Here is a 57,671-nt window from a genome sequence, read left to right as displayed (position 1 = left end):
GCAGAAGCGCTGTCTTCTCTGGCCGCTGTTGGCATGGCCTTGATTATTCTCTCCGGGGCGTTGGCCATGTTACGGCGCGCACCGGCAAAAACAGCAGCTAAAACAGCGTCGGTGTAATTTTGCATCTATATGCATGCATTAATGAATCACTGTGATGCGTTATTGGCTATTTTGACGCTGAGATCCGAACGGTATGATGAGCGCGCTTTCCCACAGGAGCAGTTGTGGCAAGCGATGTTGATTGCGGGCGAAGGCCCGATCGTTGCGGGAGAGAGTAATGTCAGAGGGTGTGGCGGTTGATGGATCAGCCAGAACGGATTCGGGGGCGTCGCGTTTTGCGATTCTGTGGTTTCTCGCGCTGGCACTGATGTCTGCGCTGCTGAACAGCAGTGCGCCGACGCCGCTTTATCCTCTTTACCAGCATGAGTTAGCGTTAACCTCGGTAAGCCTGACGGTGATTTATGGCGCTTATGCGGCAGGTGTGCTGATTTCTTTGTTCGGCGTGGGCAACCTGGCGGGTAAAGTGCGGGATCTGCGTAGCATGATTGTCCCGGCGTTGCTGGTGGTGCTGGTTGGAGCACTACTGTTTGCGCTGGCGGACTCCTTTACCCTGCTGTTTATCGCGCGTTTGCTGGCTGGGATCGGCACCGGAGCGTTGACCGGCGCGGCGAATATTGCCCTAGTGCGTTTTGGCCCCAAGGACGGGGGCAAGAATGCGGCGTTGATCGCCACGCTTTCGTTCACTACCGGGCTGGCGCTGGGGCCGATCTTCAGCGGTGTGGCATTACAGACTGGGTTCTATACCACGTCGATGCCGTTTGTCATTATTATGTTCGTTGCTGCTACCGCAGCATTGGGCGTGATGCTGAAATGGCCGCAGGATGTGGCGCTGGTGGTAAGCAGCGGGCAGGCTGTGGAAACCAGAGTGGAAAACAGCAGCCTGGCGGCAGGGTTACGCGCAACCGGCAGTCAATTTTTCCTGTGCGCTGGGGCATTATTCACCTGCTGGGCGGTAGCGGCGAGTATTCTGGCGATAGGCCCCAGCGTGGCCGAAAAGCTGCTGGGTATGCAAAGCCGCGGCGTTTATGGTTATGTGATCGCGGTGTATCTGGTCATTGCCGGTATCAGCCAGATCTTGAGCCGTCGCTTTAAGGCACGCTATTCGCTGATGTTTGGCTGCCTGGCGCAGGCGCTGTCGGTGGTGGTGTTTGCCGAGGCAATTCAGCTTTATTCGCTGGTGTTGGCCGCGGTGGGTATGGTGATTGCGGGCTATGCCTACGGGGCGATCTTTGTTGGCAGTGCCACCTTGGTGAACCTGATTTCACCGAAGGCCAGCCATGCGCGTTTGATTTCGTTATTCTATGTGATTGCCTACGTTGCCAACTGGGTACCTATTTTGTTGGGAGTGGTGATCGATCATGCCAGTCTGCATCTGGCCGTTAATCTGTTATTTCTGGTCAGCGCCGTGGTTTGCCTGGCCCTAGGTTTATTGGTAATGCGAGCCAAATTCCCACATTAAAACGGATTAAGGATAACTTGCGTTACTATCGATTTCCCTGGTGTTGTGTATCATTTTCAGCGTGCTTGCACGCTGTTTTTTTATGAAAATCCCCCGATTACCTGCAATGCTTGATGCTTTACCTTTGATTGCTCCTTGCCTGCCGTTTGAAAATCACTCATCACGGTTAATCAATAAGCAACTGACTGATATGCCAACAAGCTGAAGGTATTTTTCCGCCCGCCCGTTTTGATTTACCGTATAATTCCCCACGGTGAGTTTGGTTAATGAGGTAGCAGTGGAACAACTTTCGGGATTGTTGCGGCAGTTACGCCAGCAGCTTGAGCAGGATTTTCCCTCTGCAGCCGGAATGCGGCAGATAACATTACCGATTCCCGATCGTCTGGCCGCTATGTTGCTGGAATGGCTGGCAGCACAGACGCAGTTTCCGCAGTTTTACTGGCGCCACCGCGATACACAGCAAGAGGCTGCGGTATGCGGTGCGGTCAGGCAGTTTTCGCATCCTTTGCAGGCGCAGGCGTTTTTGCATGCCTATCCTTGTGCCCGCCTGTGGGGGCTTAACGCTTTCGATGACAGTGCATTGCTGCTGTTGCCACGTGTGGAGATCCTGAGCCGCAGCGGCAAGGGGCAGCTGACGCTGAATCTGTTCTCTGAATCTTCACTGCATGAAGATGCCGTAACCGCAGGCCGTTGGCTTGATGAACTGCGGGTAGCGAAACCGATCGCGGCGTTGCAGGTAAAAGTACAATCGGTGCTGCACCAGCCTGAGCGCCCAGCCTGGGATGCGATGTTGCATGACGCGTTGAAGGCGATCGAAAATCAACAACTGGATAAAGTGGTATTGGCGCGAAGCACGTTGCTGACGTTGGCAAACCCGCTGTTTGCGCCTGCGCTGATGGCCGCCAGCTGCAAGGTTAACCACCTCTGTTACCATTTTATGATGCGTTTTGATGCGCACTCGGCGTTTCTTGGCTCCAGCCCGGAAAGGTTATATTTGCGCGAAGGGCAGCACCTGCTGACTGAAGCATTGGCGGGTACCGTTGCCAGTCACACGGATGAGCGGCAGGCGCGCGCGTTGGCGCAATGGTTGCTGCAGGATGCCAAGAACCGGCAGGAAAACCTGCTGGTGGTTGATGATATCTGCCAGCGTCTGCAAGGTGGTGCCAGTGCGGTAGACGTTCTGCCCCCCGAAGTGGTGCGTTTGCGCAGGGTGCAACACCTGCGGCGGCAGATTGAAGGGCAACTGAACCGTGGTGACGACGCCGACTGCCTGCAAAGGCTGCAGCCGACCGCTGCGGTGGCCGGGTTGCCACGCCAGGCTGCGCGTGACTTTATCCGCCAGCATGAGCCTTTTTCTCGCCATTGGTACGCCGGATCGGCCGGTTATCTCTCTATTGCGCAATCCGAGTTTTGCGTGGCATTGCGATCTACCCAGATCGACGGGGCGCAGATGCAACTGTATGCCGGTGCCGGGATTGTCAGTGGTTCGGATCCGGCGGAGGAATGGCAGGAAATCGAAAATAAAGTGGCTGGCTTGCGGACTCTTCTGCAGCCTGAAGGCGGCTTTTGAGCTTTCCTCCATCGGAATTGATTTGTGCCAGGTAAGCCCGCCGCCGTGAATGATGGCGTTTTTGCGCCAGCGCAAAAGCCGCAAAGATGATTGCTTATATAATTCAGAGTTATGGTCCCTAGAGCGATACTTCTTATTAGTTATCCTCAGTGCATAACCTCTGTTTACTGACTCGTGAGCGAATTATGTCGACAAGTGTTTTTAATCGCCGGTGGGCGGCTTTGCTGCTGGAAGCGTTAGCCCGCCATGGGGTGCGGCATGTCTGTATCGCTCCGGGATCGCGCTCCACGCCATTAACGCTGGCCGCCGCTGCGCATCGCTCTTTTACCTGCCATACCCATTTTGATGAGCGCGGGCTGGGTCATTTGGCGCTTGGCCTGGCAAAAGCCACGCGTGAACCGGTGGCGGTGATCGTCACTTCTGGCACCGCGGCGGCCAATCTCTATCCTTCGCTGATTGAAGCTGGGCTGACCGGTGAACGGCTGGTGTTTCTCACCGCCGACCGGCCACCTGAGTTGATTGACTGTGGCGCTAATCAGGCGATTCGCCAGCAAGGCCTCTATGCCAGCCACCCAACCCTAAGTATTGATTTGCCCCGCCCCAGCCCGGATATTCCCGCCCGTTGGCTGGTTTCCACCCTCGACAGCGCCATGGCGCGTCTGCTGCATGGCGCGTTGCATATCAACTGCCCGTTTGCCGAACCGCTGTACGGTGGCGATGAACAGCAGTATGCCGCATGGTCGGCGGCGTTGGGGGATTGGTGGCAAAGCAGCCAGCCTTGGTTGCGAGAAGAAGATGCGCACCATGTGTGGCAACAGCCGGACTGGCCCTCATGGCGGCAAAAAACTGGGGTGGTGCTTGCCGGGCGAATCAGTGCTGAAGAGGGGGTTCAGTTAGCCGAATGGGCCGCCATGTTAGGGTGGCCATTGATTGGTGACGTACTTTCACAAACCGGCCAACCGCTGCCCTGTGCCGATCTGTGGCTGGCGCAGCCGCAGGCGCGTCAACTGCTGGAAAAGGCGCAACTGGTGGTGCAGTTTGGCAGCAGCCTGACCGGCAAACGTCTGTTGCAATGGCAGGAACGTTGTCAGCCGGAGGAATATTGGCTGATTGATTCCCTGCCGGGGCGGCTCGATCCGGCGCACCATCGTGGCCGTCGTATTCGCGCCAGCGTGGGCGAGTGGCTCGATCTGCACCCGGCACAAAACGTTACTCCGTGGGCCGCAGATCTGGCACTACTGGCACAAGAGGCTTTTGACAGCGCGTCTGAGTATTTGGCCGATCGTTTCGGCGAGGCGCAATTGGCTCACCGACTGCCGGAATTATTGCCGGAAAACGGCCAGCTGTTTCTTGGCAATAGCCTGATTGTGCGCTTGATCGACGCGCTGGCGCAGCTACCGGCCGGTTATCCGGTGTTCAGCAATCGCGGGGCGAGCGGTATTGATGGGTTGATTTCCACCGCCGCGGGCGTGCAGCGAGCCACTGCTAAACCGACGCTGGCGGTAGTCGGCGATCTTTCTGCCTTATATGACCTGAATGCGCTGGCGTTGCTGCGCCACTGCTCGGCACCGACGGTGCTGATCGTGGTGAATAATAACGGTGGCCAGATCTTCTCGTTGTTACCCACGCCGGAACTGGAGCGTCAGCGTTTTTACTGCATGCCGCAGAACGTGGATTTCAGCCATGCGGCGGCGATGTTCCAGCTTCATTACGCCTGCCCGGAGAATTGGGCGCAGTTGCGACAGGCGGTTGCGCAAGGCTGGCACCACAACGGGGCGACATTAATTGAACTGCAGGTGCCACCGAGCGATGGCGCAGAGACGTTACAACATCTGGTACAACACAGGGCGGTGAACTGATGCTGGCTTCACGTGTTTTACAACGGGGCGAGAGTCATCGCCCGTGGTTGGTCTGGTTGCATGGCCTGCTGGGTAACAATAATGAGTGGCGGGTTATCGCCTCACGTTTTGAGCCGTGGTCCTCGCTGGCGATCGATCTGCCCGGCCATGGTGATTCTGCTGCTCAACCCTGCAAGGATTTTGCCGATATCAGTCAGCAAATCACCGCCACGCTGCAGCAGCACCAGATTACCCGTTACTGGCTGGTGGGCTATTCGCTCGGTGGCCGGATTGCCATGTATCACGCTTGCTACGGTGAACACCAGGGGCTGCAAGGGATAGTGATCGAAGGCGGCAACCCTGGGCTGGAAAGTGAAGAGCTGCGTGCCCAGCGGCGGGCGCATGATGCCAACTGGGCCCGCCGTTTCCGCTCGGAACCGATCGCCCAGGTGCTGCTGGATTGGTATCAGCAACCGATATTTGACGATCTGAGCGCGGTACACCGTGAAGCGCTGATCGCAGCCCGTTCAGCCAATGTCGGTGCGGCAGTGGCCGACATGCTGGAGGCCACATCGCTCGGGCGGCAGCCTTGGCTGGTGCCACAATTACAACGTTTGACGTTGCCGATGCGAGTGCTATGCGGCGTTGATGATCACAAATTTCAAATGCTGGCGCGTGAGGCCGGCCTGCCGCTGCGTACCGTGCCACAGGCCGGACATAATGCACATTTAGCGAACCCGGCGGATTTCGCTGCCGCGTTACATGAATTTCTTGCCAATGAAGGAACCGAATATGCTGTATCCCAATGAAGAACAACTGTATGCCGCCATTGATTGGCAGGATTGCTCTGGCGATTTCGAGGACATCCTGTACCACAAGTCCAGTGACGGCATTGCCAAAATCACCATCAACCGCCCGCAGGTGCGTAACGCCTTCCGCCCGCATACGGTGAAAGAGATGATCGACGCGCTGGCGAACGCACGTTATGACGATGGGATTGGCACCATCATTCTTACCGGTGCCGGTGATAAAGCCTTCTGTTCCGGTGGCGATCAGAAAGTGCGCGGCGACTACGGCGGCTATCGTGACGACAGCGGCGTGCATCACCTAAACGTGCTGGACTTCCAGCGCCAGATCCGCACCTGCCCGAAGCCGGTGGTGGCGATGGTGGCTGGCTATTCCATTGGCGGCGGCCACGTGCTGCATATGATGTGCGATCTGACCATTGCCGCCGATAATGCCATCTTCGGCCAGACCGGGCCGAAGGTCGGTTCCTTTGACGGTGGCTGGGGGGCTTCTTATATGGCGCGTATCGTCGGCCAGAAAAAAGCCCGTGAGATCTGGTTCCTGTGCCGCCAGTACGACGCCGCAGCCGCCTTGGATATGGGCCTGGTCAATACCGTGGTGCCACTGGCGGATCTGGAAAAAGAAACCGTGCGCTGGTGCCGTGAGATGCTGCAAAACAGCCCGATGGCCCTGCGCTGCCTGAAGGCGGCACTGAATGCTGACTGTGACGGCCAGGCAGGGTTACAGGAACTGGCGGGTAACGCCACCATGCTGTTTTATATGACCGACGAAGGCCAGGAGGGGCGCAACGCATTTAATGAAAAACGCCAGCCAGACTTCAGCAAATTCAAGCGTAATCCGTAATGGCCGCGCTAACCCGTAACGCAACGCTTTATCGTTACTGTGTGCCGATGGAGGCGGGCGTAGTGCTGCGTCATCAGCGCTTAAAAACCCGTGATGGTTTGCTGATCCATCTGCAACAGGGGGAACAGCAGGGCTGGGGAGAGATCGCACCACTGCCAGAGTTCAGCCAGGAAACGCTTGAGCAGGCGCAGCAGGCCACCTTGGGTTGGCTGCAGGCGTGGGTTGCGGGTGAGAACAGGGCTGCTAACGAACTGCCTTCGGTAGCTTTTGGCACCAGCTGCGCATTAGCTGAATTAGCAGGGCAGTTGCCGCAGCAGGCTGACTATCGCAAGGCTCCGCTTTGTACCGGCGATCCCGACGAGCTGTTTGACGTGTTGAATGCTTTGCCGGGCGAGAAAGTGGCCAAGGTGAAAGTGGGCCTGTATGAGGCAGTGCGCGATGGCATGGTGGTCAACGTGCTGTTGGAAGCCTTGCCGGATCTCAAGCTGCGGCTGGACGCCAACCGTAGCTGGACGCGCGCCAAAGCCGACGGCTTTGCCAAGTATGTCAACCCGGCCTGGCGCGATCGCATCGCGTTTCTGGAAGAACCTTGCAAAACCCGTGAGGAGTCACGGGATTTTGCGCAGGCGACCGGCATCGCTATCGCCTGGGACGAGAGCGTACGCGAAGCGGATTTTGTGGTGCAGGCCGAGCCGGGCGTAGCCGCGATCGTGATCAAACCAACTCTTGTGGGGAGCCTGCAGCGCTGCCGTGAACTGGTCGAACAGGCGCATCAGGCCGGGCTGGTGGCAGTGATCAGTTCCAGCATTGAATCCAGCCTGGGGTTGACGCAGTTGGCGCGTATTGCCCACTGGCTGACGCCGGATACCGTGCCGGGGTTGGATACCTTGAACCTGATGCAGGCGCAATTGATGCGCGGTTGGCCGGAAAGCACGCTGCCGTTGCTGGATACAGATGCGTTGGAGAGCGTATGGCGCAGCTAAACGACTGGCCGTGGTGCCATTGGGCGGCGCAGCGCCCGCAGGCTACCGCGGTGATTGTCGAACAGCAGCCGATAAGTTGGTTGGAACTGCAACGGCAGGTTGAACAGTTGGCAGCGGATTTTCAGCACCAAGGGGTTTTGCCTAGCAGTGGCGTAGCGCTGTGCGGTAAAAACAGTTATCCGTTGCTGTTGGCTTACTTGGCGCTGCTGCAGTGCGGAGCACGTTTGCTGCCGATCAACCCGGCGTTGCCTGCTTCGATGCTGGCAGCGTTGCTGCCGGATCTGGACATCGCTTTTGCTTTCAGCCCCGATGAATTGCCTGAGTTATCTTCTGCCATTATCCGTCTATCGCCCCCGGCGGTGGCAGAATGTCAGCTGCAATGCCTGCCGTGGGATGCACAACGTCTGGCAACCTTGACGCTGACTTCCGGTTCCAGCGGCCTGCCAAAAGCGGCGGCCCACAGCTATGCCGGGCACCTTGCCAGCGCCGAAGGGGTGCTGCATCTGATGGATTTTCAGCCGCAGGATCGCTGGTTACTTTCTCTGCCGCTGTTCCATGTTTCCGGGCAAGGGATTGTCTGGCGCTGGCTGGCGGTGGGGGCGCAGTTGGTGGTGCGTGACATGCAGCCATTGGCCGACGCGCTGGCCGGGTGCACTCATGCCTCATTGGTGCCGACCCAGTTGTGGCGTTTATTGTCCGAGCCGATGACTGAACATGCGTTGAAAGAGGTGCTGCTCGGCGGGGCGATGATCCCGGTTTCGCTCACCCAGCAGGCTGAAGCGATGGGGATCCGCTGCTGGTGTGGTTACGGTTTGACCGAGTTGGCCTCCACGGTGTGCGCCAAGCGTGCCGATGAACGGCCGGGCGTGGGCCTGCCGCTGTATGGCCGTGAGATACGGCTGGTGGATCAGGAAGTATGGATCCGTTCGCCAAGCCTGGCGCTGGGGTATTGGCATCAGGGGGCGCTATTGCCGATCGCTGATGAGCAGGGCTGGTTCCACACGCGCGATCGCGGTGCGATGGAGCAGGGCGAACTGCGGATTATCGGGCGGCTGGATAATCTGTTCTTCAGCGGTGGCGAAGGGGTGCAACCCGAAGATGTCGAGCGCGTGCTGGCGGCGCATCCGCAGATCCTGCAGGTGTTTATCGTGCCGGTTGACGATCCCGAGTTCGGTCAGCGGCCAGCGGCGGTGATCGACTGCGAGGGCGCGTTGACGTTGGAGGCTTTGCTGGCATGGGCCGACGACAAGCTGGCGAATTTCCAGCGGCCTATCGCGCTATTTGCTTTGCCCGACGTGCTGAAAACCGGCGGTATCAAGATCTCACGCCGTCGCCTACGGCAGTGGGTTGCCGAGCAGTTGCAGGCGTAACGCTGAAAAAACCAAGGCCGCTGAGAGCGGCCTTGATATAACAGTCCCTCGATTATTTCAAACCCAGCGCTTTAGCGACGCCAGCACCGTAATCCGGGTGCACCTTGGCGAACAGATCAACCTGGCGGCGCTGGATCTGTTCTGGCACCTGCGACAGCTCACTGGCAATGCGAGTGAACATACGCTGATGCTCTTCAGCGCTCAGCAGGTTGAACAGCGCCCGTGGCTGGCTGTAGTAATCGTCGTCTTCGCGGTGGTTCCAGTGATCCGCCGCACCTTCGAGGCTCAATGGCGGTTCGCTGAAATCCGGTTGCTCCTGGAACATGCCAAAGCTGTTTGGCTCATAGGTGACGCCGTTGCCACTGTTACCGTCCACGCGCATTGCACCGTCACGGTGATAGTTGTGGAACGGGCATTTTGCACCGTTGACCGGGATCTGGTGATGGTTGACCCCCAGGCGGTAGCGATGCGCATCGCCATAAGAGAACAAACGCCCCTGCAGCATTCTATCCGGTGAGAAACCGATACCAGGCACCACGTTGGCCGGGTTCATCGCCACTTGCTCCACTTCAGAGAAGTAGTTGTCCGGGTTACGGTTCAGTTCAAAGAAACCGACATCGATCAGCGGGTAGTCGCCGTGTGGCCAGACTTTGGTCAGGTCAAACGGGTTATACGGGGTTTGCGCCGCTTCGTGTTCCGGCATGATCTGGACTTGCAGCTTCCAGCGCGGGAAATTGCCCTGTTTGATCGCGTCAAACAGATCGCGCTGTGAGCTTTCACGATCTTTCGCGATGATCGCTTCTGCTTCATCGTCCATCAGGTTTTCGATGCCTTGTTCGCAGCGGAAGTGGAATTTCACCCAAAAGCGCTCGTTATTGGCATTGATAAAACTGAACGTATGGCTGCCAAAGCCGTGCATATGGCGGTAGGATTTTGGCAGGCCACGATCGCTGAAATCGATGGTCAACTGGTGCAGGGCTTCCGGCAGGTGCGAGAAGAAGTCCCATTTATAGATCGGGTTGCGCAGATTGGTGTGCGGATCGCGTTTGACCACATGATTGAGATCGGGGAATTTCAGCGGATCGCGCAGATAAAAGACCGGGGTATCGTTGCCCACCAAATCCCAATTGCCTTCCTCGGTGTAAAACTTAATCGCAAAACCGCGGATATCACGCTCGGCATCGGCTGCACCGCGCTCACCAGCAACGGTGGAGAAGCGCACGAACAGATCGGTTTTTTTGCCGATGTAGGAGAAGATCTTGGCGCGGGTGTATTGGGTAATGTCGTGCGTCACCGTAAAGGTGCCGTATGCGCCAGAACCTTTGGCATGCATGCGGCGCTCTGGGATCACTTCGCGGTCAAAGTGAGCCAGTTTTTCCAGGAACCACACGTCTTGCAGCAGCATCGGGCCGCGTTTCCCGGCGGTGATAACATTATTATTATCAACAACCGGCGCGCCAGCCGCAGTGGTTAATCCTTTCTTGCTCATCAATTGCTCCTTATTGTTTCGCAGTTAATTTGATTGCCTATGCTCGGGGGGACATAACCGTAATTAATGGAAAGCCTCAGGTTGCCGGCTTATATCAATGGCACTTCTAGTTGTAGCCCTATTCTCCGGCAGGGGCAAATAGGCACCGGTTATCGTTGCGATACGGCGATGGCCGATTTTCATTTTTTTACAATTTATTGAAAAATTAGAGAATTATTGCTTTAAATTACCGCCGGTAGCGTGACGATTCGGTTACACTCATCACCGCACTATTTTCGGGGTAAGACATCATCACTTTCTGATGATGAAGCATGAAAGGAAAAGACCATGAAGAAAACGTTAGTCGCGTGTGCAGCCGGTTGGCTGTTTGTGACGGGTTCGGCTAATGCTATCAGCATGCAGGGTGAGGCAGGGCAACATTATACGAGTTTGGGCGTTGGCATGGGGACGTCAACTTCCGGTTTGGCAGTGAGCGGTAATTGGTTACGCAGCGATCATGACGGCAACGTTGGTAGCCTGGGGCTGGGGTTCAGTCTACCGGTCGGCCCGATGATGGCAACCGTGGGTGGTAAGGCGCTTTACCTCAGCCCGAATGATGGCAAGAGCGGCGCGGCGCTTGCTGTGGGCGGTGGCCTGCAGTGGCCTATCAACCGTTATTTCAGCCTGTACGGTGAGGGCTATTTTGCTCCAGAAGCGCTGACCAGCGGCGTTAAGGCGTATAGCGAAGTCAACGGTGGCCTGCGCTGGAACGTTTTCAGCCCGTTCAGCGTTAATGCGGGCTACCGCTATGTCAACATTGAAGGTAAAGAGGGGCATCGTGATAACACGGTGGCCGATGGTCTTTATATCGGTGCCGGTCTGAGCTTCTGATCCTGTCTATGATGGGGGCGTTATGCCCCCATGCCGTTATCCGACCGCCGGTAACATACCGCTGGCGATGCTAATCTGAATCACGATCACCGTGATCCCACAGGCAAACACCAGCGCCAGTGCCGGTGTACCGCCCCAGACACGATAATTGGCTTGATGCTGCTGACGTGTTCGCCACACTAATAGGGAAGGTAGTAACAGCGCCAGTATCGAAAGCGCAATGGCGGCAAACCCTAATGCCAGGACAAAACCCCGTGGATAGAACAAGGCAAATGCCAGCGGTGGCAGAAACGTAATAGCCCCGGTCTGCAAGCGGCCGCGCAGGTTGTCTTGGCGTTTGAACAGGTCGGCCAGAAAATCAAACAACCCGAGTGAAACCCCAAGGAATGAGGTTGCCAGCGCCAGATCGGCAAACAGGTGCACCGCCAGTTCGACATGAGGGGAGGCAACCACACCGCGCACCGTCTGCAATAAACCGTTCAACCCGGCCTGCTGCGCAAGAATGCCCACAAAGGTGTCGGAACTGATGCTGCCCAGCGTTGCCAACTGCCAGAAGATATAGGCAACCAGCGGAATGGCGCTGCCGATGATGAAAACCCAGCGCAGCTTACGGATGTTGCCACCCATGTAGTTGACGATGCTGGGCACGCTGCCGTGAAAACCAAACGAAGTGAAAATCACCGGAATAGCGGACAGCGCCAGCCCCTGCTGCAATGGCAACGTCATCAGGTTGGTTTGATGGATGTGCGGCATCATCAGGCCGAGCATGACGATCAGAAAAATGATTTTGGCGCTAAACAGAATGCGGTTGAACAGATCGACCGAGTGAGTGCCAATACAGACCACGCCGCCTGCGACCAGCGTGAACAGCAGTACGCCGAGCGAGGTAGGGAAATCCTGCTCGGTCCAATGTGTGATACTGACCGCCAGCAGTTCACCGGCTCCGCTGATGTAGGCCGCCGTCAGTGCGTACATCAGGAACATCATACTGAAGCTGGTCAGCCATTGGCCGCCGCCGCCCAGATAGCGCCTGGCCAGCGTGGCAAGGCCACTGTCTGCCTGTTCATGCTGATAAACCTCCACCAGCAGCAGAGCGGTATAGCACATCAGTAACCATAGCCCCACCAGCAGGGCGAGGGTGACACCAAAACCAACGCCTGCCGCCGCCAGCGGCATAGCCAGCATTCCGGCACCAATGGTGGTGCCCGCTACGATAAAAACACTGCCCAGAGTGCGATTCTTCACGTTTTTCTCTACTAACCGATGATTTGGGGAAATTATAGGTAACTTATTTTTGGTGCGGCAGAATAGTGGATTGCCCATTTCGTGTCAAACCGGCGTTACGCAATGTGTATAGATATGTTTACGATTTTGCGGCAATCAGTAAAAGTGCGTTAGATAAAGAATATCGTTTAACACAGGGTGAAAAGTTGTTTACAGGCTTCTGTATACCCTTCATCTTGCAAGCTGCAGCGCTGTTGATCGCGGCTAGAAAGCGGTTGTGAATAATGGATGGATCAAAATGCAGGAGAGACCAATGTTAAGGGTGGAGATGCTTAGCACCGGTGATGAGGTGCTGCATGGGCAAATTATCGATACCAATGCTGCCTGGCTGGCGGATTATCTGTTCCATCAGGGTTTACCGATGAGCGGGCGCGAAACGGTAGGGGATAGCCTTTCCTCGCTGGTGGAAATATTGCAGGAACGCAGCCACATTGCCGATGTGTTGATCGTTAATGGGGGCTTGGGGCCAACCAGTGACGATCTCAGCGCGTTGGCAGCGGCCAAGGCCTGTGGTGTGGGTTTGGTGGAGCATCCTGAATGGATTGCCCGCATGGAGGCTTTTTTCGCGGAACGTGGCCGCCTGATGGCGGCGTCCAACCGTAAACAGGCGCAAATCCCGGCGAATGCTGAAATGCTGGATAACCGCGTAGGCACCGCCTGTGGCTTTGCGTTAACGCTCAATAAATGCCGGATGTTTTTCACCCCTGGTGTGCCTTCTGAATTCAAAGTGATGGTCGAAGAACAGATTCTACCGCGCTTGCGCCAGCACTTGACGTTGCCGGAACCCCCGCTGTGCCTGCGTTTAACGACGTTTGGTACCTCGGAGAGCGACTTGGCCGCTGAGTTGGACGGGATGGTATTACCTCCCGGCGTGGTGTTGGGGTATCGTTCTTCCAGCCCGATTATTGAATTGAAGCTGACAGGCCCACGTGCCCAGCAGAGCGCGATGGAACAGGCGTGGGAGCGGGTACGTGAAGTGGCGGGGGACAACAAGATTTTTGAAGGCACGGCAGGGTTACCCGCATCGTTAGCAGAACGCCTGCAGCGGCAAGGGTTGAAATTAGCCCTGAGTGAACAGTTTACCGCGGGTTTAATCAATCTGCAGTTACAGAACGCCGCAGCACCGCTGGCAGGGGGGGAATTGCTGCCCGCGCACTGCTGCGAGACGCTGGAAACGGTGTTGGCGCGTGCGCAGTCTTTGGCCCAACTGACAGGTTCGCCATTGGCGTTGGCGGTCAGCGCAATGGAGGGCGATCGTGTCAGTGTGGCCCTGCATACGCCGAAGGGCGGTGTTGGCCAGACGGTGAGCTATCGTGCCACACGCCATGGTCTGCGTTTGCGGCAGGAGTCGGTAGCGATGCTGGCGTTAGATATGCTGCGCCGCTGGTTGAATGGCGAAAAAGTGTGTGGCAAAAATAGCTGGCTGGAAATTGTGGAAATCATTGAGTAACTTATGCCTTCAGCACGGTGATATATCCCTTATTAATCATAATATTATAGGGGATATTCGGCGTGGGATTATGCTGTTACACTCTTTGCGGGTGCTTGGGACTGTTCGTCTTGGGCATTGTGTGACAAGGCGGATAGATGAAAGCCCCAGACTGACTCTCAATCAGAATGGGGCTGCACATACCGCCTAGACACCGGTATGGTAGCCCCTTCACAGCAAGGAGGCAAGCCATGTATAAAAAACATGCGCTATACGCGTTAACGGTTGTATGTATAACGATTTTGGCATCTATTTGGATGATTAAAGACCGGTTTTGCGGGTTGGCAATCTACCAGAAGGATATCACTATCCTAATGTCGTTAACCTGTATGTGAAGTGGTAATCATTGGGCGGGGGAAACCCCGCCTTCTGGTATCCTGGCGTGGGTTTCAGGCACCCGACTTTATATTTCCAACTCAATATCGATCAACGGCATGCAGCAGCAGGGCAGGATCTCACCTTCGTTGATAAACGCCAGCGGCTGTTGACGATAGGCCACTTTACCTTTCAGCAACTTCATGCGGCAGGCACCGCAATAGCCTGAACGGCACTGATATTCCACGGCGACGTCGTGCAGTTCTAGCACGTCGAGCAGGCAGTTTTCGCCTTCAGGGCAGGAGAGCTGCGTACCGGTGGCACGCAGCGTAACGGTTGGCGCAGCCACTTACAGCTCGAAGTCGCTCAGGTCGTCAGCATTGACTTCCGAGTCAATCTGGCCCACCAGATAGGAGCTGACTTCCACTTCTTGCGGAGCCACTTGAACGTTATCCGAAACCAACCAGGCATTGATCCATGGAATGGGGTTAGAGCGCGTCTGGAACGGCAGGCCCAAGCCGACCGCCTGCATGCGGATATTGGTGATGTATTCCACATATTGGCACAGAATATCTTTGTTCAGACCAATCATAGAACCATCGCGGAACAGGTATTCAGCCCACTCTTTCTCCTGCTGTGCGGCCAGGACGAACAGATCATAACATTCCTGCTGGCACTCTGCGGCGATCTCGGCCATCTCGGGGTCATCCGCACCCGAGCGCATCAGGTTGATGATGTGCTGAGTACCGGTCAGGTGCAGAGCTTCATCGCGGGCGATCAGTTTGATGATTTTGGCGTTGCCTTCCATCAATTCACGTTCAGCAAACGCGAATGAACAGGCGAAGCTGACATAGAAACGGATGGCTTCCAGCGCGTTAACGCTCATTAGGCACAGATACAGCTGCTTTTTTATCGCGCGCAGATTGACGATAACGGTTTTTCCGTTGACCTGATGCGTGCCTTCACCTAACAGGTGGTAGTAGCTGGTCATTTCGATCAGATCGTCGTAATAGCCGGAAATATCTTTCGCGCGCTTTTTGATCTCTTCGTTGGTAACGATATCGTCAAACACCAGTGCCGGGTCGTTAACGATGTTGCGAATGATATGGGTGTAAGAACGGGAGTGAATGGTCTCAGAGAATGACCAGGTTTCCACCCAGGTTTCCAGTTCCGGGATTGAGATCAGCGGCAACAGTGCCACGTTCGGGCTACGGCCCTGGATGGAGTCCAGCAGCGTCTGATATTTCAGGTTGCTGATGAAGATGTGTTTTTCATGCTCCGGCAGCGCCTGATAATCGATGCGGTCACGCGAGACGTCAACTTCTTCCGGGCGCCAGAAGAAGGAGAGTTGCTTTTCAATCAACTTTTCGAAGATTTCGTGTTTCTGCTGGTCAAAGCGCGCCACGTTGACTGACTGGCCGAAGAACATCGGCTCGAGCAACTGGTTGTTTTTGTTCTGAGAAAAAGTGGTGTAAGCCATAAGCTTGAATCCATTAGTGCAGTGCTGAATTAAAGGGGCCAGAAGAACTCTGGCCCGCTGCGTTGAACGTTAGATCTTGCAGGCGCCGCTTTCACAGTCGTCATCGCCGCCTTTGGCTGGCTGCATGTCTTCCTGGATATCGTCTGCACCGTCACGGGTGTTCTGATAATACAGCGTCTTCACGCCGAACTTGTAGGTGGTGAGCAGGTCCTTCAGCAACTGCTTCATCGGAACCTTACCACCTGGGAAACGGGTCGGGTCATAGTTGGTGTTGGCAGAGATCGACTGATCGATAAACTTCTGCATCAGACCAACCAGTTGCAGGTAACCGTCGTTATTCGGCATTTCCCACAGCAGTTCGTAGTTGTCTTTCAGACGTTCATACTCAGGCACCACCTGACGCAGAATGCCGTCTTTCGAGGCTTTGATGCTGACATGGCCACGTGGTGGCTCAATGCCGTTGGTCGCGTTGGAAATCTGTGAAGAGGTTTCCGACGGCATCAGCGCAGACAGCGTTGAGTTGCGCAGGCCGGTTTCTTTAATCTCCTGACGCAGAGTTTCCCAGTCGTAATGCAACGGTTCGCTACAGATAACATCCAGGTCTTTCTTGTAAGTGTCGATCGGCAGGATGCCCTGCGAGTAGGTGGTTTCATTGAACCACGGGCAAGCCCCTTGCTCCTGAGCCAGACGGTTCGACGCTTTCAACAGGTAGTACTGAATAGCTTCAAAGGTCCGGTGGGTCAGGTTGTTGGCACTGCCATCGGAGTAACGCACGCCGTTTTTCGCCAGATAGTAAGCGTAGTTGATCACGCCAATGCCCAGGGTACGGCGGCCCATCGCGCCACGGTAAGCGGCTTTGATGGGGTAGTCCTGGTAGTCCAGCAGCGCGTCGAGCGAGCGCACGGCCAGCGTCGCCAGCTCTTCTAAATCGTCCAGGCTATCAATGGCCCCCAGGTTAAAGGCTGACAGCGTACACAGCGCGATTTCACCGTTTTCATCATTCACATCATCCAGCGGCTTGGTTGGCAGGGCGATTTCCAGGCACAGGTTGGACTGGCGTACTGGCGCAACTTGCGGATCAAACGGGCTGTGGGTGTTGCAGTGATCGACGTTCTGGATGTAGATACGGCCGGTTGAGGCGCGTTCCTGCATCATCAGCGAGAACAACTCTACCGCTTTCACCCGCTTCTGGCGAATGCTGTCATCTTGCTCATATTGGGTATACAAACGCTCAAATTCGTCCTGATCGGCGAAGAAGGCGTCGTACAGCCCAGGAACGTCAGACGGGCTGAACAGGGTAATATCTTCGTTCTTGATCAGGCGCTGATACATCAGGCGGTTGAGCTGCACGCCGTAGTCCATGTGGCGCACGCGGTTACCTTCAACGCCACGGTTGTTTTTCAGCACCAGCAGGCTTTCGACTTCCAGATGCCACATCGGGTAGAACAGCGTGGCGGCACCGCCGCGTACGCCGCCCTGAGAGCAGGATTTCACGGCAGTCTGGAAATGCTTGTAGAACGGAATACAGCCGGTATGGAAGGCTTCACCGCCGCGGATCGGGCTGCCTAGCGCACGGATGCGGCCAGCGTTGATACCGATCCCCGCACGCTGTGAAACGTATTTCACAATGGCGCTGGAGGTGGCGTTGATGGAGTCCAGGCTATCACCACATTCGATCAGCACGCAGGAGCTGAACTGACGGGTAGGGGTGCGCACGCCAGACATGATTGGCGTAGGCAAAGAAATTTTGAAGGTAGAAATCGCGTCATAGAAACGTTTGACGTAATCCAGACGCGTGGTGCGCGGGTAGCCGGAGAACAGGCAGGCGGCGACCAGGATATACAGGAACTGTGCGCTCTCGTAGATCTCGCCGCTGACGCGGTTTTGCACCAGATACTTCCCTTCCAGCTGCTTGACTGCTGCGTAGGAGAAATTCATATCGCGCCAGTGATCGATAAAGGAGTCCATCTGCTCGAACTCTTCAGCCGTGTAGTCTTCCAGCAGATGCCTATCGTACTTGCCCATCTCTACCATGCGCACCACGTGAGCGTGCAGCTTTGGCGGCTCAAACTGGCCGTAGGCTTTTTTACGCAGGTGGAAAATGGCTAAGCGAGCGGCCAGATACTGATAGTCCGGCGCATCGCGGGAGATCAGATCGGCGGCAGCTTTGATGATGGTTTCATGGATATCGGCGGTTTTAATGCCGTCGTAGAACTGAATATGTGAACGTAACTCTACTTGAGAGACCGAGACGTTATGTAAACCTTCTGCGGCCCAATCGATGACCCGGTGGATTTTGTCGAGGTTGATGCGCTCTTTACGGCCATCGCGTTTAGTTACAAGTAGACTTTGGTTCATTTTTACCTGTCCGTATGATTCCCCTTAAGCAAGAAGTGTAGTCGCTCTGCTCAGTATGTAAACACTACATATAGGGGGTGGATGTCGATGAGGTAACAAGATAGTGAGAAAGCAGGGCGTTTGCAAGTGAACAAAATCGCCCGATTTTGTGGATAACTTGGGGGTGAAATCTTGCCGCCCGTTCCAAGTGCGCACTGTGACTGGCACGACAAGCTTGTCAATAAGCGGGATAAGATTTTGCGAGAATCCAGAAAATTTGGATCGTTTGCCGCTTTATTAAACGTTAGAAAAAAACGGCATATTGATCTGATTTAATATTCTTAAAAACTGCTTACGCCGCATTTTTTGATCGAAAGCCGGTAAAATGGGTATTTTTCTTAAATTCAACGCGTTACGGAGCCAGCAAAGCCAGCTCCGAAGCAGTATGGCAGCGTTAGCCTTCGTGCTGGGTATGAACCATATAATTCACATCAACATTGCGGCCAAGCTTGAAATGATCGGTGAGCGGGTTGTAATGCAAGCCAATGATGTGCTTTTCACGCAGTGGCGTGCCGTCTACCCAGCCAATCAGTTCAGAGGGGCGAATGAACTTTTTATGGTCGTGCGTACCCTGCGGCACCATCTTGAGCACGTACTCTGCTCCGATCACTGCCATCAGCCAGGACTTGGTATTGCGGTTGATGGTGGAAAAGAATACGTGGCCACCGGGCTTCACCAAATGAGCGCAGGCGCGCACTACCGAAGCAGGGTCGGGCACGTGTTCAAGCAGTTCCATACAGGTGACGATGTCATACTGTTGAGGATGAGCCTGGGCATGATTTTCTACCGTTTCCTGAACATAGGTCACATCCATACCGCTTTCCAGCGCGTGCAGACGCGCCACCTGCAGCGGTTCGGCCCCCATATCCAACCCGGTGACCTCTGCGCCTTCTCGCGCCATGCTTTCAGCCAGAATACCGCCGCCGCAGCCGACGTCGAGCACCTTCTTGGCAAAAATGCCATCTGCATGTTGCATGATATAATTCAGGCGTAGCGGGTTGATCCGGTGCAGCGGTTTGAACTCACCCTCCAGATCCCACCAGCGTGAGGCCACGGCCTCAAACTTGGCGATCTCTTGGTGATCAACGTTCTGCACGTGGCGGGATGATTCTGCATTCATGGGCGTTATTAGCTCCTTGTTTTCCATTGAGCGGATTATACATGTTCCGGCGCAGCAGCCCCAATAACGCGAAGTCGCCGGGTATATTTTCCCGTAAAGCGCGCTTTGTGATATAGTTTTACCCCTTTGGCACTATGCCAGGGCAGATGAATCATTCAGTATGAGGGATAGCAGCTCCATGAGCGACCTTGCCAGAGAAATCACACCGGTAAATATCGAAGAAGAGCTGAAAAGCTCGTATCTGGATTATGCGATGTCCGTTATTGTCGGGCGTGCGCTGCCAGATGTTCGTGATGGACTGAAGCCGGTACACCGCCGCGTTCTGTACGCGATGAATGTATTGGGTAACGACTGGAATAAACCCTACAAGAAATCGGCCCGTGTCGTCGGGGACGTCATCGGTAAATACCACCCGCACGGTGACAGCGCGGTTTATGACACCATTGTCCGTATGGCCCAACCGTTTTCGCTGCGCTACATGTTGGTAGATGGCCAGGGTAACTTCGGTTCTGTTGATGGCGACTCCGCCGCGGCAATGCGTTACACCGAAGTGCGCATGTCGAAAATTGCTCACGAACTGCTGGCGGATCTGGAAAAAGAAACCGTCGACTTTGTGCCTAACTACGACGGTACCGAGCAGATCCCAGCGGTGATGCCAACCAAGATCCCAAATCTGCTGGTGAACGGTTCATCCGGTATTGCCGTGGGGATGGCGACCAATATTCCGCCGCATAACCTGTCTGAGGTTATCAGTGGCTGCCTGGCCTATATCGATGATGAAAACATCAGCATCGAAGGCCTGATGGAGCACATTCCTGGCCCGGATTTCCCGACGGCGGCGATCATCAATGGTCGGCGTGGTATCGAAGAGGCCTACCGTACCGGCCGTGGCAAAGTGTATATCCGCGCCCGTGCAGAAGTGGAAACCGACGCCAAAACCGGCCGTGAAACCATCATCGTGCATGAAATCCCGTATCAGGTGAACAAAGCGCGCCTGATCGAGAAGATCGCCGAGCTGGTGAAAGAGAAACGTGTTGAAGGCATCAGCGCGCTGCGTGACGAGTCTGATAAAGACGGGATGCGCATCGTGATCGAAGTCAAACGCGACGCGGTGGGTGAAGTGGTGCTCAACAACCTGTATTCGCTGACCCAGCTCCAGGTGACCTTTGGTATCAACATGGTGGCGCTGCATCAGGGCCAGCCGAAGTTGCTGAACCTGAAGGATATTCTGAAGGCGTTTGTTCGCCATCGCCGCGAAGTGGTCACCCGCCGTACCATCTTCGAACTGCGTAAAGCCCGCGATCGTGCACACATCCTGGAAGCCTTGGCGATTGCTTTAGCCAACATCGATCCGATTATCGAACTGATCCGCCGTGCGCCAACCCCGGCCGAAGCGAAAGTTGCGCTGGTTGCGCAGGCTTGGGACTTGGGTAACGTGGCAGCCATGCTGGAGCGTGCCGGTGGTGATGCCGCGCGGCCAGAATGGCTGGAGCCGGAGTTCGGTATCCGTGATGGCAAATATTACCTGACCGAGCAGCAGGCTCAGGCGATTCTGGATCTGCGCCTGCAGAAACTGACCGGCCTGGAACACGAGAAGCTGCTGGACGAATATAAAGAACTGCTGAACGTCATCGCTGAGCTGATCTTTATTCTGGAAAACCCAGATCGTCTGATGGAAGTGATCCGCGAAGAGCTGGAAGCGGTTCGCGATCAGTTCGGTGATAATCGCCGTACCGAAATCACGGCCAACACTTCTGACATCAACATCGAAGATCTGATCAATCAGGAAGATGTGGTGGTCACGCTGTCGCACCAGGGCTATGTGAAATATCAGCCGCTGAGCGACTATGAAGCACAGCGTCGTGGTGGTAAAGGCAAGTCTGCCGCCCGTATTAAAGAAGAAGACTTTATCGACCGTCTGCTGGTGGCGAACACCCACGATACGATCCTGTGCTTCTCCAGCCGTGGCCGCTTGTACTGGATGAAGGTGTATCAATTGCCGGAAGCCAGCCGCGGTGCACGTGGCCGTCCAATCGTCAACCTGCTGCCGCTGGAAGCCAACGAGCGTATCACCGCGATCCTTCCAGTGCGCGAGTATGAAGAAGGGCGCCATGTGTTTATGGCCACCGCCAGTGGCACCGTGAAGAAAACCGCTCTGGTCGAATTCAGCCGTCCGCGCAGTGCGGGCATCATTGCCGTTAACCTCAACGAGGGTGACGAACTGATCGGTGTGGATCTGACCGATGGCAGCAACGAAGTGATGCTGTTCTCCTCTAACGGTAAAGTGGTGCGTTTCCCTGAAGGGCAGGTTCGCTCGATGGGCCGTACGGCCACCGGTGTTCGTGGTATCAACCTCGGCGAAGGTAGCAGCGTGGTTTCGCTGATTATCCCTCGTGGTGAAGGTGATATCCTGACGGTGACCCAGAATGGTTACGGTAAGCGTACTGCGGTGACGGAATATCCCACTAAGTCGCGTGCGACCCAAGGGGTTATCTCAATCAAGGTGAGTGAGCGTAATGGTTCGGTTGTGGGAGCGGTACAGGTAGAAACCACCGACCAAATTATGATGATCACCGATGCCGGTACTTTAGTGCGCACCCGTGTTGCTGAAGTCAGCGTGGTTGGCCGTAATACCCAGGGCGTGACGCTGATCCGCACTGCTGAAGACGAGAACGTTGTTGGCCTGCAGCGCGTTGCCGAGCCGGTTGAGGATGAAGAACTCGACAGCCTCGAGCCGGGTGTGGCAGAAGCGGAAGAAGAGAGTACACCGCTTGATGAGGGTGATGACATTACGCCTGACGACGTCGATGACGAAAACGCGTAAAGATTACCTTGGATAACGCAGTTATCCGCGGTGAAACAAAGGGCTTGGCAGCGATGCTAGGCCCTTTTTCAGTTATATGGTTTAATTGCCGATATACTCGTTATACTTCAAATTGCCTGAGTGTTGGCGGCGTCCGGTTGCCTGGTTTATCCGCGAGCCTCGCCTCTTTGTGACCAGCACAGGTGCTGTTCAAAAACGCATCGCGTTTTTGTCGTGCAACTTGAATTATTTAAAGTATATGGTCCAGCGGTGTTTCCCCGGAATAGCCATTTTTGTGATGAACACGCGCGTTACCACTCATTTTGATATGGTATCCGATTGAAATATTTAGCCTCTTTCCGCACCACCTTAAAGATTTCCCGCTATCTGTTCCGGGTGCTGGCGCTTATGCTGTGGTCGCTGGGGGCGTTGCTGACGACGTTTTATATTCTGGATATTCTGCATGAAAAAGAATCAGATATCCGGCAGGAGTTTAATCTCAACTTCGATCAGGCGCAGGGGTATATTCGCCACTCGTCTGATATTATTCGTGACATCAAATACATGGCGGAAAACCGCCTTAACCGTTCGGTTGGCAGCCTGGATGCATTTACCGGCGTCATTAACGGCAAGAGCAATATTCCGTTATCGTTTATTCCGCTTTACCCAGAGTCCAACTGCGCTCTCAACGGTGCTTATCAAGAATCCCTCGCTTCGCTGAGCAGCCAGGTTCAATATTGGAAAGAGAACTTTGTTGCTGCCTACGATCTCAACCGGGTATTTTTTATTGGCGGCGATAGCCTGTGCATGACGGAGTTTGGCAGCAGCAGTGGCACAGCCGATCGACAAAGTGTTCTGAAATCCCTGCACGAGCAGATTCTGAAATATCGTAATGCCAACAATCTGGACAGAGGCAACAACCTCTACTGGATCAGCCCTAGCTCTCAGCGGCCAGATGTTGGTTATCTGTATGTGATGACGCCCCTCTACGTTGGCAACAAGTTGGAAGCCTTGTTGGGGATTGAACAAACCATTCGTCTGGAGGATTTTGTCAACGCGGGCAACCTGCCGGTGAGTGTGATGTTGCTGGATGAGAACGGCGAGCCCGTGTTGCGCCTGACAAACGGCGAGCGCTATGTGGCTCCATCTTATACTTATCCGCAAGAACATACGTATTTTGGCTATGTTGATAGTTATCACGATCTGATCATGAAGAAGGCGTTACCACCCTCAGGGCTCAGTATTGTGTATTCATTGCCGGTAAAAAGCGTGGCGGATCGCTTTAAGGTGTTGATCCTCAACGCGGTGCTGTTGAACTTGCTGTCGGCCTTTGTGATATTCAGCCTGGCTTGGCTGTTTGAACGCAAAATGTTCCTGCCCGCAGAAGAGAATGCTTTCCGTCTGGAAGAGCATGAGCAGTTCAACCGTAAGATTGTGGCCTCGGCTCCGGTGGGGATCTGTATTCTGCGTATCAGTGATGGTAGCAATATTCTGAGTAATGAGTTGGCGCACAACTATATCAATCTGTTGACCCACGAAGATCGTGAGCGTATTACGCGCATCATCTGTGAGCAGCAGACGAATTTTGTCGATGTGATGACCAGCAATAACAACAATCTGCAAATCAGTTTTGTCCATTCCCGCTATCGCAATGAAGATGTAGCCATTTGCGTATTAGTGGATGTGAGCGCCCGCGTGAAGATGGAGGAGTCGCTGCAGGAGATGGCGGCGGCGGCAGAGCAGGCCAGTCAATCCAAGTCGATGTTCCTAGCTACCGTCAGCCATGAACTGCGCACGCCTCTATATGGCATCATTGGTAACCTGGATCTGCTGCAGACCAAAGAACTGCCACAAGGGGTAGAGCGTTTGGTCAATGCGATGAACAACTCCTCGGGGCTGTTGCTGAAGATCATCAGTGACATTCTGGATTTCTCCAAAATCGAGTCCGAGCAGTTAAAGATTGAGCCGCGCGAGTTCTCATGCTTGGAAGTGATCGCTCATATTGCAGGCAACTATCTGCCGTTGGTGGTGAAGAAACACCTTGGGCTTTACTGCTTTATTGAGCAAAACGTGCCGGAACGAATTAATGGCGATCCGGTACGTTTGCAACAGGTTCTCTCTAATCTGCTGAGCAATGCGATCAAGTTTACCGATACCGGCTGTATTATCCTGCAGGTGCGTACTTGCAATAGCTATCTGGAGTTTACCGTACGTGATACGGGAGTGGGCATCCCCGAGAAAGAAATTCCCCGCCTATTTGATCCTTTCTTCCAGGTAGGCAGCGGTGTACAACGCCATTTTCAGGGCACCGGTTTGGGTTTGGCGATTTGTGAGAAGCTGATCAACCTGATGGATGGTGATATCGCCGTGGAGTCCGAGCCGGGGCTCGGCAGTATGTTCACCATTCGCATTCCTATGTTTGGCGCGCAGTTCTCGCCGCCGCCGGCCAGTGATACCTGGCTGGGGAAAACGCTATGGTTGCAGATTCGTAACCAACGGTTAGAAAGTTATCTGATGGCAATCTTGGGGGGATATGGGGCGATGGTCTTGCGCTATGAGGGGCAGGAGACGACAGCGGATGATATTCTGCTGAGTGACTATCCGCTGCGAGTAGCAACCCCTTTATTGGCACAGATTGAATTTTCCATTGGGCACATTGGGCCTGCATTGGAAACCCATCCGGGGTATTGGGTGCATAGCACTTCGACATCGCGGGATACCATTGTGCTGTTGAATCGCCTGTTTAGTGTTGATGCGGACGATACTAAGCCCCAGTTAACGCTGCCTGTGCCTGCGAAATCCAGCGCGGTAGATAACGGTGATATCCATTTATTGGTGGTTGACGATCATCCGATCAACCGTCGCTTGTTGTCCGACCAATTAACATCGCTGGGTTACCAAGTGATTACCGCAAATGATGGTATCGATGCGCTGGGCGTTTTGAATCACAATAAAGTGGATATTATACTGACCGACGTCAACATGCCTAATATGGATGGCTATCGCTTGACGCAGCGTTTGCGGCAGATGCATGTTGACGTGCCGGTGATTGGCGTAACGGCCAATGCTTTGGCGGAAGAGAAACAGCGTTGTATCGAAGCCGGGATGGATAACTGCCTGTCGAAACCGGTCACCTTGGAAACGCTCAATCAGACATTATCCTATTACAGCCAGCAGGTACGGCGTGGCAGGAGCGAGCAGGAAGAAGTCTAAAACGACAAAAAGGCGCATGAAGCGCCTTTTCTGTTTGCCCGTAGTGGACTTAATCTTTATCTAACTGCGTCATGCTGACGGAGGAGAGATAGTTAAGCAGAGCAATGTCGTTATCAACGCCCAGTTTCATCATGGCCGATTTCTTTTGGCTACTGATGGTTTTGATGCTGCGGTTCAGTTTCTTGGCGATTTCGGTCACCAGGAAACCTTCAGCAAACAGGCGCAATACTTCGCTTTCTTTCGGCGAAAGACGTTTGTCACCGTAACCACTGGCGTTGATTTTCTCCAACAGTTTGGACACGCTTTCCGGCGTAAACTTCTTGCCTTTCTGCAATGCGGCCAGTGCCTTAGGTAGATCGGTAGGCGCACCTTGCTTCAGTACGATGCCTTCAATATCCAGATCCAACACGGCGCTGAGAATTGCAGGGTTATTGTTCATTGTTAGAACAATGATCGACAACTGCGGATAGTGGCGCTTGATATATTTAATCAGCGTGATGCCATCGCCATATTTATCACCAGGCATCGAAAGATCGGTGATCAGGACGTTAGCATCCAGCTTGGACAGATTGTTGATCAGTGCTGTTGAGTCTTCAAACTCCCCAACGACATTCACCCATTCAATTTGCTCAAGTGACTTCCGGATGCCAAACAGTACGATAGGATGGTCATCAGCAATAATTACGTTCAGGTTATTCATGTTGTTGGCTACCTTGCTGCAGCAGTCTACTGATGAAAAAATCAATCTGACTGATGTTATTCTCGATCTTAAGCGTATCACCGTCTGCGATGTGCTGTTCTAACGATTCACACAATTGCTTACCGGGAAGCAGGTTTAACATAGCAAACACCCCTTTCAGGCGGTGTGCGGTTTGAGTCAGCGCAGCAAAATCACTGCTGCCCGCCTCAGTATACAGTTTTTTGACATCTTCGGGTACTGTATCGATAAATAAACTATAGTAATCGCTTGATTTCAATTGTTTTTCATAGTGTTGAAAATCTTTTACACTCAAGGTGCGCAGGCTTTCCTCCCGATCGAGCGCGGCCATCTGTTGTTCCATCAGCATCAGAATGGCATCGATCATCGCACCGCTCAGATTATAGTTGACCCGAATATAGCCTTTGTCGAGCTGTTGCCAGCCGGTTTCATCGCTGGCCAGCAGCAACGTATAATCATCGGCCTGCTGAGGATTATCGGTAAGCAAGACGTCATAATTGCGGTTGAGCTGGTGCTCTTCGGCGACGATACAGTCAGCGCCATAGGCATTCAACAGGTGGGTGACAATGCTGCGAACTTCCTCTGAAGTGATGTCCAGCAGTGCCGTTACCCCGTCCAGCAACTTTTCTTGCACTTCCTCTTCCTGCTGGCTCTTTTCCAGCTCCAGGCTGACACGGATGGTATAACGGGTGCCGATGTCGATTTTACTGTGGATTTCCAACTTACCGTTTAGCTTCTTACATAGTTGATTACACAGGAAAAAGGTGAGTCCGGAGCCCTGATTGAAACGATCGGCCAGTGTCTGGCTGAGGAATGGGTAGGTGAGATTGCTGATTTCCTCACTGGAAATGCCGGAACCCGTATCGTTGATATGGAACACCAGATGATTCGGGCGATTCGCTTCATGTTCTACAATCAGCGTAATCTTGCCGTAGGACGTCGTGATGGTCGCGTAATGAAGCAGCAACGCTATAACCTTTCTTAGTGCATGGGTATCGCCGATGTATTGCTGGTCCGCAGCAAGATGGAAATGGCTGAATAGCGCCAATCCTTTCTGGTTGATAGCGGGCAGGGCATCCTGCAGCAGCTCATCGATCAGCACCAATGGGCTGAACGGCTGGCGCGAAGGCTGCCATTCCTGGGTTTCCAGCCGGGTGAGCAGGGTAATGTTCTCGATCAAACCCAGTACCGATGACGAAGCCAGATTCAGTTGGCTGAGCAGCGTCTGCCGCTGTTCTTCATCCGATGGCGTGCGCAGGCGCTCAGCCAACTCATGCATCTGCTGTACCGGCTGATTGAGTTCGATCCCCAGGTTATGCAACATCAGCTTGCGTGCCTGAACGTTTTTATCGTACTCATGGCGTGCTAACTGCAAGCGCTTGTTTACCAGCACTTCTCTGTCCTGATCGCGCAGCAGGAACAGATAGGTTTCGGCGGATAATTGGCTAGGGAAAATCCGGATTTCATAAACCTCATTATTGACCGTCACCTGGATCACCCCGTGATGCTGTTCTGCCATATGGGCGATTTTTTGCAAGCTGAGATGTGGCAGCAGGTGTTCGGCGATTTTGTTGCTGGTAATCACGCTGTTGCTGGCGAAATCATACACTAATAGCCCTGAGGGCAGGCTGGCGACAATTTCCCGGCTCAGTGCGCGCTCCTTCTCCAGTTCGGCGGCCATGTTCTCGCTTGGCCGAATGTATTGCTGGCGGATAAAGTAAATTCCCATCATCGACAGCGCCATCAGCAGTAGGTTAACCACCAGCAACCAGAGATTGTTGCGCAGCAGGTCAATGACCAGATTGATGGCAGGTACGCGGTAGACCAGTTTAAGCGGCGCATTGGGCAAGGCGACGCTGAATTCAACCCAACTGCCTTTTAACACGGCACTGGTCTCGGCAACGGCTTCGCTTGGCACTGCGTTTTCATCCAGTTCGGTATCGTCGGGCAACAGTAAGAAGTTGGCACGTGCCATATTGAGCGGAATGATGTCGTTAATCGGCAGATCGAAGGCGATCACCGTGGCTAAATGCCCTGGCTGATTAAACGTAGTGCGGATCGAAAACGAATAGGCGTTCTGAAGACGTTGTTTGCGCAGGCCAGAGAAACTTTCGCGTTCGTCCAGCATATTGGCCTGTTGCAGCATTTCTGCCCGGCGTTCCGTGGCTGTGGTGGTGAGGTAGTTTTCCTTTAAACGCGAGGTCAGTTCTTTAAGCGATTGGGTTGTGACCAGGCTCAGGCTATTATCTTGCCCATTGAGGTAATACATCGCATAGCTTTCGTTTTTTGCCCCCCAACGGACATCGAGGAAGTCTGAAATATTGGCGATCATCACCAGCGTACTGCTGTCGTGGTTGCCAAAAATCACCGCATCGGTCTTCTTGCGCAGTTTTTCCACGTAATAAACGTCCGGGTGCAGGCGGGTTTCCTGCCGGTGAGGTTCGACGGGCTGCGAGGCTGCATTACCAAATTTGTCGTAGATCTGGTAGGTAAGATAGCGGTAGCTATCAATCCGTTTTTGCAGAGCATTAGCGATGGTGCTAACGGAATACTTTTTCTCCGTCAGATAGGCATTGGTGTAGTTGTAACCATACAGGCCAAGAGCTACGGCTAGCAACACGATGAACAGCCAGAAACAGCGGGTGAGGTAGCTGGAGCTGATGGTCAGTCGTTTATTTTGCATTATACCCTTCATACTTGAAGCAGCAGGAGTCGTGGTGCTTACTTATCCGGGCAGCTAGAAGTACGCACACCAAGACTTATTCGCTTGCTGCCTACTGCAACGCCAAGTGCTTTGGGTCTGTAGGCAGCCCGTTTTTGAATTAGCGAGTGATCGCCTTAGCGCTCGCGGTAACGATCAATAACAAGGTGGCAACGCAGGCCAGGGCAAACGTCAGGCTTGAAAGCTGGGCGATGAAGCCGATCAATGCCGGGCCAGCGAGAATACCGGCATAGCCGACCGTGGTCACAGAGGCGATAGCCAGGTTGGCGGGCATTGCCTGTTGATTCCCTGCTGCGGTGAATAAGATGGGGACCACGTTGGAAGCACCTATGCCAACCAGCATAAAGCCAAGCAGCGACGTCAGCACGTTGTCGATAGCGATCGCCAACGCCAGGCCGATGGCTGCACACAGGCTGCCCAATAACAGCACCCGATATCTGCCCATGGCGTTGACCACGCGATCGCCGTTCAGCCGGCCGAGCGTCATTGTGATAGAGAACAGTGCATAACCGAGCCCTGCTTGGCTATGATCCATGCCACGAGATGCGGTAAGGAACAGAGCGCTCCAATCGAGCATTGCCCCTTCTGCCAGGAACATAATAAAGCACAGCAAACCAATGAACATCACCCAGCCACGCGGCAGCACGAACATTGGGCCACCGGCATCCCCGCCACTTTCCCGCAGCAGATTTTTACTGGCGATAGCAAGCAGTACCACAATCATGACGACGGTAATCAGCGTGGCCTGAAGTGGCCCAAAGCCTAGCCACAGCAAGGCGCTGACGCCGCCTGCTCCGACGATGCCGCCCACGCTGAAAAAGCCGTGAAAACCCGACATCATGGCCCGCCCGCTGGCGCGCTCAACCACCACGGCCTGTATATTCATGGCCACATCGATCATACCGATTGCTGCACCAAAAAGCAGCAGTGCCAGTGCCATACCCGCCGTTGAGTCCATCAGGACGAGCAGCGGTAAATCGATACACAGCAGCAACCCGGCCAGCAGTATCACGCGCCTGCAGCCAAATTTGCCGGTCAACAAGCCGGTCAGTGGCATTGCCAACATTGAGCCTGCACCGATGCATAGCAACAGTAAACCTAATGAGCCATCATCGATACCAATACGCGTCTTGGCAAAAGGCACCAGCGGAGCCCAGGCGGCCATACCGAGGCCCGCAATAAAAAAGGCCAGGCGAGTGGCAATCTGCGCTGGCACACCGGGTTTGGATTGTTCACTGCACAAAGTGGCTGTCATGTGGGTATTGGGATCGATTTTATTTAAGGGATTCAAATGAACCCTGTTTTTATCACAATCTGCGATCGGGGTCGAAAAGATTCGTGTTGTTGTCAGCTACGCCTTAGGAACAGGCACAGATTGCTATTCTGCGGTTTTCTCCTCTGCCTACTCTATCAATGAGAATTTAAATCATGAGGTTAGCATGGATCTGAAGATCGAGCGGGTCATCGAAACGGTGCTGTATGTGCGTGATATTGAGCGTGCTGCCGCTTTTTATCAGCAGGTGTTAAAGCTGCCAGTGATGGTGGCGAATGAGCGTTTCCGAGCTTATAACGTGGCCGATAAAAGCGTGCTTCTGTTGTTTATTGAAGGGGATTCGATGAACGGCGCTCATTATCCGGAAGGATATATTCCGCCGCACGATGGCCGTGGGCCACTGCATCTTGGTCTGGCCGTCAGCAAAGTACAATTGCCGCTGTGGGAACAGCATCTGGCTGAACATGGTATCAGGATCGAAGGGCGCATGCGCTGGGAGCACGGGGGCGAAAGTATTTATTTTCGCGATCCCGATGAACACTTGCTGGAGTTAGTGACGCCAGGCATTTGGGCTAATTACTGAGTAGGTCAGGTTTGTGCCTATATCATGTGTCGGCTCTCGTTGCTGATGTGGTTTGCGGCAAATAGCACTGAGAGACAAAGCATTATTGGTAGGAAAGCTTTTCGCCTTCTAGACTTACGGCATGGCACATGCATTTCAACAGGATGAGCTATGACCAAGAAACGGGTATTAACCGTTAGTATTGCGGCAGCATTTTCTGTCCTTGCTGGTTGTACCGCTTACGACAGGGCCGCGAGCTATGTGAAAGAGCCTGTGGTGAGCGATGTAAAAGTTGGGATGACTAGACAGCAAGTGCGGGCTATTGCCGGGCCGCCATCAACTTCTGCAACACTGATCCACGCAAAGGGAACCTGTGACACCTATGCCGTGGCACCGCACGATGGCAAAGCACAAACTTATTTTGTCAGCTTTAACGAAATGGGCCATGTGATGAACAAGGGGTATCAGAGTTGTTCCGAGTACGATACGCAGCCTAAATAATCGTCATCTATGATTTAAAATAAGCTCATTTTCGCGAAGTTCTTTATTTTTTAACCGCTAGTGGTCTGAAATTTAAGCAAGTGAACGTTTCTCCGCATTTTTTTGCATGGGAACGGTAGACATTTCATAACGGTATCGCTAATATCTGCGCCCATTGGAAGGATGGCCGAGTGGTTTAAGGCAACGGTCTTGAAAACCGTCGACGGGCGACTGTCCCAGAGTTCGAATCTCTGTCCTTCCGCCAAATTCAGCCGGCTTAGCTCAGTAGGTAGAGCAACTGACTTGTAATCAGTAGGTCACCAGTTCGATTCCGGTAGCCGGCACCATGATTAGATGTACGTAGTCTCTTAAGCCCAGCAATCTTAATGATTGCTGGGTTTTTTTGTTATTCTGGTGCTAGAAAACCTGCTCTCGTTACGAACAAAGATAGAGTAGGGAAGACGTGGAGTACGCCGGTTGATTGAACCGGCGCGGTAGAGCGGCAAACCTAAATATCATTGGTCAGCCACTGATCGGATTCGTCGAACATTTCTTCAAGCAGACGGTTTAGCTTCTCGCGGTCACTTTTGCTGGCATCGGAATTAAGAGCGTTTGCCTGCATGGGTTTTACTTTCACTTCAGCGTCAGGGAAGAGACGGTGCACACGTTTTGTCAGTTCGGCTTTAATAATTTCATCAGCCCCTGGAATGCCAGCAACGTTGCGTTTATCAAACACCAATTCAACGAACATAGTTAAACCTTAAAATAACTGTTTATGTATACAGTTATTTTGGCCGAGAGCTAGGGCATTGTGCAAGAAAAATATGAAGAAAATCTTGCGCTGACAACGCATTGCATAAACGCCATCCACGAGAATACCAATGGTTCAGACGGGGTCTTCCGTACCGTGGAAGACGGCCTCAATGTTGTAGCCATCAGGATCGTATACAAACGCGGCATAGTAATTTTTGTGATAGTGGTGACGGAACCCTGGAGCTCCGTTATCTTTGGCTCCTGCTGCCAATGCGGCTTCATAAAAGGCCTTCACCTGCGCTTGGCTTGTGGCGCGAAAGGCAATATGGATACGTGGCGTGCAGGGGGCACCGGTAGAGATCCAAAAAGCCCCACCTGGATCGTCTCCCGGTTGTAGCACGGTTTCACCATAACCTGCTGCGGCATCACCGAGCTGCAAACGCAGTGCATATCCTAATGGTGCCAGCACCTTCGAGTAGAATTCTTTACTTCGGGCAAATTGGCTTACGTTGATACCGGTGTGATCAATCATGCTTTACCTTCAAGTCAGAACAAGTCGGTTTGCGGCGAATGCCACTGTGATTATTAACCGCAAGAGCCAGTGTGGTTCCGTTCTGTACGATAACTATCTAGGTGAGCGTACAATAACCAGACTAACATGTAGGATTCAAATCGCAGAGCAGGGGCTATTGTGCGAGAGCAACTTCATGATCGGCAAATCACGGGCATAAAAAAACCAACCGTAACAGGTTGGTTTCTCTATAAAAAGTTGGTCGGCATGAGAGGATTCGAACCTCCGACCCCCGACACCCCATGACGGTGCGCTACCAGGCTGCGCTACATGCCGACGCAGTGCGATCTATACTACCGTTTCTCGTCATGAATTCAAGATGGCTTACCGCTGATTGCTTTAGATTTAAGCAGTTAGTTGGCAATAAAGCGTTTAACGTCTGTCAGCACCTGCAATAATAGCGCTAACGGAGGTTTTTCATCTTTTATCTCTTTATCATCCTGATCGTAGGCATGATAACTGCCGTTGCTGTCCAATAGCAGCGTCTGCTTGGGGGTAGTAATCACCAGCAGGCTGCGGTTGCCGGTAGCCAGCCAGTCGTTTTTCCGCTGTGCGGCAAACAGATCTTCACCCTGCGAATAATCGTTGGCGGCAGTGCTGACGTGTAACAGGCGCTGCATCAGGGTACGCATCACATCATTGTGGCTGGTCAGTTTATTGATCGTCTGCGCCGGTGTGCCAGGCCAATGGATGATCAGAGGAACCTGAAGCTGGCTGCGGTTGAAGCGGGTGCCTGCACCCCAGTCCCCTTTGCCGCTATCGTTGAATTCGACGCCGTTCTCCGCGGTGATCACCACCACTGTGTTGTCCAGCATCTGCTTTTCTTTCAGCGTTGCCAGCACCTGTGCGATCTGAGCATCGATGTCTTTCGCCGCCATACGGTAGTGCTGGATAAAAGCATCCTGTGTCTTGTCACTGTTTTGCAGGTCAGTACCGCTGTAATTAATGTAAGAGAACCATGGCGCATTATGATTTTGATTGGCCAACCAGCGCTGCCATTGCTGCGTGGTGAGTGCATCGCTCTGCACTATGGGCGCAGGGAGCGAGAAGTCAGCCAGCAACGCCTGGCGATATAGCGCCGCATTGAAGCCATCGGAAGAGAACAGCCCGAATTGATAGCCTTGATCGCTCAGCGCATTGATCAGTGCAGAAGGTTTGCGCCCTGCCAGAATGCCATCCAGATAAGTGGGCGAAATCCCGTAGAACAGGCCAAACAGGCCGGTATCAGCATGGTTGCCGGAGCTGTAATGATTGCTGAAACGGATGTTTTCCTGAGCAAAACGGGTGAGGGCAGGCATATCTTGTTCAAGATCGGCCTTACGAATGCCATCCACCACAATCATCAGCAGATTGTAACCGCTGCCTTTATCACGGTAGTTCAGTGGGCTCAGCGGGTATTCTACCGCGGCCGCTTCAGGGCTACCCTGCTGAATCAGGCGGCGCTCGTATTCTTCTTGGTTCAACAAACCGTGTTTTTCCAAAAACTTACGCGCGGTCATCGGATAAGAGAGCGGCAGATTGGCGCGCTGCATGGTGATCGGGCGATAGAAATTGGCATCGGCCCAGATATAAATCAGATGTGAAGCGAAGAACGAGCAGATAAACAGCGCTGCCAGCGGCTTGCCAAAACTACGCCGGTTAAGGCTGCGCAGTTTCTGCCAGCTCCAGGTGGCAAACAGCATTTGAATCAGGAAGATCACCGGTACGCTGATGAACATTAGTTGCCAATCGCGTGCTAGTTCACTTTGATCTGGGTTGATCACCAGTTCCCATACCACTGGGTTAAGGTGCAGGTGGAAGTGGGAAAAGACGGCGCTGTCGACCAGCAGCAGTGTTAGCCCGGCGGTGGCCAGCGCGGCAGAAATAAATCGCAACAGGCGTTGCGACATCACCACAAAGGTGAGCGGGAAGACGATCAGCAGATAGGCAGCAAACACAATAAAGCTGAACTGCCCAATCAGGCTGACTAACGCATAAATCCGCCCCAACAGTGAGGACGGCCAGTCGGCGACAAACAGGTAGCGGCTGCCCAACCCAATACTGAGCAGAATGTTAAATAAGGCGAACCAGTGCCCCCAACTGATCATCTGGGAGACTTTTTCACGATAACGCTGACGGTTTGTCACCATAAATAATTATTAATGCGCTTTATCTTCACGGATCGAAGCCTGTAGAGCTTCAGCAAAGGATCTTGCCAGTGACTTCCGCTGCGCGGGAGCAATACTGGTATTGATCAGGTTGGTTACCATGTTGCCCAGCACCATCAAAGAGAGATCGGTGGGAGTATGGTGTTTTTCCAAAACATTGACCAGTTCAGAAAGCAATTGTTCAACGTGTTCGTCACTGTAACGAGATGATTGTGGCATAAAGATTGTGCTCAAAGCCTGACAAAGTCCAACATCTTACCGTATAGGGCCGTGTTTTTCCGCTCTTTTATAGTGCGAAGATCGTTAAGGAAGTGATTATAGCTGCTGCCTGGCAGGAGACAGGGGCGTTAGCGGCTTCATTGATGCCAGCATCTGCCCGCACTTGAAATCCATTGGGTATCTGTTGCGGTTCGCAGCCTTCAGTGCTTGAATACGCGCTCAAAGAACAGGAGGATTAATCATGAGTCTGGATATCGACCAGATTGCGCTGCACCAGTTGGTAAAACGCGACGAACAGACGTTGGACGTGGTGCTACGCGATTCCCTTCTCCCCACTAATGCGGCGGTGGAAGAGATGATGGCAGAACTGCACCGCGTTTACAGTGCCAAGAGTAAAGCTTACGGCTTGTTCAACGAGGAAAGCGAGTTGGCGGACGCGTTGCGTACCTGCCGCAAGGGCGATGAAGACTTTCTGGCATTCAGCCGTGCGGCGACTGGTCGCCTGCGTGATGAACTGGCGAAATACCCGTTTGCCGATGGTGGCGTGGTGCTGTTTGGCCAATACCGTTTCCTGGCAGTGGAGTATTTGCTGATTGCCGTGCTGAACAGTTGTAACAGCATGCGCGTCAATGAAGAGCTGGACATCAGCACAACCCACTATCTGGATATCAACCATGCGGATATCGTGGCGCGTATTGATCTGACCGAATGGGAAACCAACCCGCAATCAACGCGTTATCTGACCTTCCTGAAAGGGCGCGTGGGGCGCAAAGTTTCTGATTTCTTCATGGACTTCCTGGCAGCGGCGGAAGGTTTGGATACCAAGGCGCAGAACCGTGGCCTGCTGCAGGCGGTGGACGATTACTGTGACGATGCACAGTTGGGTAAGAACGAGCGCCAGTCGGTGCGCCAGCAGGTTTACAGCTACTGCAATGAGCAATTACAGGCGGGTGAAGAGATTGAGTTGCAGGCTCTGTCGCAAGAACTCGCGCCGGTTGGCGAAAAAGATTTCCTGCAGTTTTCCAGCGAGCAGGGCTACCAACTGGAAGAGAGTTTCCCGGCGGATCGCGGCACGCTGCGGCAACTGACCAAATTTGCCGGTAGCGGCGGCGGTATCAGCCTGAACTTTGATGCCATGCTGTTAGGGGAGCGGATTTTCTGGGATCCAGCCACGGACACGCTGACGATCCGCGGGACACCGCCGAACCTGCGCGATCAGCTGCAACGCCGCTCAAGCGGCGGCAAATAAGCCGGATCGCAGCCAATAAAAAACGCCGCAATTGCGGCGTTTTCTACTTCGGCGTCCCGAAAGATCGATAACGTGGCGATTAAACGCGAACGAAGTCGATGTGAGCCAGTTTTGGCTTGAACGGGTGACGCTGTACAGCCTGAACCTTAACTTTGGTTTCTTTACCGTCGATAACCAGAGTTACTGCTTCGCTGTAGAATTCTGGTTTAACTTCCATGTTCTTTACAGAATCATGGTCTAATTCGATGGAAACTGCAGCTTCTTTGCCACCGTAAACGATAGCTGGGAATTTATTTGCTGCACGCAGGCGGCGGCTCGCACCCTTACCCTGGTCTTTACGTACTTGTACGTTGATAGTGAACATTGTTTTTTCTCTTAAAAGAAAATTTACCCTGCTACAGGCGACCCAGTAACAGGCTCGATAACCTGCTTTCACACTGGGTAAACCCAGGCAAAGCGGGCGGCATTTTAACGGAAAGCCACTCTATGGGCAACGAAAACCTGCCGCGCGCCGCTTAATAGAGCTCATTGGCCCGGCGAAAGCGCCCCTGATAATCAAAAACCTTTTCGCGTATTTGCCAGAACTGGCCGCGTTTGCGCGCCACGACAAAGTCCGGATGGCGCAACAGCGCCTGCTGCGCCAGAATGTCGGCCGCATTCTGCCAACTGAATGGCACCCCAGGAGCGCGCTGATGCGGCCGCAGGAACAGCATTTCAAACGCTTTTCGCTGGGCCGGGGTGTGCAGGCGGAAGCGTTCACTGGCGCTGGTGCCGTCTTCGTCGTAGTACGTGGCCTTCAGCCACTCCCCTTTATCATCGCGGCCGTTTTGTAACTCCATGCCGCCGCAGCGCAGTACCAGCGCATCTTTCAGCTTCAAGGCGGCTTTCAGCATATCATCAGGGTCGACCAGCACTTCCTGGCACTGATGGCAGCGGCGGGCGGCGATATCGTTTTCCGCGCCGCAGTGCGGGCAGTTTTTGAAACGGAAGCGATAGTCACATTGTTCACGGTGGCCGTCGTCGTCCTCAAGCCAGCCTTGGCAGCGGCGGCCATAGTGCTCGATGATCGCGCCGCTCTCGGTACATTTTCCCCAGAACAGATTGGCAAAGCCGCAGGCCGGGCAAAATACCTGCACCGGTTGGCTGCCCGCGTGGGGTTTGCTGACCCCTACTTCTGGGGTGAACAGATCGTGCGGGTTGCCTGCGTAGTCGAGAATCAAACACTCTTTCTTGCCGGGAGCCAGCCGCAGCCCGCGCCCGACGATCTGCTGATACAGGCTGACGGATTCGGTTGGCCGCAAGATCGCGATCAGATCAACATGCGGGGCGTCAAAACCGGTAGTCAATACCGCCACGTTAACCAGATAGCGCAGTTGCTGCTGCTTAAAGGCTTCGATCAGCGCATCGCGTTCGGCGGCGGGCGTTTCGGCGCTCACCAGGGCGGCTTCGCCGGCGGGCAGCAGGCCGTGAATTTCGCGGGCATGTTCTACCGTTGCAGCAAAGATCATCACGCCTTTGCGGGTTTGCGCATATTCCACAATCTGGCTGATGATGTGCGGCGTGATGCGATGCTGTTTTTTCAGTTCGCGGTTGAGATCGACTTCGCTGAATAAACCATTGCTTCTGGCCTCCAGCCGGCTGAAATCGTACTGCACGATGGGCATATCCAAGCGCTCTGGCGGAACTAGGAACCCGTGCTTGATCATATAACGCAGCGGCAGTTCATAGATGCAGTCGCGGAACAGGCTGCTGCTGTCGCCGCGAATGAAGCCGTGATAATGGAACTGATAGATCCACCCTTTCCCCAGCCGATAAGGGGTGGCTGTCAAGCCAAGCAGGCGCAGTTGTGGGTTGGCTTTTTGCAGATGCTGAATAATCTGTTGATACTGGCTGTCATCGTCGTCGCTGATGCGGTGGCATTCGTCGATAATCAACAGCGAAAAGGCGCTATCAAACAGCGCAAGATTGCGCGCTACCGACTGCACACTGCCAAAGACCACTTTACCGCTGCTCTCTTTCTGTTGCAGCCCGGCGGCAAAAATGTCTGCCTCCAGCCCGTAAGCACAATATTTGGCATGGTTTTGCGCCACTAACTCTTTGACGTGCGCTAACACCAGGACTCGCCCACGGGCGCGCTTTGCCAGTTCGGCAATCACCAAGCTTTTGCCCGCACCGGTCGGCAGCACGATCAGCGCCGGTTCAGGGTGCTGACGAAAATGTTGGATGGTGGCCTCGACCGCCTCCAACTGATAGGGGCGCAGGGTAAATGCCATGAATTAACGCCGTTTGCTGGAATGGGCCGCCGAGAGCCGGCTTTGCAATAGAAAGCCTTGCTGAAATCCTGTCATGCTGCTCCCTGAAGGGCGGATAAAGTTTCCCTTATTATGCCCTTCTGGCGCCACGGGTGCGAGAAGCTTGGAAATTGCTGCTGTTATGGCACCCTTTCCGCCGCTATACTTATGTGACAGCAATCGCTGTTTCCCCACGCGATTTTACTGATTCCTCCTCTTCGAACCTGCTTTTTGCACCTGGTGTAAGGGTGGGGCGTTATATTCAGAAACCCGATCAATGCGATCATAACAACGACAGGCAAAGCAGATTCAATGCGACTGGACAAATTTTTATCTCAACAATTAGGCATCAGCCGCGCACTGGTGGCGCGTGAACTGCGTGCCAAACGCGTTACCGTGGACGGTGAAGTGGTGAAGAGCGGGGCGATCAAGCTGACTCCAGAACAGGAAGTGACGTTCGACGGCAACGTGTTGTCGCAACTGACCGGGCCGCGTTATTTCATGCTCAATAAACCGCAGGGGTACGTGTGTTCCACCGAAGATCCGGATCACCCGACGGTGCTCTATTTCCTCGATGAACCCGTGGCCTACAAGCTGCATGCGGCGGGGCGATTGGATATTGATACCACCGGCCTGGTGTTGATGACCGATGATGGCCAGTGGTCGCACCGGATCACCTCGCCAAAACATCACTGTGAGAAAACCTATCTGGTTACGCTGGAGCATCCGCTGGCTGAAGACACCGCCCAGCGCTTTGAGCAGGGGGTACAATTGCACAATGAAAAAGACCTGACCAAACCGGCGCGCCTGGAAAAGATCGAAGATAATCTGGTGCGCTTGACCATCAGCGAAGGGCGCTATCACCAGGTAAAACGTATGTTTGCCGCCGTAGGCAACCGGGTCGTTGAACTGCACCGTGAACGCATTGGGGCTATTGCGCTGGATGATGATTTGGCTCCGGGAGAATATCGTCCGTTGACCGAAGAAGAGATAGCCAGCGTGGGTGCGCCGCACCTGCAGGATTGATTTTGCTGCCGATGAAGGAGTCATTGAACGTGCAACAGAAACGGACATCTCACCTGGGCTTGATCTTTATTCTCGGCCTGCTTTCCATGCTGATGCCACTGGCGATCGACATGTATTTGCCCAGTATGCCGATTATCGCCCAGGAGTTTGGCGTGGCGTCTGGTCGGGTACAGATGACGCTCAGCGCTTACGTGCTGGGCTTTGCCTTAGGCCAACTGTTCTATGGGCCGATGTCAGACAGCGTTGGCCGCAAGCCGGTGATCCTGTGGGGCACGTTGATCTTTGCCATCGCGGGCGGGGCCTGCGCCATGGCGCAGTCGGTTGAACAGCTGATCAACCTGCGTTTCCTGCATGGCCTGTCGGCGGCCGCCGCCAGCGTGGTGATTAACGCGCTGATGCGCGATATGTTCAGCAAAGATGAGTTTTCGCGCATGATGTCGTTCGTGATCCTGGTGATGACCATTGCGCCGCTGCTGGCCCCGATGATCGGGGGCGCGTTGTTGCTGTGGTTTAGCTGGCATGCCATTTTCTGGACCATGGGAGCGGCGGCACTGTTCGGCTCGGTGCTGGTGGCGTTCTTCATCAAAGAAACCTTGCCCAAAGCGCGGCGGCAGAAATTCCATCTGCGCACCACGCTGGGGAATTTCGGCTCATTGTTCCGTCATAAGCGGGTGTTGAGCTATATGCTGGCCAGCGCTTTTTCGTTTGCCGGGATGTTTTCCTTCCTCAGCGCCGGGCCTTTTGTTTATATCGAGCTGAATAACGTTTCCCCCCAGCATTTTGGTTACTACTTTGCGCTGAATATCGTGTTCCTGTTCCTAACCACCCTCATCAACAGCCGCAATGTACGCCGTGTCGGAGCCGTTAAAATGTTCCGCTTTGGTTTATCCGTACAGTTAGTGATGGGGATATGGTTGCTGCTGGTGAGTGCCAGCGGGCTGGGGTTTTGGGCACTGGTGCTGGGCGTAGCGGTTTATCTCGGTTGTATCGCCATGATCTCCTCCAACGCGATGGCGGTGATTCTGGACGACTTTCCGCATATGGCGGGAACCGCCTCCTCGCTGGCAGGCACCTTGCGTTTCAGCATTGGTGCGCTGGTTGGCACAATACTTGCTATGGCACCGGGTAAAAGCGTATGGCCGATGGTCTCCTCTATGGCATTGTGTAGCATTATTGCTATGTTGTTTTACCGCTTTGCCAGTACACCTAAGAAATAACCGATACCCCCTGTATTTCAAAAATACAGGGGTAGTGATACCGCGAAATGATTTTTTCGGGAAAGTATTATTACCCTGTGGGTTATATATGAACCACATATTTATAGCGTGATTTTCTTCCTCTCTATTTTCATAATTAATTGTGAGTTAAATCACACTGCTTAATCAGATAATTCCCCAAGAAAAGTAAAAATCATATTTTAATTCCCTGTCAATCGGTGACTTATTAACACTTATGTTGCATTTGGTGACCGGTGAGATACATACTATGAGGTAGTGCAATCTATACGGTTTTATGTATGGAAAAATAGTGCGCACGTAGTTATGTTGAATAGACCCTGAACGATTTTTTATATACCCAATGAATTTAAAAATGCAACCAGACTAAAGTCTGGGGGCTTGGTAAGCTAGCATCTATACCCCTCATACTTCAAGTTGCTTGGGTGTTGGCTGCCTTCGTTCACCCCAGTCACTTACCTGAGTAAGCTCCTGGGGCTTCGCTCAGTTGCCGCCTACAAGCAACTCGAATTATTTTGGGTATATACATTCTGAAAGGTATCAAAGATACATGTATTAAAAAATATAATAACTGCACTAACAATAACTCTAGGAAGGAGACACCGTGAAAAAAATACGTTTCTTGCGTTCTTTATGCATTGGGATATTTGTTGCCACACTCTCTGCCTGTGATTCTGGTGGGGGAGATTCATCAAACACAGAGACGCCAACTCCCCCTGTTACTCCCCCCGTTACTCCGCCAGTAACGCCTCCTGTTGTTCCACCGGAGCCTCCTATCGTCAGCCCACAGACTGCGGCCATGGATATTATTACGCAAGGCAAGGATGGCGTTGTCTTAGCGGGCGCTGAGGTATTCTTCAATGAAGTCAAGGTTTCATCCAGCGATCAAAACGGCGTAGCGCAGCTTTCTTCTCTCCCAGCGGATGATAAGGGGTTCTGGGTAGTGAAAGTGAAAAAAGCGGGTTATGTGACGCAGGCTGTTAAAGTCGCGGTGCAAGAAAAAATGCCACCGCTGATCGTTCACCTGATGCCCGTGACAGAGACCAAATACATTGAAGATATTGAAAAAGCGCAGGGTATTTCTAGCCTGACTATGGATGCCCACGTTATTTTGCCTGAGGCCGCGCTGGTTTATGCGGACGGAACGCCGGCTACGGGCAAAGCCCGGGTGGAGCTAACTCCCTGGGATATTGACAGTGATGACCTGAAAGCCATGCCTGCCAATGGGCGTGCTATCACCGCAGATAACCAGGAAGTTGACTTGATCAGCGCTGGGCTGATGGCCGTGGCGTTTTATGATGAAGCCGGTAACGCCTTGAATCTAGCAGAAGGCAAAACGGCTACCCTGCAAATGAGCCTGCCGTTTTCCAGCATTGACGGCCATGATTTATCGGCGGGTGGGGCAATCCCAATGTGGTATTTCAACGAGAGCCTGGGACTGTGGGAAGAAACGCCTGATGTCAAAGGATCTGCCGTCGTGGTGACCCGCGATGGAGAGAAAATGTTGATGGTAGAAGCTACTGTGCCACATTTCTCATCATGGAACTGGGATTTTAAATATGAATCTGCAGGTAGCACCTTCCTGCAATGCCTGGATCCCGCATCCAAACCTATTGCCTGTAGCATAACGGCCTCCGTAGTGCTGACCGATGGGTCAAAACTGGTTAAAAACAGTAGCATTGGCGCTGAGGGGGCAACAGTCTACAATATGCCCGATCGGGTCAAAGAGATTACTTGGGAAGCTACTGGTGCCTCAGCGGAAAGCCAACGTCTAATGGGTAAAGTTAAAAATCCATTAGATATGACGGGTGCGGGTGCTGCGCTCCCTGGTTCAATCTCTATTTCTTTATCTGCCCCTTATCAATATACGGCCCAATGCCTGTTGCCTGACTCTGTAGCCGTAGCCTGTAAGGCCAAGATAGCGCTCAATGGGAGTGCTGAGATTGACGAATATAGTTTACCTGCTGAGGGCGCTGCCATTTATACGCAACAGCTACCGCAACAGGCCAATTGGAGCGCGTATCAGTATATATCCAAAGGAAACGGTGAAATATGGAAATATACCGGAGAGGGTAGCAATGTATCACTGAGTGAAAATAAATTAGTAATGACGTTTGCGACGCCACCGGAAATAAATCAGCTACAATATTCTTATGTTCGCTGTAATCCTCAGGCATATGACTATAATTCAGGTGAAAATGTTGCGATTGCCCAATGTGACGTAACATTGATGCCTCAGGGAAGAGATCAGATCGACCCAGTAGAAATTATACCTGTTACAGCGACCATTCCTACCGGAGTCATTTATCCCATAAGCCTCCGCGTTGAATGGCTTGATATGACTTATCAATATTTTAATATACAGGCAAGTAATTTGGATACTTTAAAGAATAGCGATCAATGCTATTTCCAGTCCTATGATTGGATGCCATTTGACGATCTGTTGAGTCACCAGATTCATGATCTCTCCTTGAATGGGTATTGTGGGATAGTACCGATGCGTTGATACGTGTTATCTGTTTTGTTGCTGTTAAACCTGTGAGCCCAATGGCATGGGCTCACAGTATTGCCATCTCACCCAGCCCATTCGCCCGCAACCTCGACGCCTCTGGTCTCTCCCATCAGTGGGTGAATCGACTGTGTTTTTTTTGTTAAAAATCACGCCTTCGTTTAATAAGCTGCAGAGTTGCAACCTTGCTGGCAGCATGAGGCCGTTTCTCTACCATTCCTGATTTTAATCATATCGTTATAATGAGATATGGAGGTTGTGCATTGGCCGGGTGTTTACGTAATGTAAAATTATAGCAATTGTAAAGTAACTACATTGCAATAAAAAAATGTTGAGTTCAGGGGCTGAAAGGGTTACATATAACGCAAAAAATGCGAGCTGAATCGCAAAATGCGGTGAAATAAGATTTTACGGTAGGTGATAAAACCGAGTGATATCAGCGAGTACGGTGGTTTGGTTAATTTTTTGTGAAAATTTTACGTTTAAATAACACTTGTTCGCAGCAAAGTGGGTTGATTACGGCTATAACTAAGTAGTCCTGTGATGTAAAAAAGTGTTTCACCTTTTCATACTAGGGATTTGATGTGGATACTCTCCAGCTTTCGGTAGTGCACCGCTTGCCGCAAAGTTATCGTTGGCTATCAGGTTTTACCGGCGTTAAGGTTGAGCCGACCCCGCTAAGCGGTATAGACGAAGATAACACTTTGATCGGCCTCAAGCTGCTCAGTCATGATGGAAATGATGCCTGGCTCGTGATGCAGCAACTCAACCAATCTCTGCAAGAGATTCAGGTCAATTGCGCCATTGTGGAATGGGAAGGTGAGCCTTGCCTGTTTGTTCCTCATCGCGATGAAAGTGCCGCCATGTGTCGGCTAAAAAACGTGGGCGCGGCAATTGCTGAGCAGCTTAGTGCACAATACCCTTTCTAGAACCCCCTGTTAATCGACCAACTGCAATAATTGCCGTGTATAAGCCGCCGAGGGCGCATTGAAAATCGTTTGGCAGTGCCCTTGCTCCACCACTTCTCCCTGACGCAGCACAATGACCTGATGGCAGAGCGCACGTACAACGTGCAGATCATGGCTGATAAACAGATAAGCTAATTGGTGACGCTGTTGTAACGATTTCAGCAACATCAGGATCTGTGCCTGGACCGACTTATCCAATGATGAGGTTGGCTCGTCCAGGATCAGCAACTGTGGTTGCAGGATCAGCGCACGGGCAATGGCAATCCGTTGGCGCTGCCCGCCGGAGAATTCGGTTGGATAGCGATGACGCAGCGCCGGATCCAACCCAACTTCCTGTAATGCCTCAATCACCCGCTGTTCACGTTGCTCCGCCGTCAGCTGTTGATGAACCTCCAAGCCCTCGGCGATAATCTGCTGTACGTTCAGCCGCGGGTTTAACGCAGAGTAGGGATCCTGGAAGACGATCTGCATACGGCTGCGGTAAGGCAGCATCTGCTGGTTATTGAACTGGTGCAGCGGTTGGCCATCAAACCAGATGGCACCTTGGGAGCTCAGCAACCGCAGCAGCGCCAGGCCGGTGGTGCTTTTACCTGAGCCTGATTCGCCAACCAGGCCTACGCTTTCCCCCGGCTGCAGCTCGAAGCTCAAATTCTTCAAGGCATAGTTCTGATCGACGACGCGCCGCAGCAGGCCGCGTTTGATCGGGAAGCTGACCTGCAAATTCTCTACTTTCAGCAGCGGGCTGCCTGATTGTTGGTTAAACGGAAGCGGCAAGGGTTCACCGACGTCCTCGGCGGCCAGCAACTGGCGGGTATAGGCATGCTGTGGTGCGCTGAACAGGCGTTCGCGGCTGTTGTGTTCCACGCATAACCCTTGGCGCATCACCGCCACATTGTCTGCCAGGCGGCGCACGATATTCAGGTTATGGGTGATAAACAGCAGTCCCATGCCTAACTCCTGCTTCAGCTCTTTCAGCAAGATCAGGATCTGGGCTTGGATGGTAACATCCAGTGCGGTTGTGGGTTCGTCGGCAATCAGCAGTTTTGGCTGCGTCAACACTGCCATGGCGATCATTACCCTCTGCCGCTCCCCGCCGGAAAGCTGGTGTGGGTAATCTTGCAGACGTCCTTTGGCATTACGGATGCCAACCCGATCCAGGCACTGGATAATCTCACTGCGCGCGCTATCACGCCGCATGCCCCGGTGCAGCATCAGCACCTCTGCCAGCTGTTTCTCAATGGTGTGCAGCGGATTCAGCGACACCATCGGTTCCTGGAAGATCATGGAGATCTGGTTACCGCGCACCTTACGCAGTTCGGTTTCTGTGGCATGCAACAGCGAATCGCCGTTAAACAGGATATCACCACCAGGGTAGACCACCGGCGGTGCAGGCAACAAGCGCAGCACGGAAAGGGCGGTGACGCTTTTACCCGAGCCGGATTCACCGACCAGCGCCAGCGTTTCCCCTTGTTCAATCTGCAGTGAAACGCCGTTAACCACCTGATTCAACGCTCCTCCCTGACGGAAAGCGATGCTGAGATCCTGAATGGCAAGCAGAGGAGTCGTCATATCAATGCGCCTTGCTGGGGTCGAAGGCGTCACGAACCGCTTCGCCAATAAAAATGAGTAATGAGAGCAGCACCGCCAGCACCAGAAAAGCGGTAATGCCTAACCAAGGTGCCTGCAGGTTATTCTTGCCCTGCAATAACAATTCACCGAGTGAGGGGGAGCCAAGCGGCAGGCCGAAACCGAGAAAATCGAGTGAGGTGAGGGTGGTAATCGAACCGCACAGAATAAACGGCAGGAAGGTCAAGGTAGCGACCATAGCATTCGGCAGCATATGGCGATACATAATCACTCGGTCTGGCACGCCCATGGCTCTGGCGGCGCGTATATAGTCATAATTGCGGGTACGCAGGAACTCGGCGCGCACGACGCCCACCAGGCTCATCCAACCAAATAGAATAGTGATTGCCAGCAACCACCAGAAGTTGGGCTGCACGATGCTGGAAAGCAAAATGATCAGGAACAGCGTTGGCATCCCGGACCACACCTCAATAAAACGTTGCCCCCACAGATCGAACCTGCCGCCGTAATAGCCCTGCGTGGCTCCGACACAAATGCCGATAACGCTGGAAAACAGCGTCAGCGCCAGCCCGAACAACATGGAGATGCGGAAACCATAAAGCACCCTAGCCAATACGTCGCTGCCGTTACTGTCGGTGCCGAGCAGGTTCTGCCGCGAAGGTGGTGAGGGGAAGGGGACTTTGGTGGCAAAGTTAATGGTGTTGTAACTGAAGCGGATCGGAGCCCAGATCGCCCAACCGTGCTGATCGATCTGTTTCAGTACGAAGGGATCCTGAAAGTCGGTGATGGTGTTCAACTTGCCGCCAAAGGTGGTTTCACTGTAATTGACTATAAACGGCACATACAGGCGGCCTTCATAACGCACCAGTAAGGGTTTGTCGTTGGCAATCAGATTGGCGGCCAGGCTGAGGATAAAGACCACCAGAAACAGCCACAGTGACCAGTAACCGCGGCGGTTAGAGCGAAAGCGTGCCCAGCGGGCCTGATTGATGGGGCTTAAGCGGCTCATTGACGTGCCTCGAAATCAATGCGCGGATCGACCAGGGTATAGGTGATATCGCTGACAATATTCAGCAGCAGACCGATCAGGGTAAACATATACAGCGTGCCGAACATCACGGGATAGTCGCGTTGCAGCGTGGCGTCATAACCCAGCAGCCCAAGGCCGTTGAGTGAGAACATCACTTCGATCAGCAGCGAACCGGTGAAAAACATGCTGATAAAGGTGGCCGGAAAGCCGGCGATCACCAGCAGCATGGCGTTGCGGAACACGTGGCGGTAGAGGATTTTTTTCTCGTCCAGCCCTTTGGCACGGGCGGTGACCACATATTGCTTGCGGATCTCATCCAGGAACGAGTTCTTGGTCAACATGGTCAGGGTGGCGAAACCGCCGATCACCGTCGCCAGCACAGGCAGGGTGATGTGCCACAGGTAGTCGATAATTTTGCCGTACCAGGGCAGGGTATCGAAATTACTGGATACCAGCCCGCGCAGTGGGAACCAGTCAAGGTAGCTGCCGCCGGCGAACAGCACGATCAGCAGGATAGCGAACAGGAAGGCCGGAATGGCATAGCCGATGATGATCAGCGTGCTGCTCCAGGTATCAAAGGCGCTGCCGTTATGAATAGCTTTACGGATCCCGAGCGGTATAGAGACGAAATAGATGATCAGCGTACTCCATAGCCCCAGGGTAATGGAAACCGGCAGGCTTTGGCCAACGAGCTGCATCACTGAGGCTCCGCGGAACAGACTATCGCCAAAATCTAAGCGCATATAGTTCCACAGCATGGCAAAGTAGCGTTCATGCAAGGGTTTATCGAAGCCATAGCGCTGGGTGATTTCTGCAATCACTTCAGGATCCAGCCCGCGTGAACCACGGTATTGGCTGTCGCCAACGTTAGCGACGCCCGCTTTGACATGCCCAAGGCCATCACCACCGCCTCCGCCGCCAAAACCGCTGGTTTGGCCCAGCTCAATGGTGGCGATTGCCTGATCGACCGGCCCACCAGGTGCAATTTGCACGATAAAAAAGTTGATCGTGATGATCGCCCACAGCGTGGGGATCACCAGCAATAATCTGCGTATCAGATAAGCGGCCACCACAGACTCCTTATTGCCGTTGTGCGGGCAGGCGTGCCGCCTTGTTGACGTCAAACCACCAGTTATCAAACCCAATAGAATAGGTTGGGCGTATCGCCGGTGAGGAGAACTTATCCCAATAGGCGTAGCGATCGTGATTGGAGTACCACATTGGCAGCATGTACATGTTCCAGGTCAGCACCCGGTCCAGCGCGCGCCCAAGGGACAGTAAGGCTTTTTCATCCCCTTGGTGCTTCACGATTTGCCGCACCAGGCTATCGACGGCGGGATCGCTGACGCCAGGCGTATTCCAACTGGAATCGATATAATCCGAATCCCAGCGGATCTGCAGCGAAGAGTTTGGGAATGGCATCGCAGAATATACCGTCGGCATCATATCAAAGTCACGCTTACGCATGCGGCGTGTGAACTGGCTGGCGTCTATTTCGCGGATCTGCATATCAATGCCTAGGCGCTTCAGGTTGTGCTGGAATGGCAACACATACTGGAAGTTACTGCCGCTCAGCAGCATCAGTTCGAAAGTAAAAGGCTTGCCGGTTTGGCTATTGACCAACTGCTGATCTTTCACTTCCCAACCGGCCTGTTGCAGCAGTTCGGTGGCTTTCAACAGGTTTTCCCGGTTGTTACCGCTGCCGTCGGAGGTCGGCGGCTGGTAGATTGAAGTAAAGACCTCTTCAGGCACTTTGCCTTTGAGCGGAGCCAACCAGGCCAACTCGGCGGCATCCGGGTAGCCGCTGGCTGCGTACACCGTATTCTGAAAATAGCTGTTGGTGCGCTGATAGGCATCGTAATACAGCGCTTTATTCATCCAGTCGAAGTCAAACGCCAGCGTAATGGCTTCCCGTACCCGGCGATCGGCAAAGATCGGGCGTTGAACATTAAAGGCCAGCCAGCGCGCATTTTGCGCAGCCTGATTGGTTTCATCCTGCTTGATGATGAAGTTGCGCGCGAAGTTACCGCCTTGATACTGAGTAGCCCAGCTTTTGGGCGATCCTTCCGGGCGGAAATCGTAAGCCCCGGCTTTAAAGGCCTCAAGGGCCACTTTATCGTCCAGGTAGTAATCATAACGCAGCGTATCGAAGTTATAACGCCCGCGATTCACCGGCAGGTTGGCGGCCCAGTAGTCGCGTACTCGCTCATAGGTAATGTATTGGCCCAGGCGGTAGCTACCGACTTTATAAGGGCCGCTACCGAGCGGTGGGGTATTCAGTGGTTCACTGAGCTTGTGGTCCTGCCAGAAATTTGCTGACAGGATAGGAAGGCCGAATAGGCCGAGCAGTTGGTCTTTATCGGGTTTGGGAAGCTCTATGCGTACCGTTAAGTGGGAAATGGCTTTCACCGTGACGCCTTTATAAATGGTACGAAATTGCGGCACGCCTTCGGTCATGAATTTATTAAACGTGAAGGCCACATCGGCAGCGGTAATCGGGCTACCGTCATGAAAGCGGGCGCGGGGGTTGATATCCAGCTCCATCCAGCGCATATCGGGCGGAAAACGCGCCGATTCGGCGATCAGCGGATAATAGCTGGAGGGTTCATCGTCAGAGTTGGTAAAGAGCGTATCGTAAAGTTCCCCGGTTCTCTCGCCGGGAACGCCGCGCGAGGCGAAACGGTTGAAATTATCATAGGTGCCGATGGCTGCCAGCCTTACGTCTCCCCCTTTTGGCGCTGCGGGGTTTACGTAGTCAAAATGGCTGAAATCGGTGGCGTATTTAGGCTCACCGAGCGTGGCGAAAGCGTAGCTTTCATTGAGGGTTTCGGCCTGCACACCGAAACTGAGTGCCGAAAGCACCAGGGCAGCAAAAAGGCGCACGGACATCTTTACGGTAAGCTCCTGCTGTGTAGTCAATTAAACCGGCCATCAGCATACCATTTCAGGCCAGCTTGCTGAGTAAAGAAGTTTAAATATCAGAGATTAACGATGCCTGATGATCAAATGCCGGATTGGCGCGGCAAAATTCGACCAGTTCCTCAATGCTGAGCGGCTTACAGAAATAATAACCCTGCATAAAGTTAACGTCGCGTTCTTGCAGAAAACTCATTTGTTCTGCGGTTTCGACGCCTTCGGCAACGGTAAGCATTTTCAGTTTTTTCGCCAGTGAAATCACGGCGTCTAACACAGGGGCGGTTACGGTATCCTGGCCAATAGAGTTGACAAAACCCCGGTCGATTTTCAGATAGTCCAGCGCAAAGCGCTGTAGATAGATTAAGGCGCTATGCCCGGTGCCGAAGTCATCGATCGCAATCTCAATGCCTTGGCTGTGCAGCCAGGCAAATTCGGCCAGCGCATGTTCTTCCTCTACCATGCCGCGTTCGGTGATTTCAAATACCAGCGTGAAATAGTTATTCGGCATTTTTGACAGCAGTCCAGACACATCGTCATGAAATGACGGGGCGCTGAGATGGGAAGGGGAAAGGTTAAGGCCCAGTTTGGCATGAGGCGGTAAGGCCTGCATCAGTTGCGGAAGATCGGCCACGATGAGGCTGAACAGATGGCGAGTCAGCGGGACGATCACCCCTTCGTTTTCCGCATAGGGAATAAACAGATCGGGCGAAATGCGTCCTTCCGTTGGATGCTGCCAGCGTAACAAGGCCTCAACCCCGCCCAGTGAAGCGGTAGCGGTATGGAATACCGGCTGATATTCAACAAAAAACTCTCCACGCCGGATACCGCGCCGCATCGCCCGCTCAGGGCTCTGACGCAACAGCAGCATGTAGTAGTACAAAGCCCCCAGCATCAGCGAAAGCACCAGGCTGCCGAGTACGGTCAAACGAATATCATTGGCCGTCAGTGGTCGGTTATAGAAAATGATGGTCAATGGGTAGCCAGGGATTTCCACTCGGCGGGCATGATTTGGCGGCAACTGCGTCATGGGTACTAGGTGCGGATTGAAGGTAGTAACCGCATTTTGTCCTATCACGATGGCCAGACCTGGGGTATCACTACGCTGCGAGGCCATTAGCTGATAGGGTGTCAGACTGAGATCCAGCGTTGCCAGGACTCCGCTATTATTCGCTTGCCCTGGCTTACGTAGCCACAGGGCAATCACCGGTTTGTCCGGCACCAGCGGTGTGCCCTGCTGCAGTTGCATATCTAGAGATTTCTGCCAGTCGATTTCCGGGTAGAGGCGCGTGCTAGGCAATGTCATATCGCCAGTCGCTGAGGAGCAATACACAATGCCATCTTTTACCAGCAAAAAGGTGCGTATCCCTGTGGTGAAAGCCGCCCGGTATGTGAGATTGGCTTGATTGCTAACACAGGGTTTATCGGTGAACGGCATGATCTCCTGCATCATGTTTTTCAGGCGATCGAGATAGTCTAACGTGAGTTGCTGTGTGCGAGTTTCGAGCTGATGCTGATATTGCAAGCGTTGGTGGTTAATCAGGAACAGTATGGCGGAGGTAAAAACAGTAAAAAATATCAGAGCGGCAATACTGCTTTTGATTAGGCTACGTCGTCTCTGTGAAACATGGCGTGCGAATGCCCTCTTTAAGCCCATCACTTGCCCCCTGAGCATGGCGTAACGTTTTTTGTTGTTATGATAGTGGTAGTCAATATATCTCGTTGATACTACATGGGTCATTATTACTCTGATTGGATAAAAGGCACCTCTCAGGTACGCCGTAAATAGCCTTCACCCCATCATTTACCCTGTGACGATAATAGGCTAGTTTTCTCCCAATCGTGCAGTTTTATTCAACTGATCTAACGTTTATGGGCCGATGGTGTGATGGCCACTCCCTGGTAGTGACTTACCATGAGTGATGCAGGTGTGCAGCGAAAAAAAACGCTGCCCTAGGGCAGCGTATTGACTCGTTCGTTTGGTTTTCAGGACTGCTTCAGATATTAAGCACTTAGCTCCTGCCAAGCACCCGGCGGGCTTCGCGATAGCGCTTGTCCCAGTAGGTTTCATTCATGCTGGAGATAGTGACACCGCTGCTAGTGGAAGCGTGAACAAATTTATCGTTCCCCAGATAGATACCCACATGGCGGCCAGTGGAACCCGCACGGAACAGGACTAAATCACCTGGGCGCAGCTTGGCACGCTGGATTTTCTTGCCCATGTCTTCTTGCTCATAAGTCGAACGGGGCAGATCCATACCGAACTGTTCGCGGAAAGTGCGCTGAACAAAACCTGAGCAATCAATGCCGCGTTTGGTATCACCCCCCAAACGGTAGCGCACACCTTTCCAGTCGGCATACTGGTCCATAATCTTTGACTTGATGTCAACATTACGCACCATGGCTTCGAATTCATCCTGAGAGGCTTGCAGTAAAAGACTGTTCTTGTCATTAACTGCATGCATCTCAGTTTGTGAGTTATCCAACTTCGAAGTATTCATTGAGCTACAGGCGGAGAGCATAGCTGCTGCCGCAATTGCAGGGAGTACCCGCAAAAAATATCTCATAAAAGGTTGAGATTTGACCATTGTAATTGTTTTCCCTTGAAGTCCTTAACGACAAAAGTCGCTATCTGAAAAATGCCAAACGAAACGAGACTAATCGGCGCCAGCAGGAAGGACAATCAGATACCGCAGAAAATGTGCATGAACGCACACATTTAGAATGTTTGGTTCTGAATCCGTGTAAACCAAGCGCAAACGCAGCCGAGATTACCGCAATCAAAAGGGGATTGCGAGTTTTTTTGAGACATTCTTTATATGAAATTGTGATGTAACATAATGTAAATCTTCATATAAAAAATGCCGAATGGGTATTGTGTTGCTTTTGGGTTAATTTTATTGCCAATCTGTTAGTGATGTGTTGGTGAGTGACTAACGTGAGCATGGCTGGCAAGAAGAGGTGGCAGCGCCCAGATTGGCCAAATGAACGAGCGTTAGCAAACAAGACGTCACGCTGATTTCAGGCCCAGGCTGAGGGCCTTCATGTTAACTCAAGCGAATGTTAAACAAGGCCGACTGTAGGGCATTCCAATCTGCTTCACTGCTATGAATTAATTCGATACGACTGTCTAGCGGGGGAATGGAGCGTGTCTCGATATTCAAATCCTGCCCCTGACGGTTGATCAGTAAACTCCCTTCGGGAATGCGTACTACCGCTTTCGCGCGCTCAACGGGTGCCAGTCTGATCCACTCCATCATCCCCACGGTATCGAACTGCGTATCGCCATCAAAAATCCAGCCACAACTGGTATAACCTTGGCCCTGATTCAAGGCGCGACGCCAGCGGGCATTCTCTGGCAGGCGCAATGCCGCCAATCCTCGGGTTTTGTTCTGGGCATGATGGTGGTGCTGCGCATCCGGCAATTCGGTGTGATTGGTTCGCGGCAGGTCAAGTAAAGCAACGTCCATGCGCCCCTGTTCGATAGGGTAAATCGGGCGCTGATGGCCGGAGTGCGCCTGCCATGTTTCCAAGGCCTGGGCATCCTCGGGTTGCCAGGTATCCATCTTATTAGCGATGATGATATCTGCGGCCGCTAACTGATCGCGGAAATTTTCATTATCGCGATAGTGAGGTTGGCTGAGTTGGCGGGCATCTAGCAGGCAAACCGTTGCCAGCAAGTCGATCCAGCCTGCGTAAGTATCCTGCGTCAGCAACTCCAGGATCTGTTTGGGGTGGCCAAGACCGGTGGGTTCGATCAATAACCGGTCGGGTTTTGTCTGCTGTAACAACATATTTAGCCCAACCTGCATCGGCAGGCCGTTGACGCAGCACATACAACCACCGGGGATCTCTTTCAATACTGCGCCACTGTCTGCCAACAGTGCTCCATCAATACCAATTTCCCCAAACTCGTTGACCAGAACCGCCCAGCGTTCATGCGGCGGTTTATTAGCCAACAGATGACGGATCGTGGTGGTCTTGCCACTGCCCAGGAAACCCGTGATCAGGTTGGTTTTTGTCATTTCGCATTCCTGATTTATATGCTTACAGCTGATTGATAGTCATGGATTATGCACGTGTCATGCCGCTTTGGTATTTTATATGTGCACAGTCACAAATTTTACATTTTAAGAGCAAATTTTTTAACTATTCAGGTTCATCTATATTTTTAGGATAAATCCTATTAAAAACTTGGGATTATAGCGTTCATGAGTATTGTCTTATCCGGTTTTTGACCCGCCAATCTGCTGAATATCCGCCAAAACAGCCTCCTGATTTTACGATTCTTCCTAAGAAAACACTCTATTATTTAAAGTGACTTAACATAAAGTGAGGTTGCCATGAATAGCTTACGGTTATTTTTGATCGCAGGAGCGTTACTTTCATGGATGGCAGCAGGTCAGGTAGGTGCTACAGGTGGGGTTATTCACTTTGTTGGTGCCATTGTTGAAGGCCCTTGTTTAGTAAATGTTGTCAACTCATCAGCCAATACGAAGTGTTTTCGTAATGGGCAGAATTACACAGGCACGCAAACTCTGGCAAGTTTTAACGCTAGCAGCCAAGAACTCCCACTGAATTTAGGTACGACTGAAATGAAGTGGGTTGATCAGCAACAGAAGCTTGCGATAATGACTGTGGTGTATCGTTAAGTCGCATGCGTCATGCCGGGCGAAAGCCCGGCATGACCTCCCAACATCAGGCCACTTGTGTCATCACCCACTCCTTTATCGTTTGACGCGCTCCGCGAACGCGTAGCGACAGATAAGCCTGGGTTACCGCCGCAGCAAATTTCTCATCAGCAGGTAATTGTTCACCGAAAATACTTTTGATCGCCAGCAAGGCCGCAACGCGTGGTTCACCGTCTGGCGTGGCGTTAACTACCTGCTGCAGCGTTGCTAACATGGGATCGCGAACATCAATCGGCTGCCCGGCATCGTCAATGCCGCCAACGTAGCGCATCCAGCCAGCAACCCCTAAAGCCAGTCCGGCATAGCTGCCACCATGCTTGAGATGCCAGCGAACAGAGTCCAGCATACGCTGTGGTAGTTTTTGCGTGCCATCCATAGCGATCTGCCAGGTGCGGTGCTGCAGTGCCGGGTTGCTGTAACGCGCGATCAGCCGATCGGCATAGGCGGTCAGATCGATACCGCTTACTCGCAGCGTCGGGGCTTGCTCATGCAGCATCAGGTGATAGGCGGCCCGGCGATAATATTCGTCCGCCATGCAGTCATTAATGTGCTGATAACCCGCCAGATAACCAAGATAAGCCAGAAACGAGTGGCTGCCGTTCAGCATGCGTAATTTCATCTGTTCGAACGGCAACACATCATCCACCAGCTGTACACCAGCGGCTTCCCACTCTGGGCGGCCAGCAACAAAGTTATCTTCTATTACCCACTGAATAAAAGGTTCACAGGCGATGGCACATTCGTCGTGTACTCCGCCAAGTGCAGCTGCGACTTCCTCTAACGTTTCCGGTGTGCTGGCAGGGACGATGCGATCGACCATGGTGCTGGGGAAGGTCACGTTGCTGGCAATCCACTGAGCCAGTTCCCGATCGCGTGCCTGTGCCAGGCCGGTGACGGCATTACGCACCACATGGCCGTTTTCTGGAATATTGTCGCAAGAGAGCACGCTGAAAGCGGGCAAGTTGCGCTGGCGCCGCCGGTGTAGCGCTTCCACCAGGATCCCTGGCACGGTAGTGGGATAGGTGGGCTCAGCCAAATCGGCTCGAACGGCATCATGCTGCAAATCTAACTGACCGCTGCCAGGTTCGATGCAATAACCTTTTTCCGTAATGGTCATCGAAACGATCGCCACCTGCGGTTCGGCCAGTTTTTCTAATACCGCATCGATATCTTCCAGTTTGCGGTGCACGCTTTCGTGAACGGCACCGACAACGATCGCCTGGTTACCAGCGGCTCCTTTTTCCAGCACGGTATAGAGATGATCCTGAGCCCGCAAAGTTTGGAACAGCTTATCACCGCCGAACAGGCTGATCTCACAAATCCCCCAGTCTCCTCCTTTACGGTTGAGCACGCGATCGGTCAGCAGCGCCTGGTGGGCACGGTGAAAGGCGCCGAAGCCCAGGTGCACCATGCGGCTGCGCAGCAGGCTGCGATCGTACTGTGGTTGCTGTACTGCAGCAGGCAGTGGTGTGTTGGCGATAGTTTTCATGAAGGGCTCCATTACAAGAAAAAGTCCTGGCCGGTAGCTTGCATAAAGTTATCAGACCAGTTGGCCGCGCGTAGCCTGTTGCTGCTGCGCCGGTCTCTGTGCGTTGTTATCTGCCGTCACTCTAGGGTGGCTGCGGGGGTAATAAAATGGGTCGGTCCAAAATAAGCCAGAAGCGTGAGTTGGATCAACTCATTAAGGTTTCTATTTTGACAGCATGCAGCTAAAGAGTAAGGTTAAAGGTGAATGATATCTATCGCAATGTGGTATAACAGGATTGATTTTGTTTTGCGATCTACCTCACCACTGATGACAAACCTCAGATGACTGAGCGGACTATTGATAAGGATAAAGTTATGGAACAAACATGGCGTTGGTACGGGCCAAACGATCCGGTTTCGCTGGACGATGTACGTCAAGCGGGGGCAACCGGTGTGGTGACGGCGTTGCATCATATCCCTAACGGTGAAGTGTGGCCGGTTGAGGAAATAAAAACGCGTCAGGCCCTGCTGGCTGAGAAAGGGCTGGTGTGGTCGGTGGTGGAAAGCATCCCGGTGCATGAAGAAATCAAAACCCGCAGCGGCAATTATCAGCGTCATATCGCCAATTATCAGCAGTCGCTGCGTAACCTGGCGGCCTGCGGTATCGACACCGTATGCTACAACTTTATGCCGATCCTCGACTGGACGCGCACCGATCTAGAGTATTTATTACCAGACGGTTCAAAAGCGCTGCGCTTTGATCAGATCGCCTTTGCCGCTTTTGATCTGTATATCCTGCAGCGGGCCGGGGCTGAAAAAGACTATACCGCCGAAGAGCAAACCGAGGCACGGGCCTATTTTAACGCGATGAGTGCGGCAGAGATTGCCAAGCTGACCGGTAATATCATCGCCGGGTTGCCAGGCGCAGAAGAGGGCTACACGCTCGAGCAGTTCCGCGCGCGGCTGGCCGAATATGATCATATCGACAAAGCCCAACTGCGTGAAAACATGGCGGTGTTTTTGCGCGCCATTGTACCGGTGGCGGAAGAGGTTGGGGTGCGTCTTGCGGTACACCCGGACGATCCGCCGCGCCCGATCCTCGGCCTGCCGCGCATTGTTTCTACTATTGAGGATATGCAATGGCTGAAAGAAACCGTTGATAGCATCCACAATGGTTTCACCATGTGCACCGGTTCCTATGGCGTGCGGGCGGATAACGATCTGGTCAAGATGATCGAAACCTTCGGCGATCGTATTCACTTCACCCACCTGCGCGCCACCTGCCGCGAGCAGAACCCGAAAACCTTCCATGAAGGGGCGCATTTGCAAGGGGATGTGGATATGGTGTCGGTGATTGAGGCCATTCTCACCGAAGAGCAGCGCCGCTTGCAGGCGGGCGATCGTCGGCCAATCCCGATGCGGCCGGATCATGGCCACCAGATGTTGGACGATCTGAAGAAGAAAACCAACCCAGGCTATTCGGCGATTGGTCGCTTGAAGGGGTTAGCGGAAATTCGTGGCGTAGAGTTGGCGCTGAAGCGGCGCTTCTTCCCAGAATTACTCTGAGGTGCAGAGAAGGCAGGGCGCCCGCTGCGCCCTGAGTCACAATCAGTCGGCACGGCCCATATAGCGGCGCTCGGCGATATGAATGCGGATTTTGTCCCCTGGGCTCAGGTATTCCGGCACCAGAATGGTCAAACCGGTCGCCATGGTGGCCGGTTTGTTTCGGGCGCTGGCAGAAGCCCCTTTGATGCCCGGTGCCGTTTCAACAATCTCCATATCCACGGTTTGTGGCAATTCCAGGGCTAACACCTGGCCTTCCAGCGTTAATACCTGCATCCCTGGCAAGCCCGCTTCTGGGATAAACAGC

The 57,671-nt window shown here is 53.2% G+C and carries 46 protein-coding genes and 3 tRNA genes (2 of these 49 only partly in view); 24 read left to right on the top strand and 25 right to left on the bottom strand.

Annotated features, from left to right (window positions below; genetic code table 11):
- From BMI79_RS07805 to menE, 8 genes are all read left to right on the top strand, one after another.
- Positions 1–117, top strand: partial view of a DMT family transporter gene (locus tag BMI79_RS07805; protein WP_076941563.1) — the 3' end only. Its footprint begins 750 nt before the window's first position; 117 of the gene's 867 nt are visible here — the last part of the coding sequence; its start codon lies off the left edge, out of view; its stop codon occupies positions 115–117.
- 160 nt (positions 118–277) lie between these two features.
- Positions 278–1,519, top strand: coding sequence for an MFS transporter (locus tag BMI79_RS07800; protein WP_076941562.1), 1,242 nt, complete (start codon positions 278–280; stop codon positions 1,517–1,519).
- A gap of 277 nt (positions 1,520–1,796) precedes the next feature.
- Positions 1,797–3,089 carry an isochorismate synthase MenF gene (gene menF, locus BMI79_RS07795; RefSeq protein ID WP_076941561.1) on the top strand — a complete coding sequence of 431 codons (1,293 nt, stop codon included), beginning with the start codon at positions 1,797–1,799 and terminating at the stop codon, positions 3,087–3,089.
- Positions 3,090–3,274: 185 nt separating this feature from the next.
- Positions 3,275–4,948 (top strand): 2-succinyl-5-enolpyruvyl-6-hydroxy-3-cyclohexene-1-carboxylic-acid synthase, encoded by a 1,674-nt coding sequence (gene menD, locus BMI79_RS07790; RefSeq protein WP_076941560.1) that lies wholly within the window; start codon positions 3,275–3,277, stop codon positions 4,946–4,948.
- Positions 4,948–5,736: a 2-succinyl-6-hydroxy-2,4-cyclohexadiene-1-carboxylate synthase gene (gene menH, locus BMI79_RS07785; protein ID WP_076941559.1), complete on the top strand. Its 789-nt coding sequence runs from the start codon at positions 4,948–4,950 to the stop codon at positions 5,734–5,736. Before menD ends, menH begins: the two co-directional genes overlap by 1 nt.
- Positions 5,720–6,577 (top strand): 1,4-dihydroxy-2-naphthoyl-CoA synthase, encoded by an 858-nt coding sequence (gene menB / locus BMI79_RS07780; protein ID WP_076941558.1) that lies wholly within the window; start codon positions 5,720–5,722, stop codon positions 6,575–6,577. Before menH ends, menB begins: the two co-directional genes overlap by 17 nt.
- Entirely contained in the window at positions 6,577–7,560 is a 984-nt protein-coding gene (gene menC, locus BMI79_RS07775; protein WP_076941557.1) for an o-succinylbenzoate synthase, read from the top strand. Before menB ends, menC begins: the two co-directional genes overlap by 1 nt.
- On the top strand, positions 7,548–8,930 hold the full coding sequence (gene menE, locus BMI79_RS07770) for an o-succinylbenzoate--CoA ligase (protein WP_076941556.1): 1,383 nt from the start codon (positions 7,548–7,550) through the stop codon (positions 8,928–8,930). Before menC ends, menE begins: the two co-directional genes overlap by 13 nt.
- 52 nt (positions 8,931–8,982) lie before the next feature.
- Here menE and katA read toward each other — a convergent pair whose 3' ends face one another.
- A complete protein-coding gene (katA, locus tag BMI79_RS07765; RefSeq protein ID WP_076941555.1) occupies positions 8,983–10,419 on the bottom strand; it encodes a catalase KatA in 1,437 nt (478 codons plus the stop codon).
- Positions 10,420–10,746: 327 nt separating this feature from the next.
- Here katA and BMI79_RS07760 point away from each other — a divergent pair, with 327 nt between their 5' ends.
- Positions 10,747–11,289 (top strand): YfaZ family outer membrane protein, encoded by a 543-nt coding sequence (locus BMI79_RS07760; RefSeq protein ID WP_076941554.1) that lies wholly within the window; start codon positions 10,747–10,749, stop codon positions 11,287–11,289.
- 36 nt (positions 11,290–11,325) lie between these two features.
- Here the strand turns inward: BMI79_RS07760 and tyrP are convergent, their stop codons facing one another.
- A complete protein-coding gene (tyrP, locus tag BMI79_RS07755; protein ID WP_076941553.1) occupies positions 11,326–12,534 on the bottom strand; it encodes a tyrosine transporter TyrP in 1,209 nt (402 codons plus the stop codon).
- A 292-nt stretch (positions 12,535–12,826) separates the two neighbouring features.
- On the opposite strand from tyrP, the gene BMI79_RS07750 reads away from it, so the two are divergent.
- Both BMI79_RS07750 and BMI79_RS24380 read left to right on the top strand, forming a co-directional pair.
- Positions 12,827–14,023 carry a nicotinamide mononucleotide deamidase-related protein YfaY gene (locus BMI79_RS07750; protein WP_076941552.1) on the top strand — a complete coding sequence of 399 codons (1,197 nt, stop codon included), beginning with the start codon at positions 12,827–12,829 and terminating at the stop codon, positions 14,021–14,023.
- A 167-nt stretch (positions 14,024–14,190) separates the two neighbouring features.
- Positions 14,191–14,397 (top strand): Hok/Gef family protein, encoded by a 207-nt coding sequence (locus tag BMI79_RS24380; RefSeq protein ID WP_337261742.1) that lies wholly within the window; start codon positions 14,191–14,193, stop codon positions 14,395–14,397.
- Positions 14,398–14,465: 68 nt separating this feature from the next.
- On the opposite strand, the gene yfaE is transcribed toward BMI79_RS24380, so the two are convergent.
- The 4 genes from yfaE to ubiG all read right to left on the bottom strand — a co-directional run bounded on the left by yfaE (position 14,466) and on the right by ubiG (position 19,374).
- Positions 14,466–14,726 carry a class I ribonucleotide reductase maintenance protein YfaE gene (gene yfaE / locus BMI79_RS07740; protein ID WP_076941550.1) on the bottom strand — a complete coding sequence of 87 codons (261 nt, stop codon included), beginning with the start codon at positions 14,724–14,726 and terminating at the stop codon, positions 14,466–14,468.
- Positions 14,727–15,857, bottom strand: a complete 1,131-nt coding sequence (gene nrdB / locus BMI79_RS07735; RefSeq protein ID WP_076941549.1) for a class Ia ribonucleoside-diphosphate reductase subunit beta — start codon at positions 15,855–15,857, stop codon at positions 14,727–14,729.
- Between the two features lie 69 nt (positions 15,858–15,926).
- Positions 15,927–18,215, bottom strand: coding sequence for a class 1a ribonucleoside-diphosphate reductase subunit alpha (gene nrdA / locus BMI79_RS07730; protein WP_076941548.1), 2,289 nt, complete (start codon positions 18,213–18,215; stop codon positions 15,927–15,929).
- Positions 18,216–18,648: 433 nt separating this feature from the next.
- On the bottom strand, positions 18,649–19,374 hold the full coding sequence (gene ubiG / locus BMI79_RS07725) for a bifunctional 2-polyprenyl-6-hydroxyphenol methylase/3-demethylubiquinol 3-O-methyltransferase UbiG (RefSeq protein WP_076941547.1): 726 nt from the start codon (positions 19,372–19,374) through the stop codon (positions 18,649–18,651).
- A gap of 178 nt (positions 19,375–19,552) precedes the next feature.
- Here ubiG and gyrA point away from each other — a divergent pair, with 178 nt between their 5' ends.
- Positions 19,553–22,198 (top strand): DNA topoisomerase (ATP-hydrolyzing) subunit A, encoded by a 2,646-nt coding sequence (gyrA, locus tag BMI79_RS07720; RefSeq protein ID WP_076941546.1) that lies wholly within the window; start codon positions 19,553–19,555, stop codon positions 22,196–22,198.
- A 318-nt stretch (positions 22,199–22,516) separates the two neighbouring features.
- Positions 22,517–25,390, top strand: a complete 2,874-nt coding sequence (gene rcsC / locus BMI79_RS07715) for a two-component system sensor histidine kinase RcsC (RefSeq protein WP_076941545.1) — start codon at positions 22,517–22,519, stop codon at positions 25,388–25,390.
- Positions 25,391–25,439: 49 nt separating this feature from the next.
- Here the strand turns inward: rcsC and rcsB are convergent, their stop codons facing one another.
- From rcsB to BMI79_RS07700, 3 genes are all read right to left on the bottom strand, one after another.
- Complete coding sequence (rcsB, locus tag BMI79_RS07710; RefSeq protein WP_025122830.1) at positions 25,440–26,090, bottom strand: response regulator transcription factor RcsB; 651 nt, start codon at positions 26,088–26,090, stop codon at positions 25,440–25,442.
- Complete coding sequence (gene rcsD / locus BMI79_RS07705) at positions 26,083–28,791, bottom strand: phosphotransferase RcsD (protein ID WP_076941544.1); 2,709 nt, start codon at positions 28,789–28,791, stop codon at positions 26,083–26,085. Before rcsD ends, rcsB begins: the two co-directional genes overlap by 8 nt.
- A gap of 139 nt (positions 28,792–28,930) precedes the next feature.
- Positions 28,931–30,085, bottom strand: coding sequence for an MFS transporter (locus BMI79_RS07700; protein WP_076941700.1), 1,155 nt, complete (start codon positions 30,083–30,085; stop codon positions 28,931–28,933).
- A gap of 184 nt (positions 30,086–30,269) precedes the next feature.
- Here BMI79_RS07700 and BMI79_RS07695 point away from each other — a divergent pair, with 184 nt between their 5' ends.
- From BMI79_RS07695 to BMI79_RS07680, 4 genes are all read left to right on the top strand, one after another.
- Positions 30,270–30,686, top strand: a complete 417-nt coding sequence (locus tag BMI79_RS07695; protein WP_076941543.1) for a VOC family protein — start codon at positions 30,270–30,272, stop codon at positions 30,684–30,686.
- A gap of 150 nt (positions 30,687–30,836) precedes the next feature.
- Positions 30,837–31,166, top strand: coding sequence for an osmotically-inducible lipoprotein OsmE (gene osmE, locus BMI79_RS07690; protein WP_076941542.1), 330 nt, complete (start codon positions 30,837–30,839; stop codon positions 31,164–31,166).
- A gap of 156 nt (positions 31,167–31,322) precedes the next feature.
- Positions 31,323–31,410 (top strand) — tRNA-Ser (locus tag BMI79_RS07685).
- A gap of 6 nt (positions 31,411–31,416) precedes the next feature.
- Positions 31,417–31,492, top strand: a tRNA-Thr gene (locus BMI79_RS07680).
- A gap of 161 nt (positions 31,493–31,653) precedes the next feature.
- Here the strand turns inward: BMI79_RS07680 and BMI79_RS07675 are convergent.
- The 5 genes from BMI79_RS07675 to BMI79_RS07655 form a co-directional block, all read right to left on the bottom strand.
- Positions 31,654–31,896, bottom strand: coding sequence for a DinI family protein (locus tag BMI79_RS07675; protein WP_076941541.1), 243 nt, complete (start codon positions 31,894–31,896; stop codon positions 31,654–31,656).
- A gap of 135 nt (positions 31,897–32,031) precedes the next feature.
- Positions 32,032–32,430: a VOC family protein gene (locus tag BMI79_RS07670; protein ID WP_076941540.1), complete on the bottom strand. Its 399-nt coding sequence runs from the start codon at positions 32,428–32,430 to the stop codon at positions 32,032–32,034.
- Between the two features lie 238 nt (positions 32,431–32,668).
- Positions 32,669–32,745 (bottom strand) — tRNA-Pro (locus BMI79_RS07665).
- 77 nt (positions 32,746–32,822) lie between these two features.
- Positions 32,823–34,598: an LPS biosynthesis-modulating metalloenzyme YejM gene (yejM, locus tag BMI79_RS07660; protein ID WP_076941539.1), complete on the bottom strand. Its 1,776-nt coding sequence runs from the start codon at positions 34,596–34,598 to the stop codon at positions 32,823–32,825.
- A 9-nt stretch (positions 34,599–34,607) separates the two neighbouring features.
- Positions 34,608–34,835: a YejL family protein gene (locus BMI79_RS07655; RefSeq protein ID WP_076941538.1), complete on the bottom strand. Its 228-nt coding sequence runs from the start codon at positions 34,833–34,835 to the stop codon at positions 34,608–34,610.
- 241 nt (positions 34,836–35,076) lie between these two features.
- Here BMI79_RS07655 and yejK point away from each other — a divergent pair, with 241 nt between their 5' ends.
- Entirely contained in the window at positions 35,077–36,084 is a 1,008-nt protein-coding gene (gene yejK / locus BMI79_RS07650) for a nucleoid-associated protein YejK (RefSeq protein ID WP_076941537.1), read from the top strand.
- A gap of 79 nt (positions 36,085–36,163) precedes the next feature.
- Here yejK and rplY read toward each other — a convergent pair whose 3' ends face one another.
- Together rplY and radD are read right to left on the bottom strand one after the other, a co-directional pair.
- Positions 36,164–36,448: a 50S ribosomal protein L25 gene (gene rplY / locus BMI79_RS07645; protein WP_076941536.1), complete on the bottom strand. Its 285-nt coding sequence runs from the start codon at positions 36,446–36,448 to the stop codon at positions 36,164–36,166.
- Positions 36,449–36,599: 151 nt separating this feature from the next.
- Entirely contained in the window at positions 36,600–38,357 is a 1,758-nt protein-coding gene (gene radD / locus BMI79_RS07640; RefSeq protein WP_076941535.1) for a DNA repair helicase RadD, read from the bottom strand.
- Between the two features lie 330 nt (positions 38,358–38,687).
- Here radD and rsuA point away from each other — a divergent pair, with 330 nt between their 5' ends.
- The 4 genes from rsuA to BMI79_RS07620 all read left to right on the top strand — a co-directional run bounded on the left by rsuA (position 38,688) and on the right by BMI79_RS07620 (position 44,074).
- Complete coding sequence (rsuA, locus tag BMI79_RS07635) at positions 38,688–39,401, top strand: 16S rRNA pseudouridine(516) synthase RsuA (RefSeq protein WP_076941534.1); 714 nt, start codon at positions 38,688–38,690, stop codon at positions 39,399–39,401.
- A 29-nt stretch (positions 39,402–39,430) separates the two neighbouring features.
- Positions 39,431–40,618 (top strand): Bcr/CflA family multidrug efflux MFS transporter, encoded by a 1,188-nt coding sequence (locus BMI79_RS07630; protein WP_076941699.1) that lies wholly within the window; start codon positions 39,431–39,433, stop codon positions 40,616–40,618.
- Between the two features lie 622 nt (positions 40,619–41,240).
- On the top strand, positions 41,241–43,142 hold the full coding sequence (locus BMI79_RS07625) for a hypothetical protein (protein WP_125828749.1): 1,902 nt from the start codon (positions 41,241–41,243) through the stop codon (positions 43,140–43,142).
- A 587-nt stretch (positions 43,143–43,729) separates the two neighbouring features.
- Positions 43,730–44,074, top strand: a complete 345-nt coding sequence (locus BMI79_RS07620; protein ID WP_076941532.1) for a YejG family protein — start codon at positions 43,730–43,732, stop codon at positions 44,072–44,074.
- A 9-nt stretch (positions 44,075–44,083) separates the two neighbouring features.
- On the opposite strand, the gene yejF is transcribed toward BMI79_RS07620, so the two are convergent.
- The 7 genes from yejF to BMI79_RS07585 form a co-directional block, all read right to left on the bottom strand.
- Complete coding sequence (yejF, locus tag BMI79_RS07615) at positions 44,084–45,682, bottom strand: microcin C ABC transporter ATP-binding protein YejF (protein ID WP_076941531.1); 1,599 nt, start codon at positions 45,680–45,682, stop codon at positions 44,084–44,086.
- A 1-nt stretch (position 45,683) separates the two neighbouring features.
- Complete coding sequence (locus BMI79_RS07610; RefSeq protein WP_076941530.1) at positions 45,684–46,709, bottom strand: ABC transporter permease; 1,026 nt, start codon at positions 46,707–46,709, stop codon at positions 45,684–45,686.
- On the bottom strand, positions 46,706–47,800 hold the full coding sequence (locus BMI79_RS07605; RefSeq protein WP_076941529.1) for a microcin C ABC transporter permease YejB: 1,095 nt from the start codon (positions 47,798–47,800) through the stop codon (positions 46,706–46,708). Before BMI79_RS07605 ends, BMI79_RS07610 begins: the two co-directional genes overlap by 4 nt.
- 10 nt (positions 47,801–47,810) lie before the next feature.
- Complete coding sequence (locus BMI79_RS07600; protein ID WP_076941528.1) at positions 47,811–49,619, bottom strand: extracellular solute-binding protein; 1,809 nt, start codon at positions 49,617–49,619, stop codon at positions 47,811–47,813.
- A gap of 82 nt (positions 49,620–49,701) precedes the next feature.
- Positions 49,702–51,300 carry a cyclic di-GMP phosphodiesterase gene (locus BMI79_RS07595; protein WP_076941527.1) on the bottom strand — a complete coding sequence of 533 codons (1,599 nt, stop codon included), beginning with the start codon at positions 51,298–51,300 and terminating at the stop codon, positions 49,702–49,704.
- A 355-nt stretch (positions 51,301–51,655) separates the two neighbouring features.
- Positions 51,656–52,231 carry a bifunctional murein DD-endopeptidase/murein LD-carboxypeptidase gene (gene mepS / locus BMI79_RS07590; protein ID WP_076941526.1) on the bottom strand — a complete coding sequence of 192 codons (576 nt, stop codon included), beginning with the start codon at positions 52,229–52,231 and terminating at the stop codon, positions 51,656–51,658.
- A 459-nt stretch (positions 52,232–52,690) separates the two neighbouring features.
- Positions 52,691–53,668, bottom strand: a complete 978-nt coding sequence (locus BMI79_RS07585; RefSeq protein ID WP_076941525.1) for a CobW family GTP-binding protein — start codon at positions 53,666–53,668, stop codon at positions 52,691–52,693.
- Positions 53,669–53,986: 318 nt separating this feature from the next.
- Between BMI79_RS07585 and BMI79_RS07580 the strand changes: the two genes are divergently transcribed.
- Positions 53,987–54,295 carry a fimbrial protein gene (locus tag BMI79_RS07580; protein WP_076941524.1) on the top strand — a complete coding sequence of 103 codons (309 nt, stop codon included), beginning with the start codon at positions 53,987–53,989 and terminating at the stop codon, positions 54,293–54,295.
- A gap of 46 nt (positions 54,296–54,341) precedes the next feature.
- On the opposite strand, the gene BMI79_RS07575 is transcribed toward BMI79_RS07580, so the two are convergent.
- Complete coding sequence (locus tag BMI79_RS07575; protein WP_076941523.1) at positions 54,342–55,823, bottom strand: mannitol dehydrogenase family protein; 1,482 nt, start codon at positions 55,821–55,823, stop codon at positions 54,342–54,344.
- A 353-nt stretch (positions 55,824–56,176) separates the two neighbouring features.
- On the opposite strand from BMI79_RS07575, the gene uxuA reads away from it, so the two are divergent.
- Positions 56,177–57,367 carry a mannonate dehydratase gene (gene uxuA, locus BMI79_RS07570; protein ID WP_076941522.1) on the top strand — a complete coding sequence of 397 codons (1,191 nt, stop codon included), beginning with the start codon at positions 56,177–56,179 and terminating at the stop codon, positions 57,365–57,367.
- A 42-nt stretch (positions 57,368–57,409) separates the two neighbouring features.
- On the opposite strand, the gene yeiP is transcribed toward uxuA, so the two are convergent.
- On the bottom strand, positions 57,410–57,671 hold the end of the coding sequence (gene yeiP, locus BMI79_RS07565) for an elongation factor P-like protein YeiP (protein WP_076941521.1). 311 nt of this gene lie beyond the right edge of the window; only the last 262 of its 573 coding nucleotides appear in the window; its start codon lies off the right edge, out of view — the gene reads right to left on this strand; it ends in the stop codon at positions 57,410–57,412.

Origin of the sequence: Serratia oryzae (genome assembly GCF_001976145.1) — a bacterium.
Lineage (GTDB): Bacteria > Pseudomonadota > Gammaproteobacteria > Enterobacterales > Enterobacteriaceae > Chania > Chania oryzae.
Note: the sequence above shows the minus strand (reverse complement) of the source record. Positions and strands in the feature narration are given on the sequence as shown.

Bases quoted from the DNA above. Each gene is read 5' to 3' on its own strand.
- BMI79_RS07800 (WP_076941562.1), top strand. From the start codon at position 278: ATGTCAGAGGGTGTGGCGGTTGATGGATCAGCCAGAACGGATTCGGGG.
- rsuA (WP_076941534.1), top strand. From the start codon at position 38,688: ATGCGACTGGACAAATTTTTATCTCAACAATTAGGCATCAGCCGCGCA.
- uxuA (WP_076941522.1), top strand. From the start codon at position 56,177: ATGGAACAAACATGGCGTTGGTACGGGCCAAACGATCCGGTTTCGCTG.
- mepS (WP_076941526.1), bottom strand. From the start codon at position 52,231: ATGGTCAAATCTCAACCTTTTATGAGATATTTTTTGCGGGTACTCCCT.
- BMI79_RS07670 (WP_076941540.1), bottom strand. From the start codon at position 32,430: ATGATTGATCACACCGGTATCAACGTAAGCCAATTTGCCCGAAGTAAA.
- menE (WP_076941556.1), top strand. From the start codon at position 7,548: ATGGCGCAGCTAAACGACTGGCCGTGGTGCCATTGGGCGGCGCAGCGC.
- yejM (WP_076941539.1), bottom strand. From the start codon at position 34,598: ATGGTGACAAACCGTCAGCGTTATCGTGAAAAAGTCTCCCAGATGATC.
- ubiG (WP_076941547.1), bottom strand. From the start codon at position 19,374: ATGAATGCAGAATCATCCCGCCACGTGCAGAACGTTGATCACCAAGAG.
- yejK (WP_076941537.1), top strand. From the start codon at position 35,077: ATGAGTCTGGATATCGACCAGATTGCGCTGCACCAGTTGGTAAAACGC.
- menD (WP_076941560.1), top strand. From the start codon at position 3,275: ATGTCGACAAGTGTTTTTAATCGCCGGTGGGCGGCTTTGCTGCTGGAA.
- nrdB (WP_076941549.1), bottom strand. From the start codon at position 15,857: ATGGCTTACACCACTTTTTCTCAGAACAAAAACAACCAGTTGCTCGAG.
- BMI79_RS07600 (WP_076941528.1), bottom strand. From the start codon at position 49,619: ATGTCCGTGCGCCTTTTTGCTGCCCTGGTGCTTTCGGCACTCAGTTTC.
- rcsB (WP_025122830.1), bottom strand. From the start codon at position 26,090: ATGAATAACCTGAACGTAATTATTGCTGATGACCATCCTATCGTACTG.
- rplY (WP_076941536.1), bottom strand. From the start codon at position 36,448: ATGTTCACTATCAACGTACAAGTACGTAAAGACCAGGGTAAGGGTGCG.
- menH (WP_076941559.1), top strand. From the start codon at position 4,948: ATGCTGGCTTCACGTGTTTTACAACGGGGCGAGAGTCATCGCCCGTGG.
- BMI79_RS07675 (WP_076941541.1), bottom strand. From the start codon at position 31,896: ATGTTCGTTGAATTGGTGTTTGATAAACGCAACGTTGCTGGCATTCCA.
- BMI79_RS07610 (WP_076941530.1), bottom strand. From the start codon at position 46,709: ATGAGCCGCTTAAGCCCCATCAATCAGGCCCGCTGGGCACGCTTTCGC.
- BMI79_RS07760 (WP_076941554.1), top strand. From the start codon at position 10,747: ATGAAGAAAACGTTAGTCGCGTGTGCAGCCGGTTGGCTGTTTGTGACG.
- gyrA (WP_076941546.1), top strand. From the start codon at position 19,553: ATGAGCGACCTTGCCAGAGAAATCACACCGGTAAATATCGAAGAAGAG.
- yejF (WP_076941531.1), bottom strand. From the start codon at position 45,682: ATGACGACTCCTCTGCTTGCCATTCAGGATCTCAGCATCGCTTTCCGT.
- BMI79_RS07750 (WP_076941552.1), top strand. From the start codon at position 12,827: ATGTTAAGGGTGGAGATGCTTAGCACCGGTGATGAGGTGCTGCATGGG.
- katA (WP_076941555.1), bottom strand. From the start codon at position 10,419: ATGAGCAAGAAAGGATTAACCACTGCGGCTGGCGCGCCGGTTGTTGAT.
- BMI79_RS07695 (WP_076941543.1), top strand. From the start codon at position 30,270: ATGGATCTGAAGATCGAGCGGGTCATCGAAACGGTGCTGTATGTGCGT.
- BMI79_RS07595 (WP_076941527.1), bottom strand. From the start codon at position 51,300: ATGGGCTTAAAGAGGGCATTCGCACGCCATGTTTCACAGAGACGACGT.
- BMI79_RS07700 (WP_076941700.1), bottom strand. From the start codon at position 30,085: ATGACAGCCACTTTGTGCAGTGAACAATCCAAACCCGGTGTGCCAGCG.
- osmE (WP_076941542.1), top strand. From the start codon at position 30,837: ATGACCAAGAAACGGGTATTAACCGTTAGTATTGCGGCAGCATTTTCT.
- rcsD (WP_076941544.1), bottom strand. From the start codon at position 28,791: ATGCAAAATAAACGACTGACCATCAGCTCCAGCTACCTCACCCGCTGT.
- menB (WP_076941558.1), top strand. From the start codon at position 5,720: ATGCTGTATCCCAATGAAGAACAACTGTATGCCGCCATTGATTGGCAG.
- BMI79_RS07585 (WP_076941525.1), bottom strand. From the start codon at position 53,668: ATGACAAAAACCAACCTGATCACGGGTTTCCTGGGCAGTGGCAAGACC.
- BMI79_RS07580 (WP_076941524.1), top strand. From the start codon at position 53,987: ATGAATAGCTTACGGTTATTTTTGATCGCAGGAGCGTTACTTTCATGG.
- BMI79_RS07655 (WP_076941538.1), bottom strand. From the start codon at position 34,835: ATGCCACAATCATCTCGTTACAGTGACGAACACGTTGAACAATTGCTT.
- nrdA (WP_076941548.1), bottom strand. From the start codon at position 18,215: ATGAACCAAAGTCTACTTGTAACTAAACGCGATGGCCGTAAAGAGCGC.
- BMI79_RS07575 (WP_076941523.1), bottom strand. From the start codon at position 55,823: ATGAAAACTATCGCCAACACACCACTGCCTGCTGCAGTACAGCAACCA.
- radD (WP_076941535.1), bottom strand. From the start codon at position 38,357: ATGGCATTTACCCTGCGCCCCTATCAGTTGGAGGCGGTCGAGGCCACC.
- BMI79_RS24380 (WP_337261742.1), top strand. From the start codon at position 14,191: ATGGGGCTGCACATACCGCCTAGACACCGGTATGGTAGCCCCTTCACA.
- menC (WP_076941557.1), top strand. From the start codon at position 6,577: ATGGCCGCGCTAACCCGTAACGCAACGCTTTATCGTTACTGTGTGCCG.